This window comes from Clostridioides sp. ES-W-0016-02, assembly GCF_020641035.1.
Taxonomy (GTDB): Bacteria; Bacillota; Clostridia; order Peptostreptococcales; family Peptostreptococcaceae; genus Clostridioides.
Genome location: NZ_CP061361.1, coordinates 305,858 through 363,528, shown reverse-complemented (window position 1 = coordinate 363,528; position 57,671 = coordinate 305,858). Strand labels below are relative to the sequence as shown.

Below are 57,671 nucleotides of genomic sequence, written 5' to 3'. Positions count from 1 at the left end.
TAATTATATCCTTAAATACATAAACCTAACAAGCGATTTGAAGTTGACTTTTGATGAAAAAATCAACCATAGAGAAACAAATAAGCAGGTATCTTAGATACCTGCTTAAATATATTTTTAAATTCAATTTATATAATTTTTTATTTATCATGTTTTTTAAACGTCTTGTATAAAATATCTTTTAATATAAGTACATTATTCTCATTGCTCATCCTGTATTCCTTTTCAAATCTTGAATATAATTCTTCAATAGCTATTTGATACTTTTCTATCCCTTCTATGTCAACATATGTTTCTAAAATAGGATACTTAGAGCTCCATGCTTTTGTCCAGTCAACATCCTTACTAATATTATCAGTTACATCTTTAGAACATAAATTACTTTCATCGATTAAGTAATCATAAGTAATATTAAACAGCTTTGATATATTTTTTATATTTTCTAAGTCTGGCTTAGCTTGCCCTAATTCCCACTTGCTAATAGTTTGTCTAGATACATTTAGTCTTTCAGCCAACAATTCTTGAGAATAATTATATTTCTTTCTTAGTTTTGTAATCTTGTCTTCTAAATTCATATATTAAACTCCTTTCAAGGTAAAAATAATTATATTTCAATTATAAAGTATTAAACTCAATGATTCTACAAAGCAAAGTTTGAAATATGTAAACTTTAGTTTACATACATGATGAATCATTCTATATGAACAATACTAGTATTAATATTTAATTATAGATTTTTTAATAAAAATTAATTATTTATTCTTAAATAATAAAAAAGGCTTGTATTGTAGTTAACTCCAAGTAGTATACTCTATTTAAGAATTGAGTAAAACATAATGAGTTTTATGTAGAGATATTGTACAGTTTATAAATCATATCATACTAAAAAGGAAATAAGGGAATTGTTTTCTAAACTTACAGGTGTTAATGTTGATGAAAGCCTATATTTAATACCACCATTTTATACAGATTTTGGAGAAAATATAAGAGTTGGAAAGGATGTATTTATTAACCATGCTTGTACATTCATGGATAGAAGTGGAATTACGATTGCAGATGATGTACTGATTGGACCTTAAGGTAAATCTTATAACAATAAACCCTCCTTTAGAGCCCTCAGAAAGACATTCCACTGTATCTACACCCATAGTTATAAAGAGGAATGCTTGATTAAGTGCAGGAGCAATGATTATGCCAGATATTACAGTAAGTGAAAATACTGTTGTTTCTGCAGGAGCAGTAGTCACAAATGATGTACCTCCAAATACTGTGGTTGCAGGTATCCCTGCTAAGATAATAAAAACTGTATGTTAGATTCTAAGTTTAAATTTGGTTATTAGTTCAATAGAATATTATTATAGTATTTCAATAAAAAAGACATTTTTAATTTAATTAAGTTTGTCTTTTTTTATTGATTTTTATTATACTCATTTCAAGTTTTATTGTCAAAGTTCTTGACAAGTAAACTTGTCATAAGTATAATAAAAGTACCAAGTAAACTTGGCATCCAAATAGGAGGTATCTTACATGAATAAAGAAGAAATTTTAAGTAAGAGTCGTCAATCCACTAAAGATGAAGGCTTAGAGTATATTGAAAATAAAGGCAGAAAAATAGGATATTCAATTTTCATATGTGTCTTCGCTTTCATTGTAATATTTAACGCCTTTATTGGACAAAAGAGTGATGCAGTATCTGCTTTATTTTGGACATTTGGTCTTGCTGAAAATATAGCAAAATACCAATTCACACATGAAAAAAAGAATTTAATTTTGGCTATTGGTTTCTTAATTACAACTATATTCTCATTAACTAATTTTGTTTTATCATCATTAAGGTAAGCAATATGAATGAAGAATTAATATTAAAAAATCACTTAAAAATAGCAAGAACAGAGAAAAAATTATCTCAAAGTCAGCTAGCTGAAATGGTCGGCGTGTCAAGAAACACTATTAGTTCAATAGAAACAGGTCAGTTTAATCCAACAGCAAAATTAGCACTTATTTTATGTATAGCTCTAGATAAAAAATTTGAAGATTTATTTTACTTTGAATAAAATGTATTGTAGTCATAAAATATAAAAGAAACCATAGTTATTGTATATTTTATTCACTTCTAAAACTCAAAATAAAAAGAGTTAAATAAATAAATAAAACAAAAAGAGTAAATGGTTAGATATTTATTATCTTATCACTTTACTCTTTTATTTATTTTAAAGTCTTATACATCTCTTTAATACCCTACATTCCATATTCATTAAAATAACTCCTATTTTCAAAAACCTCATTTTTAAATCCATATGTTGTCTAAATATAAAATAAATATACAGGTACCTTAATAAATATGTTGCAAAATTATTAAGGTACCTGTATAATATATTTCATAAGGTGCCTTATCATTATAAATCATATTATTTAGGAGGATAACATGGAAAATGAAAAATCAAACATTAAATATTTAAAAGAAGAACCAATAAAAAAAACTATTCTTTATTTATCTATTCCTATGATGATAGGAATGTCAGCTGGAACTATCTATAATGTAATTAATGCCTACTTTATAGGTTTAGTTCATGACACAGCTATGCTTAGTGCAATAACATTGGGACTCCCTATATTTACAATTCTAATGGCTTTTGGAAATATGTTTGGCGTTGGTGGTAGTACATTCATAACTAGGCTAATTGCACAAAATAATAGTGATGAAGCCAAGAAAATTGCTGGATATACTTTTTATGCAAGTATTATAACAGGTCTATTGATAGGTCTAATTGGCTACTTACTAATGAATCCTATTATTAGATTATTAGGTTCCGATATGACTACATTTGAATATACAAAACAATATGCAATTACACTATTTGTTGGCGGATTTTCTATTATATTGAACTTCTCTCTTGAACAAATTGTAAGGTCTGAAGGTGCATCAAAAGAATCTATGTATGGTATGTTTGTAAGTGTAATAGTTAGTATCATATTAGATGTTTTATTTATACTAGTTCTTAATATGCATGTGTATGGTGCTGCATTATCAATGATACTTTCTAACATTGCATCTAGTGCTTATTATGTTTGGTATTTAAATGTTAAAAGCGAGAACCTTAGAGGGTTTTTACATTACATAAAAATCAGCATAAACAGTCAAGTTGAAATATATAAAGTTGGTGTATCCCAATTAATCCAATGCTCTTTCTTAATTGTGACTACATTATTATCCAATAACTACTCTATGCAATATGGAAATAACATAGTTGCTAGTTTTGGTATAGCACTTAGAATTGCTCAAATTCCAGAATTCTTTGTTATGGGTATTGTTTTAGGTGTAATGCCACTTATAGCATATAATTTTTCTAATAAGAATATACCTCGTTTAAAGGAAAGTATAAAGTATTCTGCTTTATTCATATTTGTAATCGCAGTTGTATTTTCAGGAGTTGTTTATATATTTAGAACCCAAGTAATACAAACATTCTCAGTTGATACGTCAGTTATTGAAATAGGAACGTATGTATTGGTAGCTATGTTAGTATCTGCCTTATTCAATGGAGTTACATCTTTATTTATGACAATATATCAAGCATCAGGAAAAGGCATTGAAACAGGTATAATGTCTATAAGCCAAGGTGGATTGTATATACCTATAGTAATATTGCTTAATTATTTTTATGGACTTGATGGGCTAATATGGTCTATGACAGTAACAGAAATTATAACATTTTTAATAGGTGCAGTTTTATATATACCTTATAGTATAAAACTTAAAAAGGCATCAACTAAAAATAAAGTAAGTCTTATATAAGATTTACTTTATTTTTAATTTTAATGTTAGTCAATACAAATTATTTTATTATATGTAATTATTAATATATTAATCAATTTTATTAAAAATAACAGACTTCTCTTTTAAAGAGATTTTTCCTACTTGATATCCATATTCATTTAATTCTTTTTTATATTTTAAAAACGAATGGTCTATCTCTATTCCTGCAATATCTTTTATTTCTTCAAAAGTTAATTTAAATGATTGATTACCATTTTTCTTGACATATTCCCATAAAGAACTATATTTGCTCATTTTATATCACTCCTTTTAAAATTATATCTTATCTATTAGTTTATATTCTATCACTATTAATTTATAAAGTTATGCTACTTATTATTTATATGAAAAAATATACAAATAATAAGTAGCAATTTTTTATAATTATCATATTTTCTTCATATTTAAGAAAAGTCACTCATAGTTAAAATATTTTTTTTAAGAAAGTTTACTTCATCAGAAAACAAATTTTAATTGTTCTTATTTTTATTATGTAATTATTCAAGACAATATGTCATTGTTGAAATACAACTCTAATAACTAAATATTTTTATACATTCACTATTTAAAAATCTTTTTTATTGAATTTAAGTTAAATTTATCGACATTTCAGTAATAGCGTTTTCTTCATTTTCAATATGAATGTAGATTCTATTATAATTAAAGCTCTACATCAATCTTTTTACCACTCATTGAACAACAACTAACTTTTGCCTTATCAATAGAAAATATTTCAAACTTACCGTCTCCTACAGAGTACATCTGACCTAAACTTGGCATTATTTCAAGTGCCTTAGCTTGTGTTTCTTTTGATGTAACGAATACTGCTTCACCCAAAATACGTAGAGTATTAAGTTTTTGGTCTATACAGCAAAGCTCAACCTTTGGATTAAAAATAAGTTGCTTAAACATATCTTTTTGATTAGATGTGCAAAATGTAAGTTTGCCATCATATTCCATAGCAAATCCTAGAGGACGCACATGTGCTTGATTGTTCTCATCAGCTGTTGCTAAATAATAAACTCCTGCTTTGTTCAAAAATTCTAATACTTTCATAATTTTTACACCCCTTTTAAATACTTGTATTAAGGATTATCCTTTGATATAATTTTAATATAAAATAAGAAAAAAACAAGTATGCAGTTTTTTCTGATAAAGTATAAAAAAGATACTATTGGAATTGAGGAGTGAATTAAAATGAGTTTGTATAATAAAAATAATATAACTGAAAATGCTGAAGAATTAACTTGCCCTATACGTTACGCATTAGATATTGTTGGTGGAAAGTGGAAATTGCCTATTATATGTATGTTAGCAGTTGATAATCCAATTAGGTATAGTAGTATAAAAAGAAAATTAGATGGAATTACAAATACTATGCTAGCTCAATCATTAAAAGATTTAGAGTCTGATGGTATTGTTCATCGTAAACAATACAATGAAATTCCTCCAAAAGTTGAATATACATTAACAGATAAAGGTAAAAGTATTGTACCTATTTTGCGACAGTTTGCTAATTGGGGCGCTATTAATATGCAGGAGAAAAACACATGCGGACTTAATTGTAAGGAATGTCGAAAAATAACTTAATCATATAATATACAATCATTACAAACTTTTTTTTAGTTCTTTAATAATATATAAAAATATTTTTGTTAGTTTTCAATATTTGCTATATATATTTATTTCTATATAAAATTTGTTATTATATATAATTTTAAAATTTAAGATAAGGGGAATTAATATGTCAAATAATATTAAAATAATAAAAAAAGAAATAAACTATTTCTTATTAATAAATTTTTTACTGATTGCTTTTACATCAATATTTTTATTTTTGTCAATATCAAAACCAAATAACAGTGAACTTATATCAAGCTTCGCTGGATTATTTATGTATATTCCTGCATTTTCAGCAATTGTTGTCCTAAAAAAAGTTTCTAATTACAAGTTTGATTCAACAGTGGATAAATTTTTAAAGTTTTTTGCTATAACTACAATTGTGAGAATAGTAATATCTATAGCTGAAACATTTTTAATGCATAGTAGTATTATTTCTTCAACAATAGATACATTAACATCTTTTTATCTTTTAGCAGTTGTTCTTTACAATGAATTTCAATTTGAAGTTTTAAATTTATCTTTAAGTAAAAATTTCAAAAAAGTTTTAGGCATTCTATTAATATTCTTGATATTAATTATAGTTAGAAATATTATTGATAAAGAAAGTTTATCAATTAATGTTGTAAATAAATTTGTCACAGTATTTATAAATATAATTATAAATTTATGTTTTGGTTTTAATTTATTTTTTGGAGAAGAATTTGGATGGAGATACTTTCTTCAACCTAGACTACAAAAGATTTATGGCAAAAAATTTGGTGTATTAATTTTAGGTTTTATATGGGGAATTTGGCATTTGCCTCTTTGTGTCACTTTGTACAGTCCCGAAACCCCATTTTATTGTGTTATTTCTCAGATAGCATATTGTACCTTTATAGGAATATTTTTAGGATATACCTATATGAAGACCAAAAACCTTTGGGCGCCAATATTAATCCACTTAGTAAATAACACTGTTTCTATTATACTTGGAGGAAGTATTGAGTCTATATTTACATTAGAATCACTATTATGGAGTATTCTAGTTGATGCTATATTGTTTTTACCATTCTTATTTACTAGAGAGTACAAAACTAATAACTATGATGAAAGTTCTAACTAGTCTATAAATACATAAATCTCTAGACATAGAGGCTTTTTATATTTGTCCATAATATTGATAAAATACCTGTTTTAATATATAGAAGAATAGTCCTTATGGTATTAAGTAAAATAAAATTACTTTTTATGTAAATTTTAATAATTTACTCATTTTAAAAACCACTTTTCATTAGATGTAAAAAAGTGGTTTTTAAAATAATATTTCTACATTTAATTTTTAGTTCATTCTTATCTAAAACAGATTATTATATATTTATATCAATCTAAAAATATCCATTTTATGTTTTATGGTATAATAAAAATAATACATATCTTACTTTATTTTAAGTAAAATAATTTCTTAGTTTAATTTATATAGAACAGTTAAATTGGCAAAAATCAATCTAATAAAGGACTTCATAAATTTAAATATGGATATAGAAGTAGTTCTTCAAAATCTAGTCGTTATTTTACATTGCTCAAATGATGAAATCTCAATCAACTGGGCAACAAAAGAATTATCTGGATACAATAAAGACGATAGCCTTCCTAAATACAGAACATTATCACTTATTACAAAAACCTGGTACACATATAAAGGCTACAGTAAATATTGATTTAACTGATGTTAATGATATAATATCAAAAGTAAAAGTAAATATTTTAGATATACTATTACTTATTGAAAAAAAATTTGGAAATTTATATGACCTCGATATTGATATATCAGAAACAAATGGAAAAGAGCCAGAAAATATAATTCAATATATTCAAGTTAAGCTATATGATAATAGTATAAGTATAGGAGATAACAATAAAATCAAGAAATCTAATATAACAACCAATGAAGGAAATTCAATATCAATGCTTAAAAAACTAATTCATTTAAAAAAACATACTAAGAATTAATAAAAAGATATAAATTTGTATCAAATCCACATTTTGTGGTGTAATGAAAAGCAAGAAGGACTATACTTTATCGCTGTAGAGTATAGTCCAGAAATTATTGATTATTTTTTTTGAACTTAACTTTTAGTTCAAAACTAAAGCTACTCTTTCGTGAACTGTACCCACTGTTTTATACAGTTAAACCATATAAAAATAGGTTTTGCATTTGGATATAGTTCTATTGCTTTATCAAAAGTTTCGAACACCAAGTTATTGTTATTTGATTTTCCAATAACATATGAAATTATACTTCTATCGCCTAAATCTAGAATTGCACTTAAATAGACCTTCATCCCATTGGTTAATTTAAATTCAGTTACATCTGTTAACCATTTTTAAGAGGTTTTATCTGCACTAAATTTTCTACTTAATACATTTCCAGCAATTACTTCTAGTATACATTTAACATAACTGAATTTCTTTTTTCTACAAACAGACCTTAGACCTACGGCTCTCATTAGTCTGTACACTCTCTTGTGATTGACATAAGTTTATACTCTCGGTTTAACTGCAGAGTCATCCTTAAAGAGCCAAAAACCCCATTCTTTTCTTCATATATCTTAGTTATCAAAGCTGCTAATTTAATGTTTTCAAGTTCTAAATTACTTTTATATCGATTGAGCCATTTATAGTATGTTTACAAAAATTTTTAGTTTAAATTATAATTTTATAAAAAACTAAATAATTTCAATATTACAATTAATAGATGATAAAATTAAAACTATATTGTTTAGAAAAATAATTAAGAATTTGAAATGGTGTATCTACCATATTATATTTTAAATATTTTTTAAAAGTTAATATATAAAAACAGGATGAGTATATAAGTCACCCTGTTTTATATATTAAACTCTAAATTTAATAAGCTCAAGTGTGTCATTTAATGCTGACATACTATCTATTTGAATCATTAACCACTTACTTCCATTAAAGAATTTTATCTCATTATACAATTGCTTTATATAATCACAACAAGTATTAATAAATAAGTCAACCTCAACTCTATTACTTTCATTTACAATGACTAAAGCTTTGAAGGAACCTTCTTGAGGATATAAGGTACATAATGACTTTCCTCTTTTTTTGTATTTTACATTCCAACCTCTTTGCATTGAACATTTGCTATATTCAAGCTTAGGCTCTACATCATAAGTTGAAGTCAAAGCATTATTTAGATTGTCCCATAATGGACTATTTATAAACGCTTTGATTTGTTCAGGTGTTGGTTTATTATCTTGAAAAAACATATCTTGCCAATCCATATTCATCACCCTTTCTATTGTTCAATAGACACTGGAATAGTCCAATGTTCCATATATGCCACTTCAGGTGTAGTAGGATAATACATTTCAATCGCAAAATCAGTGGCTATTAAATTATGATTCTTCATCCATCTTTCCATAAACTTATCCGCTTTAAAAACAGCTGAATCAACTAACTCATTAAAATTTTCTGCTTCAAATCCACACACTAAATATTCTTTAGCAGGTAACTCAAAAATACTATATCCTTCCACCAATGTACCTGGCTCCACTTCTATACCTGCCATATACATACAATTACCTTCTTTTGCACTTCCCATATAAAGAGCAGCAAATTCATTTCCACCTGGGATTTTATTTGGTATATTGTGTTTTTGACTTCCAAGTTTCATCCATAATTCCTTTGCTATCGCTATGCCAGTTGTCTCACCACCCATCAACTGGCAAATAGGTATTTCTTTTTCTATTCCAATAAAAGTCCTTGGGTTACTCAATCTCCTGCGAGTTACTTCAATTACTATATCATCGGCAATCAGTGGCACACCTTCATCAACCATAACATAATTTAAAATTAATTCTGGCTTAACAAATTGATTAAGTTTTACTGGATTTGCTCTATATTCCTCTGGAGTTAATCCATATGCTTTTTTAAAAGCACGTGTAAATGTCTCATGGCTATCAAATCCAAAATTTAAAGCTACATCAAGTATACGATTTTTATTTTCTGCTAAGTATTCTGAAGCTTTTGCAAGGCGACGAAGCTTTATATATTCCATTACGGTCTTATTAACTAACCTTTTAAATAATCGTTGATAATAAAATGGTGATAAATTAGCTGCATTTGCTAAATCATCAATAGATATTTCTTCTGATAACCTTTCTTCTATCAAGTCTAGTGTAGTTTGAATGGATTCCCATGCATGCATATTATAATTCCTCCTTATAGTTATCTTAAGCTTCTATATTTATATTATCAAAATCATAAAAATTCTTCTTGATATACAGTGCCTTTTTTAATCTTTACAATACTTACCAACAAGATTATTTAAACTTATTTAACTTGTCTTTAGACAAGTATTCTCCCACTTCTAAGTAATATCATAAGTGGTTATTAGTTCTCTACTCTATGTTAAATATTGTAATATTAATAATAGGCTATATGACAATTACAATATTTTATTGTAAACATAAAGTATTGCAGTAAAAATAAAATATAGCAAATCTTATTTGAAGATTTGCTATATTATATATTTTATTAAATTGTTTTTAAACACTGTATTTATTTCTTTACTAAAAAATTCCTTCATATCATCCAACTGCTCTTTAGTATATACATATTTTCCATATCCAAATTGACCATATTTAAACTTTCTATCATCATTTTCCATTGGCAATAATGTGTCTGGATAAATTTCTAATATTCTATTTTTAGCTTTAGTTGTATATCTATGAGATATAACTTCAAATATAATTTTTCTATCAAAATCTTTTGGAAGAGCTTCTTTTATACTTCTAATCAGACTTCTATACTCCTCTTCCCAACCTTCATATAAAAACACAGGAGCTATTATAAATCCAATCTGATATCCAACTTTTGCAAGCTTTACAGCTGATTCTATTCTTTTCTTTGCAGAAGCTGTATAATGCTCATGTCCATCTATAATTCTAGGTGTATTTATGCTAAATCTTATCTCTGTATGGTTATTATGCTCAGCATCCAACAAGCTATCTACATCACTGTATTTAGTAACAAATCTAAATCTTCCTTTTTCTTCTCTTCCAAAAAACTCTATTGTCTTTTTCAATGAATTGGTATATGGCTCTACTGGAACAGGGTCTGATGTAGCTGCTCCTTCAAATATGGTTACTTGTGGTTTTCTATCTTCAATATACTTCTTTGTTTGTTCAAGTATCTCATCTATATTTACAAACACCCTTATAAAGGGTTTATCACCTAGTTGTGTGTTTAAATAACAATATTCACATCTTCCCATACATCCACTGACAAGTGGTAATTGATAGTTGGCAGAAGGTTTACATGTTTGAAATTTTAAGCTTTTCCTAGTGCCAACTACCATGGTTTGTTTTCCATTTCTATATTGTTCATATAGATTTTCTCCTGGGATATGTTCCTTAATCCTATTTGATGATATCTTAATTATTTCTACATCTTTTTTATCCTTAAATTTATCATATATGTTTTTCCCAATATCAGTATCTAAGCTACCTTTTTCAAATATTATTCTTTTAGGATTAAACATTTATTTCACCTCTACTTAAAGTTTTTAAAATGAAGATTTTTATAAAATATTACTTAGTTAATCTTCCCCTTTTTAAGTTTCTTTATTTATCAGAAAGTAAAATAAACATTTGAGATAAATTTATTTTTTTGCATTAACTAATTACAAGTTTATTTACTTATAACAACTAACACAACCAATTTTTATCTAAAATTTAATTTATAAATTTAATTTACAAAGATTTATAGTATATTTCTCTTATTTGTTCCTTATTAAAAGTCTTTGGATGTCTCTTAATATTTGCAGCAGATATTTTCATACAGTTATCAGTTAACCAATCAATATCTGATTTTACAATACCTAAGTCACTTAGCTTTATATCTAAATCTATCTTTTTAAGGAAATTTTTAACTGCACCTGAACAATCTTCTGCACAAGTTCCACCCAATATTTTTGATATATTTCCAAACCTTTCAATATCACTATCCCATGAACTTTCTACAATAGTTGGTGTTAAAGCTGCAAGCCCTTTTCCATGCATTACATCTCTAAGACCACTTACAGGATGCTCCATTCCATGTTGAAGAGTTGTTCCAGCTGTACCAATTGTCATCCCACCAATAGTGCTTGCAAGTGTTATTTTCTCCCAAGCTTCTAAATCATCAGAATTATTGTATACATTTACTAAGCTTTCTGATATAAGTTCAATCCCATAGATAGCCTGTACATCTGCAAGAGGATTTCTTCCATTAGAAAGATATGCTTCTATGTTGTGAGCAAGTGCATCAAATCCAACGGATGCAATTATATGTTTTGGCATTGTTACCATAAGCTCTGGGTCAATTATTGAGGCTTTTGCATACATGCTATTCTTTTTTATAGATTTTTTATCTTTAGTATCTGAATTTGTAAGCACTGCAAAACAATTCCCTTCACTACCTGTGCCTGATGTTGTTGGAACTAAAACTATGGGTAGAGCCTCTTCACCTTGTTTAATTCCAAATATGTAATCATTTAAATCACCTGGATTTTTATAAGAAAAAGCTATACTTTTAGCTGCATCCATTATACTTCCACCACCAAGACCTAAAACACAATCACAACCAGTTTCTTTTATAGCTTCTACGCCTGCATATATAGTAGTTATAAGAGGATTTTGCTCTACTCTATCAAAAACTTCATATTCTACTTTAGCACCTTTTAGCAAATCTATTGTCTTATCAAGTAACCCTGTTTTCTTTGTACTGTTTTTCCCAGTTACAATTAATACTTTTTTACCATATTTAGATACTTCTATTCCTACATCATTAATTCTTCCTCTTCCAAATAAAATATTTACTGGCAAACTATAATTAAAATTCATGCTAAAACCTCCTATTTTTCTACTTTAGTAATAACTTTATTTTTTAATAAAAGTATAATTATGTATTGAAACATAATTTATAAAATAATCTTTTACTTAATTATATGTATTATTTTATTTCATATCAAGTTAACTCTATTTAATCAAATATATTTCTTGCTGAAGTACCGTTAAATGATTAAAACTTAACTAAAAATTATAAAAATAAAAAAGAGTTATCTAAAGATAATTTCAATCATCTTAAGACAACTCTTTTCATTTTTGTATCATACAAATTTTTTAAACTTTATTTTCCTATATTTTAAGTCTATAACTCTATTAACATATTCATAAGTTTATTACTTCTTTGTACAAATGAATCTAATTCTCCTGGCTTTAATTCTTTATTAGAAAGTAAAGCTAAATCAGCTATTTGATTACATATAAGTGCTACTTTATCTTTCTTTTCTTCATCATCTTTAAGAGAAACTAATTTTTTGATAATCGGGCTGTTTTCATTTATTACAAGAGTCTTTTCTTCCTCAAAGCTCATTCCTAAATCCATTCCAGCAAATCTTGACTGCATTTCTGCCATTCTAATAGATTGTTCAGATACTAAAATCATAGCTGGAGTTTCTTCGTTTTTTAATCCCTCTACAGAATAATTTTTCACTCTTTCTCCGACAGCTTCTTTAAATAACCCTTCTATCTTAGCTATCTCTTCTTTATTTTCTTCACTATCTTTATTTTCATTTTTGTCTTTTAATACATCAGAAAGGTCTGCATCTATTCTGTTGAATTTAACACCATTTTCTTTGTATTCCATAAATGAAATAAAATGAGTATCTATTGATGAATTTAATACCACAGCATTTAGGTCATATTCCTTAAATAATTTTATATATTGTGATTGTTGCTCTTTATCACTTACATAGAATACTTTATTTTCATGTTTTTCTTTACATTTTTCTAAATAATCTTGAAGTGTTATATACTCATCATCAATAGTTTTAAATAATATACATTCTTTCACTTTTTCATAGAAGCTCTCATCTTTTAAACAACCATATTTAATGAATATTTGTATATCATCCCAGAACTTGTTGTATTCTTCCCTTTGATTTTTACAAAGAGATTTTAACTTATCTGCTACTTTTTTAATTATATGTTTAGAAATTTTACTTACATCTCTATCATTTTGTAAGAAGCTTCTTGATACATTTAGTGGTAAATCTGGGCAATCTATTACACCTTTTAATAAAAGTAAAAACTCTGGTATAACTTCTTTTATGTTGTCCGCTACAAAGACCTGATTGTTATATAATTTTACTTTTCCTTCTGTCAATTCAAATTCATTTTTTAATTTAGGGAAATAAAGTATACCCTTTAAATTGAAAGGATAATCAACATTTAGATGTATCCAAAACAAAGGTTCATCAAATACATTGAATACTTTTCTATAAAACTCTTTATACTCATCATCAGTACAATCCTTTGGAGATTTAAGCCATAAAGGATTAGTATCATTTAATGGTTCAATTACCTTTGCATCTATAACTTCTTCTTCTTTTCCATCTTCTTTTTGCTTTTTAGCTTTTTCTTCAGCTTCCTTAGCTTCTCTTTGTAATCTTTCAACATCTTCTAAATATATCTCTACTGGTAGGAAAGAACAGTATTTGTTTATTATTCCTCTTACAGTAAATTCATCTAAAAATTCCTTACTATCATCATCAATAAATAGTGTTATCATAGTTCCTCTGTCATGTCTACTATCTGATTCAGATATTTCATATTCTGTACCACCTTCAGATATCCATCTTACAGGAGTTGCTCCTTCCATATATGAAAGTGTATCTATTTGTACTTTTTTAGACACCATAAATGCAGAATAAAATCCTAACCCAAAATGACCTATTATGTCATTTGACTCTTCCATTTTATCCTTATATTTATTAAAGAAATCTTCTGCACCTGAAAAGGCAACTTGGTTTATGTATTTTTTTATTTCTTCCTCAGTCATACCTATTCCATTATCAATAAATTTAAGTGTACCCTCACCTTTATTTACAGATACAGTAATTTTATAATCTGATGGATTATTTTCTGATATTTCTCCTAATGATATAAGTCTTTTGTGTTTACTTACTGCATCACATGCATTACTGATAAGCTCCCTTATAAATATGTCCTTATCAGAATATAACCATTTTTTAATTATAGGAAAAATATTTTCTGTATGAATTGAAATACTTCCTTTTTCAAACTCCATTTTTATCCCTCCTCATTTTATAATTACTATTTTAAATTTTTTAAAATAGTATGTCAATATATTATAAATAAATTATTTTAAAATAAAATAATTTATTTTTCTTAGTTATTTTTTTATTCCTCTTTTAAAATTTCCTTTACCTTTGAGTTATTATACATACTATTAGGAACCTTATTAACTAGTTTTTTTAATGTCAATTTAGAGTTTTTTAAATCACCTTTATTATAATACATCATACCTAAATTATAATACGATTCATCAAAATAGGCATCTTCTTCTGAGTAATTTTCTACATACATTTTATAATATTCTTCAGCAGTATTATAGTCTTTTAATTTTTCACTAAGAATAGCTACTTGATAAGTTGCCTCTGATGTATTGCCTTTATTTTCACCAGTATCTACTACCTTTTTATATAATTGTATAGAGGACTTGGTTTTCTTTTCCTTCTTTAAATTATTCGCTTTAGACATCAATTCATCTTCTGTAAATAAATCAGTATTTTTATCACTTTCATTGTCTACAGTATTTTTTTCAGAATTTACATCTTCTTTGTCATCACTTCTATCATTATTATTTGCATTAGAAGTCTTATCCTTATTTTCTTTATCATTTAAGCTAGAATTTAGTTTTTCTTCATTTTTAACACTAGTGTTTTCAGACATCTGATTTTTTAAATTATTCATCTTATAAGAGCTATATATATTTTGTCCTATTAATAATATACCTAATATTATTGCTAAATGTAGATATTTATTTTTTTTAATACTTTTTTTCTCATTAGAAGTTAAATTTTTCTGCTTTTCAGTTATATTATCTTTCTTAACAACATCTTTAGTTCCATCAAATTTAGAGCGTTTAATATTTTTATGTGAAAATTCACTTTCATAAATATCTACATCTGCATTACTTTTAATTTTTTTATTATATGTATCTAATATATTATTCTCTTGCTTTAATAAATGATTTTCTTTATCAATTCTTTTTAAAACTTCTAAACATTCATCAAATTTTATGTAATCTTCTTCTTTATCATAAATCAAAGCAAGTAACTCATAAGGCTCTATTAAGTCACTATATTGCTCAGTTATAAATTTAAAACCTTGTATAGCTTCTTTGTACATTCCTTTATTTATGAATCTTATAAGCTGATTATATTTTTCAAAGAAAATTAAAAACTCCTCAGATGTAAGCATATTTATATACTTTTCACACAGAGCAGTTTTTTCGCAAAGGGAACTCTTATAGAAACTTTCTACAGCCTCATCAAAATTACATTTTAGTAGGTTTACAAGACCTATAAGATTTAAAATATCTACATCATTTGGGCTTAAATCTCTTGCTTCTTTTAAAAAGTTTAATCCACTTGATATACAATTATTATTTATATTATCGATAGATTCATTATATAGAACACATGAGTCTTTTTTATTGAGTTTTAATATATCTTTCTTTACATCATTTAAGTTTAAAATAAATACCACCTCATGCCATAAGTATTAATTGATTTTGTTTCTAAACAAGAGATTTTACCATGTCCTCTTCACTTACTATACTTGTTACTTTTACACCAAAGTTTAAGTCTACCACTACCACTTTTCCATAAGCCAGTACTTTATTGTCTATTAGTATTTCTACATCTTGGTCTGCTAAAGTATCAAGTTCAATAAGAGAACCTTTATTTAGATTTAAAATATCTCTCAAACTCATCTTAGTTCTTCCTATAACTACAGATAACTCTAACTTAAGGTCAAGTATTCTATCTATATTATTTCTATTAGTTTCAGAAATTTCTAAAGCTAATTCATCATCTCCACTAATTTCTTTTTCAATTTTATCATTCAGTAACATTTTTGCTTCTTCATCTGAAATAAGATTACTATTATCCATAACTACACCTCTTTTTTGACAGCATCATTTATTTTCACACCCTTTTTACTTGATATAAATCCTGGTGTTGCTGTGTATGATTTTGAATTTTCTACATATACATCTATATAATCATTTATCTTTTTATTTGTTACTATTACATCTCCAACTTCTAGTTTAAGTAAATCCTCAACATTAATTGATACTTTACCTATCTCTGCAATAACTGATAATTCTATATTAGATACACTATCATAGATTTTCTTAGTGAATTCCTCTGAATTATCCCCTGCATCCATATCTAAAAATTCTACTACAGAAATATTTTCCAAAACGGCCTCTAAAGCATTGTATGGGAAACAAAGTGAAACATTACCAATATGCTTATTATCATTTAGCACTTTTAAATCTACAACACATACAGGTGCAGTTGGTGAACACAATTGTGGTAAATTAATATGTGTATGTGTATCTAACACTTGTATGTTTTCAAAGCCTTCAAATAAATGCATATTTCTTACTAAATCCTCCATAAGATGTAAAAGTAATTTCTTATCAAGTTCTGTAAGTTCTCTGTTAGTATCTATTGTAACTCCATTTCCTCCAGATGTTATATCAATCCACATATCAGCTACACTTCTATCTATTCTAAAAGAAAAGTTTTTCATAATAGGTTCCATCGAATTTTGTACTACTAAACATGAAGATGTCACTTTATCTAAAAAAGTTTGATAATTTACTTGGTCTATATTCTCAACCACCATACTAGAATTACACTTAAGTTCATAAACTATATAGTTTTTATATTTTTTACAGAATTCAGCTAATAAAAAATTTAAGCAAGTTAAATTTTCTCTTGAATAACTCTGAGGTTTGCCGAAATCATAATCTTTCATATCATACATGAATATTCCTCACCTTACATAATTATTTAGCTCTTAAATTATTAGCTATTTGCCACATTTCATCAGCTGTCTTTATTCCTTTTGAATTCATTTGAAATGCTCTTTGAGTAGCTATTAAATCAACAAATTCTTCTTGTAAAGAAACATTTGACCTTTCTCTGTAGCCTTGAACTATATCAACTTTTCCAACTTGTTTGACTTCTCCTGCATCAGTTGCAACAAATAGGCTATCTCCTTCAGATATAAAATTTTGAGTTCCTGTAGGCTCATACAAATTTATCGTTCCTATTTTTTTATTATCTACAAATAAATCTCCATTTCTTGAAACGGTTAAGTTTGTATCAGTTATATTTGTATTATTGTAGTTATAACCTGCATCAAATTGGACATCTAGTATATTTCCACTATCATCTACAATCTTACCTAAAGCATCTACATTAAATCCACCATTTCTTGTATATGCATATGTGCCATCATTTCTTATGACTCTAAAGAATCCTTCTCCATCTATTGCCAAATCACTTTTACTATTTGTTGGAGCTAATGCTCCTTGTTCATAATTTCTCATAGGAGCTGAGGCTTTAGAGCCAGTTCCAGTTGATATATCTTTACCATTTGTCGGGTAAGATGGTCTATTTAGTACTTCATCTACTAAATCAGAATATTCCATATTTAGCTTTTTATATCCTGTGGAATCAGTATTTGCTATATTATTAGATATTATATCTAGTTTACTTTGATTTGCTGATAAAGCTGTTTTACTAGTATAAAACATTGTGTACATAAAAATTCACCTCCTATTATCTATCTTACTGAACCAATCTCGCTTGCTATTTTTGCTAATTTAGAATCCATAGCTTGAATTATCTTTTGATTTGCTTCATATTCTCTTGAAATTGTCATCATATTATTGATTTCAGATACCATATCTACATTAGATGACTCTATAGCATTTTGTATTGTATATGCATTATTTGCTTTTATAGCTCCTTCTCCAGAATACAGGTTATCGCCTTCTTTTTTTAGCTTATTATAGTCATTAAAATCTACCATATTAAATTTGTACATAGCATTTCCGTCCAGTGATATTGTATTATCATTTGCTACTTCAAATTTCTTATTTCCTACATTTATATGACCCACAGCACCAGTTACAGTATTTGTTCCAAGAACATAGTATCCTTCACTAGTTATAAGGTCTCCTTGATTATCTGTCCTAAAATTACCATTTCTAGTATAAAACTGATTCCCAGCTGCATCACTAACCAAAAAGAACCCCTTACCTTGAATAGCTACATCCATTTTATTATCAGTCTGCTTTATAGGACCTTGGTTAAAATTTGTAATAGTTTCATCCATGGAAATACCTGGACTTATTTCACCTATCTCTTGCTTTTGTTTAGTTCCATTTGCGTAGTTATTGTAAGCTTCTAATTTCAATGAATCAAAACTCTTGGTTAAAAGCTGTTTACTTTTATATCCATTAGTGTCCATATTGGCTAGGTTATTGACAACAACATTTTGCTTTTGCTGATTTGTTATCATAGCCGAAACTGCTGTATATAATCCTCTTATCACATTATGACCTCCTTTTTCGTAAATTGTTTAACAAGATTATTTATTCTAAAACTTTCATCTCACTTGAATATTTCATCCCTAATGCTCTGGCCTTTTTTTCTATCTCTGCTTTGCTCATATCATTATTACTAAAAAGCATTATACATAAAGTCGATATTAATATACCAATTCCTATTCCTAAAAGTACTTTTTTATCAAATAATAATATTCTTATATTTTGTAACAACTCTTTATTAATGACAGCTCACCCTTTCCAATATGTAGCATCTTGCATATTTCCACATCATCATAACCAGAATTTATAAGATGTTTCACTTTAAGAGATAGCTCATTTTCTTGTTTTATTTCCTGTCTTGATTCTATAAAGATACTGTCTTTTTTTTCTTCATTAGTTTTTATTAAGTTATAATTTTCATAAACTTTTATATGATTATTACTTCTTATTTCAGCAAGTACTTTATCTAAAAAGAATCTTCTTTTTTCTGCAACTATCAATCTATCATTTGCCTCATATTCCTGTTCAAATATTTTGTCAAAGTACCTGTTATCTTTGTTTTTCGATTCCTTATGTAAATTTGCTATTATAGTTACTATTATCAAAATAGACACTACTATTAATATAATTTGTATCATCACATCAATCACCATCTATATAGAATATTTAAGTTCTTTTATTTTGCTTCTCAAGTTTCTTATTGATTTTCTGTGGAGTTGTGAAACTCTTGATTCTGAAACACCTAGCACTTTTCCTATTTCCTTTAGATTTAAATCTTCATAATAGTACAGTGAAAGTATTAATTTTTCCTTTTCCTTTAAATTACAAATTGCTTGAGATAAAATTTCTAGTTTTTCTTCTTCCTCTATTACATTTGCTGGAATATCTTCATCTCTGTCACTTATTGTATCTTGTACAGTTTCATTTGTATCTTCAAAGATTACATGGTTTAATGATACAATATTTAGCATGTCTATATTATTTTCGATATCATAAAGTTCCTTTTCTGAAATATTTAATTCATTCGCAATTTCATATGAAGTTGGCTCTCTTAATAACTCAGCCTGCAATTTTTCTACTACTCTATTATATTTATTTACTTTAGTTAAATTATGCTTAGAGATTGGACTTTGATTTCTAATTTCATCTAATATAGCTGATTTTATTTTTATATAAGAGTAACTAGAAAATTTTGCTCCTTTTTCAACATCAAACTTATTTATTGCATCAATCAATCCAATAACTCCACTATTTACTAAATCTTGATATTCAAAGCCTTTCCCAGGTATAAAAAATTTTCTTGCTATACTCTTTACAAGAGGCATATTCTCTTTTATTAATTCTTCTCTATTCATTAACTACGCCTCCTTAGCTTTTAAATATACTAAACATTTTTCTTAGTAGACCCTTATTCTCATCAATATCTTCTCTTGACTGACTTACCATTCTCTTTGCTATAGATATAATACACTTTGAAGCGCTACTTGTAGGATATTCCAGAATAAATGGTATCTGCTTTTTTACACATATTCCTACTTTTTTATCATCTATTATATATCCATATAACTCTAAATTAAGATTTAAAAATTTGTCTACAACCATCTTTATTCTGTTGTATGTAGATTTTGCTTCTTCTAAATTTATTACCCTGTTGATTATTATGTTTGCACTTCTCTTTATCCCAAAATTACTTATGGCCTTTAGTAAGCTATATGCATCAGTTAATGATGTTGGTTCTGGAGTTGTTATTAAGAAAAATTCAGTACTACAATATATAAATGACAATAGACTTTTACTCATACCAGCGCCTGTGTCAATTATTATAAAATCGACATCATGAATCTGTTCTATGCTATGTATAAACTTATTTCTTTGAGCTTCTGTAAAATCTTCTATATGATTAAGTGCAGAACCTCCAGAAATTATATTCACACCATATTTAGTACGTGAAATTATATCTTCTATATTTTTTTCTCCATTAATTACATCAATTATCGTACCTTTTACATTTACACCCATTATTATATCTATATTTGACATTCCTATATCTGCATCTAATATAAGAACTTTTTTATTAAGCCTAGTCAAACAGATAGACAAATTTGTAGCGAGATTACTCTTTCCAACACCACCTTTCCCAGAAGCTATTGTAATTATCTTAGGTGCATTCCCATTCTCCACTATAAATTCATCAAGTCCTCTTTTTTCTATTGCCATCTTTCTCAAGATTTGAGCTTGGTCAATCATATACTTTCAACTCCTAATAGTAATCTTATAATCTTATCTTCATTAGGTTTTATAATGTCATCAGGAACACTTTGCCCTATTGTAATATACGATATTGGTTTTTGTGCATAATTCACTATGTTAAAGATGGAACCATATGTGATTGTTTCATCCAGCTTTGTAATTATTAAGCTTTTAAAGTTCACATTTCTATATGAATCTATAATTGCTTTTGTATCATTTTCTCTTGTTGTGCAATTCAAAACTAAGTGTATATTATCAGTTTCAGCTTTATCTATGAGATTTTTGATTTCTAGTATTTGCATAGAATTTTTATATCCTCTACCTGTAGTATCTATTAATACAACATCACAATCTTTCATCTCATCAAGCGCCAACTCCATCTCATCGGGGCTTATTACTCCTTTAAAAGGAATATTCATTATGTCAGTATATATCTTTAACTGCTCCACAGCGCCAATTCTATAGGTATCTATAGTTATTACACCTACTTTTTTATTTTCCTCAAATACTAATTTTGCGGCTAACTTTGCTATTGTAGTTGTCTTACCTACTCCTGGTGGTCCAACTAGAGCGATTTTCCCATTTATCGTTGGATTTTCTATTTTAATCTTTTTCTTTAGACTTTCCACTAAATTTTTACTTGTATCAATTCCATTGAACTTCATCTCTTGTAAGTCAGTTCTTATGGACTCTACAATTTCTTCATTTAACTCTAGATTTAGTAGGTTCTTACATATTTTATCTATATCATTGTCATTCTTATTATCAAACCCCATATTACTTATAATTGACTTTAATTGTTCTACCTCTCGTTTCAAGTCATTTTGTTCTACATTATCTCTCTTTTCCCATCCGACAGTTAATTCGATATCTCTCTTTGAAAAAATACCTCGTATTCCAGATTTTCTTACTTCTTTTTTATCTATTAATGTAATATTGTCACCCAATTCCATTTTGGCTAGATTCATAGCATCCTGAATTGTATTAGCTGTATACTTTTTCGTCATCATATATGCTCACCACACCTTCTGCTTTGATTTTAACATCATTAGGTATTTCATTTAATGATAGTACAGTCAAATTAGGATATACAATCTCAACTAGTTTTCTAAATGGTGCTCTTATCTTTGGTGATACTACTATTACTGGTATATTATGATTGAAATATACATTACCTATTACATCTTGTATACTCTCAAATATTTTGTTTGTGTTTTCTGGGTCAACAGCTGGATAAGTTCCATTTACAGACCTTTGTAAATTATTAGATACCAATTCCTCGGTTTCTGGAGATAATGTAGCCACTACAATTGACTTATCTTCATCCACCAAATTCGTACAAATACTTCTAGCTAAAGCTATTCTCACATATTCAGTAAGAAGCTCTATGTCTTTTGTGTTCCTGGACTGGTCTGCAAGTGTTTCAAGGATTGTAACCCTATCCTTTATATTTACTTTTTCTCTCAACAGATTTTTAAGTACTTTTTGAACTTCACCAAGTGTCATTAAGTCTGGTATCAACTCATCAACTACAGCACTATAATTTTCTCTTGCTGCATCTATAATAGTCTTAACTTCTTGTCTTCCCAGTAACTCATGTGCATTGGATTTTATTATATCTAGTAAATGGGTTATAAGTATTGTGGATGAATCTACAACTGTATAACCTTTTAACTCTGCATCTTCTACCTTATCACTTTCTATCCAAAGTGCCTCTATTCCAAAAGTAGGCTCAATTGTCTTTATTCCAAATATATTAAAACCTTGATTCATAGGGTCCATACATAAAACCATATTAGGCATTATCTCATATCCACCAACTACATTACCTTTTATCTTTATGTTATATTGGTTTGGATTTAGTTGTAAATTATCTCTTATTCTTATAGGTTGTACAACTATACCCATGTCTATGGCACATTGTCTTCTTATTGATGCTATTCTCTGAAGTAAATCTCCTCCTGCTGATTCATCAGCTAAAGATATTAAGCCATATCCAATTTCTACTTCTATAGCTTCTACATTTATTAAGTTTGTTACATCTTCTACTTCGTTTTTGTCTGGATTTACCATATCAGGTTTTTCAAAATCTAAATCTTCTAAGGTATCCTTCTTTTCTCTTCCTAAGAAGTAACCTGCTGCTATTGCACCTATTCCCAGTGAAAAAAACGCTGGCTTGGGTAATCCAGGCATCATACCAAGTATAATTAAAACACAACCAGTCATCATTACTGCTTTTGGTATTGCTGTTAATTGCTTACCTACTAAGTCACCAAAGTTTTCATCAGTCGAAGCTCTTGTTACGATTATACCAGCTGATGTGGATATTAGTAGAGCTGGTATCTGGCTTACAAGTCCATCACCTATAGTAAGTCTTACATAAGTCTGAGCTGCACCCATAAGAGTCATGTTTAGCATTACAGCTCCTATTACAATTCCTCCTATTATATTTATTGCTGTTACTATAAGACCTGCTATAGCATCTCCTTTTACAAACTTATTTGCACCATCCATAGAACCATAAAAATCAGCTTCTTGTTGGAGTTCTTTTCTTCTTTTTCTAGCAGTTTTGTCATCTATAACTCCTGCATTTAAATCTGCATCTATACTCATCTGCTTCCCTGGCATGGCATCTAACGTAAATCTAGCTGTTACTTCAGATACTCTTCCAGAACCATTAGTTATAACGACAAATTGAACAATTAATATAATTAGGAATATAATTATCCCTACTACGTAATTTCCACCTACAACAAAACTTCCAAATGCCTCTATAACTTCACCTGCATATCCTTGAGTTAAAATCAATCTAGTTGATGAAAGATTTAATCCCAATCTAAATAGTGTTGTAACAAGTAACACTGTTGGAAATATGGATAAATCAAGTACATTTGTTGTAAATAATGTCATTAATAAAATTAGCACAGATAAACTTATGTTAATTGCCAGTAAAATATCTAATATAAATGTAGGTAATGGCACTATCATCATAAGAACAATTCCTACAACACCAAAAGCCACTATTACGTCCATATGTTCTTTTAGATTAAACTTATTCATTACTTATCCTACCTTTTTGGGACTTTGTATCTATTTTTGATTTTATATACTGCTACTAAGATCTCTGCAAAAGCTTGATACATGTCCTCTGGAATTTCTTGGTCTATTTCTACTTGCTTATATAACAACCTAGCAATGGGTTTATTTTCTATTATTGGGATGTCATTTCCCTTTGCGATTTCCCTTATTTTAAAAGCTAAATAATCTGCACCTTTTGCCACTACTACTGGAGCTTGGTCCTTCCCTTTTTCATATCTCACTGCTATAGATAAGTGAGTTGGATTGGTTACTATTACAGTAGCGCTTGGTACTGCTTGCATAGTCCTTTGAGATGAGATTTGTCTTTGTTTTTGTTTTATCTTAGCTTTTATTTCTGGGTCTCCTTCTGAGTTTTTATATTCATCTTTAACTTCTTGTTTTGTCATTCTCAGTTGTTTTTTATGACTATACCTTTGATAAAAATAATCTGCAACTGCTATAACTATCATAGCTATACAAATTTTACTTAATATGGAATATACTAAGTCTTTAACTGTATACATTAAAGTTGGTAAGTATATATTCCCTAGTTTTAAGATATCTAAATAATTATCTTGAAAAAATTTATATCCTATGTAAGCTAAGACAGATATAATTGCTGTATCCTTTATTAAAGTTGATAAACTTCTCATAGAAAACATGTTTTTGAATCCACTAATTGGATTTAATTTTGATAAATTTGGTTTCAAAGTTTCCCCAGTAAATAATATTCCCACTTGAAATAGGTTAGCTACTACACCTAAGACCAAAAATGGAATAGCTATTGGCAAAAATATCTTGAAAAAATCCATTAATCCTACTATAATTAAGTTTTCTAGGTTTGAATAATTTATGTTCATATAAAAATTCACGCTTAAAAAATGATTGAGTGAAGATTTAAGTGTGTCCACTACATATGAAAATAATGTAGGGACTAACAAAGTGAATGCAAATAAGGTCATTGCAACAGGTAATTCTCTACTTTTTGCTATATTACCTTTTTTTCTTTGTTCTCCCCTTTTCTTTGGAGTAGCGTCTTCTGTTTTGTCTGTTGAACCCATAAAAAACATAGGGGCTAGTGCAAAAGTTCCCTCATACATCTTTGGTATTTGACTCAATAAATGACTTATTTGGTTGACAATTAAAGGTATTGATATGATAAATAATGCTATACCAACCAATATTTTTAATGGCATACCAACTATCATTACGTTTAGTTGAGGTACACTTCTTGATATAAGACCTAATATAAAATCTGCCATAAGCAGACAAAGTACAATAGGTATTGCTATTTTAAACCCAGTTATAAAGCACTGCACAAATATGTTTATTATATAATCTATATTATTATCTACAAATGATTTTCCTATTGGAATTAACTCAAAACTATACCTTATACCTCGAATTAAAATATGGTGACCATCCATGCTAAAAAATATCATAATTGCTGTCCAGTTCATAAGATTATCAATTAGAGTTGTTTGAGTCATTGAATTTGGGTCAAACATATTAATCATTGATAATCCCATCTGTTGGTCCATCATAGAACCTGCCATTCTGATACTGTAAAAACATAGATTCGTTATATATCCAAGAATAATCCCTGTTATAGTCTCATTTATACCATATAAAGTAAACATTACAATATTGTCTATATTTGTTACATATTCAATTTGCATAGTACTTGAAATCAATATTGATATAATGATTGCAAAGAGTGACTTAAATAAAGCAGGTGTACCAGCTGGAAATAGCATTCTCAATGTTCCAAAGAAGGCTACTATTCTAATAAATACAAAAATCATATGTATCCTACTTACTTAGTTATAAGAGACATCATATTGAATATCTCAGAAGTAAAACTAATAAGAGTATGTAACATCCAGCTTCCACCAATAGCTACTACCAAAAGAATTGCTATTAGTTTTGGTACAAATGTCAAAGTTTGCTCTTGGATTTGAGTTGTAGCTTGAAATACACTTATTAAAAGTCCAACTACAAGAGAAACAATAAGTACTGGAGCTGCAATCATAGCTCCTGTAAACATACCATTTTTAAGAACACTCATTATCATAAATTCACTCATATTATTTTTCTCCTATCCAAATCCCAATATCAATGTTTTTACTATCAAGTTCCATCCATCCACCATTACAAATAATAACAACTTAAATGGTAATGATATCATAACTGGAGGTAACATAAACATTCCCATAGACATTAAAACACTTGCTACAACAAGGTCTATTATCAAAAATGGTATGTATATTAAAAAACCTATTTGAAAAGCAGTTTTTAGTTCACTTATCGCAAAAGCTGGAACTACAACAGATAAGGGTATATTTTCACGAGTTAATTTTTTTTCTTTTAACCCTGCTTGTTCTACAAATAAATCTAAGTCAGTTTGTCTAGTTTGCTTTAGTAAAAACTCTTTAATAGGCACTTCTGCTTCTTTCATGGCTTTTTCCATAGTAATATCTTCTTTCATATATGGTTGTAATGCCTTTTCGTTTATTTCATTTAATACTGGTCTCATTATAAATATTGTCAATACTATCGCAAGCCCTACCAAAACTTGACTTGGAATTGCTTGTTGTGCTCCTAATGCTGATTTCAAAAATGATAAACTTATGACTATTCTAACAAAGCTTGTCATCATGAACATTACAAATGGCAAAAACATTAATGCCGTTAGAAATAAAAACAATTGCATTGAACTTGTATATGGTACGTCAGACAAAGGTAATTTTGATAATAGTTCCATTTACTTATCTTCCTTTTTTGTAAATTTTCCAATATATCTACTGAAATCATATTTTGCTTTGATTTTTTCCATTTTAAAATCTTGGATTTTAAAATTTCTCTCTTTAATGTCATCTTCTATTTTTGATATTTCTTCTTTGGTCAAATCTTTTATCTTATTCATACTAGCTGAAGAAGATGCAATAATACATCCTTCTTCACCTACTTTTAAAATTATTATGCTATTGTTTTTATTTATACTTACAATGTCTAGTATTTTTACATATTTGTCATTGTATTTTTTTAATAAAGTTCCCTGGCTAATTTTTAAAGATAAGACTATCAATATTAAAATTATTGGAATACATATTAATATCTTTAATAAATAAAGTATCATGTCTTACCATCCTTTTATTGTACTACTATATTTGTGAAATATATGTTTTGTATTACATTCCCACCTAAATTTGTATTTAAAGTATTTTTTATTTCATCTTTTATATTATTTAGATTTTCAGCAGAAAAATCATCTGCTCTTTTTGCCATAAGGCAATTTATAATATTATCTCTAATTAAAGGTGTATTTTTTTCTATATCTTTATATGAAGCATCATAAGATACAGTTATTGACACCTTTAAATATCTTACACCTTCATCAGCTAGCTTCAATACCATTTCTTCTAAATCAAGATTTTCTGTCTTTATTTCATCTTTAGCTTTTCCTGTTGGAATAAACAAACCTATAATCTTATCAATTTGTCCACTTCCACCTTTACCTAATATAAAAAACCCTGCTCCTGCTGAGAAAACAATCAGTATCAAAATAATTAGAATAATTTTTTTATTTTTGAACAAAACTCTTCCTCCTAGTCGATAGTTATAAGTATATTAACTCTTCTATTTTCAGCTCTTCCCTTTGCTGTATCATTTGAAACTAAAGGTTGATACTCTCCACATCCTGTTGCTGAAAACAATTTAGGGTCCATGCCCTTTTCTTCTACAAAGTATCTTACAACACTTACTGCTCTACTAGAAGATAAATCCCAATTGGACTCATGTGTACTTGATTTTACAGGTACATTATCAGTATGACCTTCTATAACTATCTTATTTTTCATCATTTTTATCATGTCATATACTTTATTTAGAGTAGCTTTACTATCAACTTTTAACTCCGAACTCCCAGAGTCAAATAATATTGAGTCATCTAACTCTAATAAAATCCCTCTACTATCATCCTTAACTGTTACACTATTTTGCAAGTTAGAATTATTAACCTTATCTTTTAAATCTTGTTCTAAATCTGACTTATCATTTTTATCCACTAAACCACTATCTATTGGAGACTTCGCACTTGTACTTGAACCTGTGTTAAACATACTTACTCCAGAAAACTGACCTTTTAATGCATCTGATATATTTTTAAATTTTTCCATATCTACAACTGATGTTGCATATAGAAGTACAAAAAATGTAAGAATTAGAGTTATTGTGTCTGCATAAGTGGCCAACCATGCATCTGGATTTATCTCATCTTTTTTTTTATTTTTTCTACGCGCCATTACTCATTGCTCTTTCTGTATTTTTATTGGATTTCATAAACTGTAATTTTTCAGTTTTTGAAAGGTATGTCGCTAAACGTTCCTCAACTACTATACTGCTTTCACCAGATTGTATGCTTATTATACCTTCCAGCATCATCTCTTTTATGTAAACTTCTTTTTCCGTTTTTTCATCTATGTTATATGCAATTGGATTTAAAGCAATATTTGCAAGTAGAGAACCATAAAATGTTGTAATTAACGCCTTTCCCATACCAGAAGCAATCAAATCTGGTGATGTAAGGTCAGATAGCATTTGTATAAGACCGATTAGAGTCCCCAACATTCCAAATGCAGGTGCGAATGTTCCCCAAGTTTTAAATATCTTTGAATATCTGTTATTTGTATCTTCAACAGAATCTATCTCTAATTCTAATATAGACCTTATTTCATTGACTTCCAGACCATCAATACATAACTCTAATCCTTTTTTCATAAATGGGTCTTGTATTTTCATTACATCACTTTCTATTGACAAAAGACCTTCTCTTCTTGCTTTTTTTGAAAGTGCTTTAAATTGATTCAATAAGTCTAATCTTGATATACTCGTTGTTTTAAATGAGTATTGTAATGCATTTTTTATAAGTTTCATGTCATCAATAGTAAATGTAATCATCAACGCTCCAAATGACCCAAATACTGTTATTAATATTGATGAAAAATCAAAGAAACTTTTTAATCCTGAACTACTTCCTTTTACTGCTCCAAATAAAACTAATACTGTAGATAATATTAGTCCAATGAATGTCAGTGAATCTGTTTTTTTCATTACTTTTCGCTCCTAATATAACCTACATTTATTTTCCTTTTATACTTTATCACTTTATCTACTATCTCATCTACAGACTCTTTTACAAGATTTTTTTCTCCTGTTGTAAGTAATATTCTACTTTCTGGAACGGAGTCAATTCTTACTATAAGGTCTGAGTTTAATATGTAGCTTCTTCCGTTTAAGTCTGTTACTCTTATCATACTATGTACCTACTATCTCTTAAGACTTATTATTTCTTGAAGTATCTCATCTGATGTAGATATTATTTTACTGTTTGCTTGGAAAGACCTACTTGCTATTATCATTTCTGTAAATTCTTCTGCTATGTCTACATTGGAAGCTTCTATTGCTCCTTGTATTATTGTTCCTGTAGCTCCTGCTATTTGTGGGTCTCCTGAGTTTGCTGATGGCTTGTACAAGTTTCCTCCTTCTGCATCTAGTCCTGCTGGATTTTGAAATGCATATGTTTGTACTTTTTGAATCCTTCCATCAGCATCAGTTAAGCCAGATGCATCTCCTACTTTTTTACCATCAGGTATAGGATATACAAACTGAGTTCTTTGACCATCACTTAATAAAAATTCTACTGTTCCATCCTTAGAGATATTGTATTCTAATACATTTTGAACAGTTCCATCCTTAGGACTTACGCTTTGAAGAGGTATTACAAGAGGTTCTTTTCCTTCTGCAGTAGCATTTTTAGTAAATTCACCAGTAGTAGCATTATATGTACCCTTATAAACCTCTCCTTGTAACATATACCCATCTCCATTTACAAGTCTTCCACCTTTGACACCGTTCAGAGGTCCAGCTGTTGCTTTAAATCCTGTATCTAAGTTAAAAGAACCATCTCTTGTATACATAACTGTACCTTGCCTTACTACTGGAAGATACCCATCTCCATCTATCATTAAATCTGATGGTCTATTAGTTGGCTGTACATTTCCTTGTGTCATATCTTTATTTATACTTGATATCTTACTACCTACACCTACTTGTCCTAAGTTTGTTCCCCCTAATGCAGCTGTTGGAGCACTTGCATATAGTACAGTTTGATAAAATGAATCTGTTATTCTAGCTGAACTTTTCTTAAAAGCAGTAGTCCCAGCATTTGCTACATTGTTACCTATTACATCTAGTTTAGTTTGATTTGCTTTCATTCCACTTACACCTGAATACATCGCTTTTATCATGAATTTACCTCTTTTCTAATTTAATATTATTCTTGTTCAGGAGATTCTTGCTCTGGTGGGTTATTTTCTTCTCCTGAAGTTGTATCTACTTCTCCTATTTTAAGTAATTTTTCATATTTAACATCTACAGTTTTATCACTACCATCTACTTTCAGTTCTAAGTGTACCTCTCCATCTTTTATATATGTAGACTTTACTACACCTACAATGTTTTCATCTTCCTTCTCTTCTCCGGATACTTCTACTTCTTTACCAATTAATGACGTTGCCATACTCAAAGCAGAGTTTATTAGAGTAGAGTTACTTAAAGCTAAGAGTATATCTAGCTTGTCGTTCATAGCTGACATCTTTTCTAAAGTTGCAAACTGAGCTAATTGTGATACATACTCTGTTGGGTCTTGTGGATTCATTGGGTCTTGATTACCCATTTGTGCTACAAGTATTTTCATAAACAAGTCTTTATCAGCATCATCACCCTGTCCTATAATTGGAGTTCCATTATCTGTTACTGTCTGATTTCCTTTACTTCTAACTTGTTTATTAGCAATATCATTAATATTTCTTTCAAGTTGGCTCAAGTTATTTGACCTATAGTTTCCTTGAGCCCCTGCTAAAGCTGTTGCCACTCCATACATACAGTATTTCCCCCTTATTAAGCTAATAAATCTACTCTATCATCATCAATATTTTCTTTAATTTCATCTTCTATGACCATATTGCTACGCTTATTATTTGTATCCTGCTTATTCATATTTTCTTGGTTATTTTGTCTATTTTGTTGTTCAAATGCTTTATCAAAAGTATCTGATGTACTTCTATTATCACTATGCATTTGCACGGATACATCTTTTATATTTACATTTGTAAGTTCAAGATGTTGCTTTAAATCTGTTATATTTTTATTTATAGAGTCAAAAACATCTTTATTAAAAACAGTCACAACAGCTTTCATACTTTCGTTATCTTTCAATAATTGTATGTTCATATCTCCCAATTCTTTTGGCCTTAATCTAATTGTTAATTCTTGGATGTCATTTGTTTTCATATGTTTAATAGCTTTGATAGAATCGTCCATAACATTTGATTCTATATATTTTAAGTCAACATTATCATTTTTAACTTTGTTTATATCCATGCTTTTATTTATTACTTGACCAAAGTTTCCACTTTTATTTTCATTAATACCTGCTAGTTTTTCCAAAATATCAGAGTTATCATCTCTTTTCTTATTTGAATTAAGGTTATCCATTCTATTACTATCAAAATTATATAAATCTATGCTTTTATTATCATCCTCTGTAGTTTTACTAATTACTTCAAAGTTTTCATTAACATTATTATCTAAAAACTCTCTTAACTTCATCATGTCTAAATTTTGCATATCATTAGAGTTATTCATGTCAGCCTTATTTAACTCTGCATTTTGCTTTACAATATTATTCAATATATTTTTATTAAGTTTAAGCTCTTGTTTCAACTCATCCGATATATTTAGTTTTTCCATACCATTCAATATAGAATTTATATCTTTATCTTTTTCAGTATTATTTTTTAAAAGATTCAATAATTGTTGTAAAATCTCATTATTCTTACTACAATCTTTTTCATATGTACTTTCATCCTCTAAGTGATTACTTTTATCTACATCTGAATGACACTCATTATCACTATCTTCTGATTTATTTGAACTGATATTTTGATCACTTGTTTCTTTTTTGTCTTTAACTTGTCCATTATCTGTTGCCTTATATAGATTATCCTCAAATTTATTATTTTTCACATCTTTATTCTTAGATGAACTCTTTTTATTCCCAATATCTTTAATAACATTATAAGAATCTGCTTGTATCTTCATACAATAATATCCTCACTTCCTACTCTTCTTATAGAACTTGTCTTTTTCTCAAATAACTCATGCTTGCAAACTCATCATTAGTTTTTTGTTCTTTTAAATTTTCTTCTTTATAATATTGACCATATTTTTTTTCTTTTAGTTTTTCTAATGATTTTCTTTCTATCTGCTTATCTATGAGTTGTTTTCTAGCCTTTTCAAGTTCATTTGTTGACTTGTCCAATTCCTCTGATAAATCTTTTATAGAGTTATTTAAAGCTAACAAATAGTTAATAGTTATTTTTTGATTTTGAATACTATCATTATTTTTACTTATTGAATACTTGTTATAATTACTTTCCAGGTTTTCTAAATTATTTTCTATATCTATTTTTTTTTGTTGAATCTTAGCAAATTCCATTTTTATCTTCTCTTCATCTTTCATTTTTAAGTCTAAAACCTTCTGTAATCTAAACTTAAAGTTCTTATCCAACTCTATCACAACCTATTCAAATATTTTTTTAATTATTTATTCAAATATTCTTTTCAAACTACTTATAGTTTCGTTAAAAGAACTCTTTTCATTTATCCCTTGTTTTAAAAAATTGATAATATGCTCATGATAATAGATTGCTTCATCTATTTTTTTATTGGTCCCTGAAGCATATGCACCTATATTTATCAAATCTTCTGCCTCCCTATATTCAGAGAGCATATCTCTTGCAAAAGATGCTACTTTTATATCTTCTTTTGAAGCAATTTCATTCATAAGTCTACTTAAACTATTTAAAACATCTATAGAAGGATAATGATTCTTGTTAGCTAAATCTCTAGATAGAACTATATGACCATCAAGTATTCCTCTTGTAGTATCTGCTATTGGCTCATTAAAATCATCTCCATCAACTAATACTGTATAAAAAGCGGTTATAGAGCCTTTATCTGATGTCCCTGTTCTCTCCATGAGTTTTGGTAAAATTGCAAATACAGATGGTGTGTATCCTTTTTGTGCTGGTGGCTCTCCTATAGCTATTCCAACTTCTCTTTGCGCCATAGCAAATCTAGTCACAGAATCCATCATAAGTATTACCTTTTTCCCTTGGTCTCTAAAGTATTCGGCTATTGCAGTGGCTGTAAGGGCACCTTTAAGTCTAACTAATGGTGCTTTATCTGATGTTGCGCATACAACAACAGATTTTTTCATTCCCTCTTCACCTAAGTCTTTATCAATAAAGTCTAATACTTCTCTTCCTCTTTCTCCAACAAGGGCAATTACATTTACATCTGCTTTTGCATTTCTAGCAATCATACCTAGCGTTGTACTCTTACCTACTCCACTTCCTGCAAATATTCCTATTCTCTGTCCTTCACCACAAGTAGTAAATGCGTCTATTGCTCTTACACCTGTTTCCATTATATTTCGTATCTTTTTTCTCTTCATTGGGTCAGGAGGTTCATTATTCAAGTTGTATCTATCTCCTAAAACAATTTCTGAGTTATCTATAGGATTTCCAAGACCATCAAGTACTTTACCTAGTAAATTATCACTACACATAACACTTAGAGGTATCCCCTTAGAAATAACTTTACAACCAGGTGATATTAATGTTAACTCTCCTAATGCCATTAATATTACTTCTTTATCTTTAAATCCTACTACCTCACAATTCACTGGCTTATTGACTTGATTATATATAACACATAACTCGCCAACAAAAGCTTTTATTCCTTCAACTTCTACAGTAAGTCCTATTATCTTTTTAACTCTACCTTCTGATATAGTGAGTTCTAAATTTTCTATTTTCTTATTTATTTTGTCAAAATCTATAGAGATATCAGTTTTATACATATTTTATTCACCAAGCAATTCTTCTTTTAGTTTTTCCATAGCACAATCAATACCAACTATTATTCTTCCATTTTCCTTTTGTATAATAGCATTTCCTTTATCTATACTATCATCTGCGATAACAAATACACTTGATTTTAATGATGTTTCTTCTTTAAATAATTCAAACTCTTTCTCTATATTGTCTTTATAGAAAGAATTACATCTTACTATGAATGAACTACTTCCTTCATAATCTTGAATAATTTGTTTTAACAAATCGCTCATAGAGTCTTCATCTTCAAAGTGATTTTTTAGCACAGAACTAGCCATATTAATAGCAAGTCTTATAATCTCTTTATTTTTTTCTTTTATGTACTCAGTCATTTTCTCATTAGCTTGTAATAAGATTAAATTTGCCTGATTTCTTATAGAATCTGCTTCATCTTTAGCTTTTTGGGTATACTCATTATACGACTCTTTATATCCATCCTCATATCCATTTTTCTGGCCTTGACTATATCCTTTTTCATATGCTTGCTTTTCTATATTTTGTGCGTTTATTTTTGCTTCTTCCAATATCTCATTCTTTTTTATCTCAGCAGATTCTATAGCTTCTTTTATTACTTCATCTCTAAATCTACAATCATTATCCTCGTTTATATTTGATTCTCCCAATCTAGCTTTATCTATTATAGATAAGTCCAGAACTCCTTTATATGATGCTTTTTTACTTTTAATAATTTTATTATTCAACAAAGTCATCACCAAAATTCCTTACAATAGTTATGGCACCTTCTCTTTCAAGTTTCCTTACAATACTTACTATTTTTTGTTGAGCACCTTCAACCTGAGTAACCTTTATGACACCAACCATTTCCATTTCTTCTTTAAGTGCTTCTGCTGCTCTAGAAGATTGGTTTCTATATATAGCATCTGATATTTCATCATCCACACCTTTTAAAGCATATACTAAATCCTTCATAGTTACTTCTTTCAGTACTTTCTGTATGCTTATATCATCTAACTTGACAATATCTTCAAATACAAATATATTAGATTTAATTTGAGCTGCTAAGGCTGGGTCTTTTTCTTCAATAGTATTCAAAATATTCTTTTCTGTTTTTCTATCAGAATTAAGTAATATTTGAACTAAGGTAGCTATTCCTCCATAGTCTTTAAAATCTTCACCACTTATTGAATGCAATTTATCCTCTAATGAGCTTTCAATTACACTTATAACATCTGGAGATATTGAACCCATTGAACTTATTCTCATAGCTACTTCATTTTGTAAATCAAAATCTAAATAAGCTAAAACTTCTGCACCATTTTCAGGTTCCATATGTGCAAGTAAAATGGCTATAGTCTGTGCACTTTCATTTCTAAGTATTTCTAATATCTTCTTTACATCTAGTTTTATAATATGTTTAAAAGGTTTTGTACTTGTATCTATTGATATACCTTCAAGTAATTTACTTGCTTTGGCATTTCCCAGAGCATTACTTAACAATTCTTTGGCATATTCAAGCCCGCCTTCTATAACATAATCTTTCGCTTTATTTATTTCTACAAACTCTTTTAATATTTCTCTTCTTTCTTTTGAAGCTATTGAAGAAATATTTGCAATTTCCAAACCTATTTTTTGAACTTGTTTATCTGGTAGACTTTTTATTATATCACTAGCCACAGTTGGACCTAATGTCATTAACAGTACAGCGGCTTTTTTTAAACCTTCACCTTCTACCTTCTCTTTCTTATCATTTTCACTTATATCACTTAAATCAAACGCATTAACATTTGTAATTTCCGCGGACACTTTCTATCCCCCTTACTCATTTAACCAAGTTTTTATTATCTCTGTGACTTGGTCTGGTTTTTCTTCTGCATACATTTTAACAGCTTCCTCTAATGTCAATTCTGGGTCATCCCCTAATAGAGGATTGTCTTTCTTATCAATAGAATTAGAATTAGTACTATAAACTTCATCTTCATAATCCATATCTTCTTGTTCACTTCTCTTTTTATATATTAAGTATCCAATAACACCTACTGCAACAACTGCTACTACTCCAACAACCGCTTTTATTATATTGTTTTTGAATCCTTCTTTTTCAATATCTTCCATTTCTTGTTTAGCTTCTGCCTTACCTTTAGGGTCAAATACCATTGAAACAACGCTAAGAGTATCTCCCCTAGCTCCATCCATGCCTATAGCATTATTAACAATATCTTCCACATCAGCTTGAACACCTTTAGCTATTTTTCCATCTATAGCAACAGAAGCTGTCAATCTTTTAAGTTCTCCAGGCGCAACTATAGTGTGAGTTTCAATCTTACCTGTTTCATATTCAAAACTCTCATCTAAACTATCTTCTGTATTAGTACCATTTTTATTTCCTTGGTTATTCATATTAGCATCTACACCTTGGACATTATTTGTTGCAGATTTAGATGAATTTTTTGACCTTGTTTCCTTTATAGCAACTTTATCAGGGTCAATTTTTATTTCAGTTTTTTCAGCTGTATCAAAACTCAAATCAGCATTTACTGTAGCTTTTACTTTTCCTGTACCAAATATTGGTTCTAACATATCTAAAATAGATTTTTCTAATTGTTTATTCAACGCCTGCTCAGATGCCTTATTTTTATCAATACTAATAGCACCATTTATCGGTTGATTGTTTTCATCAACTTCTTCATCATCTAAGATGCCTTCAGATAATAAGTTCATTTTGTTATCAATAACTTGAACATTTTTCTCTGGTATATTTGTAACACTTCCTGATACAAGTGCCATAACAGATTTTATTTGATTTTTCTCTAAAGTAGTTCCTGGCTTTAGCATCAAATAAACTGCTGCACTTCCTGGAACAGCTTCCTTCTCAAATACAGAAGACTCACCAAATGTTATATGTACTCTAGTATCTTCCACCTGAGGAAAACTCTTGATTGTTTTTTCTATTTCTCCTTGTATCATTCGTTGCTTCTTAATTTGAAACTCTTCATCAGTAAGACCTATTGATGAACTATCATCCATAAGTGCAAATCCTTTAGAACCACTTGTCAAACTTGGAGCTAACTCTAATCTCAACTTATCAACTTCTGTTCTAGGAACATAAATTGTACTTCCTTTTACCTTGGTATCTATCTTTCTAGACTCTAATTCTGCTGATATATCTGCAGCATCTTGAACATCTAGTTCTGAAAATAAGACTGCATACTTATTTTTGCTTGCAGATATTGCTGTAAATACTAGCGCTAAACATATAGCAACAATCCCTATACCTAATGCTATCTTAGTTCCCTTTTTTAGAGAACTTATTTTTGTCCTAGATTTAGCAACTTGCTCCTTAATCTTATTTTTAAAACTGGCTATCATTGATTATTACTCCTGTTCAAAAGGCTAAATTTGTACTTTATTCATTTCTTGATATGCATCATGAATCTTATTTCTAACTTCTATTAAATATTGCATAGATAGTTGTGCTTCTTGACCTTTTAACATAACTTCATGCATAGAAACATCTTCGCCTTTTATAAATTTTTCTTTCATATTATCTGCTGTAACTTGCTGAAAATTGACTTTATCTATAGTATCCATTATTACATCTTCGAAATTCTTTTTTTCTTCTTTATTATTAAAATTTAATGGTTTTGTTTCTCCAATTAAATTATCTAACTTTGCACCTTGCATTAAATTGTTAATTTGTGTAATTGGCATAATTTATCCCTACTTTCCTATTTCCAGTGCTTTTGCTATCATAGACTTCTGAGCATTTAATGTATCTATATTAGACTCATATGCTCGTGAAGCTGTTATTAAATCTGTCATTTCAACCAATATATTTACATTTGGATATTCTACGTATCCATTTGGCTTTGCATCTGGATGAGATGGGTCATATACTTCTTTAAGAGGTGATTTATCATCTTCAACAGATGTGACTTTTACTCCTAGCATACCTAATTTGTTATCATAGTTTTCTTCAAAGGAAACAATTTTTCTTCTGTATGCTTCTCCATTTGGACCTCTTGTAGCGTTTATGTTAGCTACATTAGATGATATGATATCCATTTTCAAGCTTTCTGCTGTTAAACCACTAGCAGAGATCTCCATTCCACTGAACACACTCATCTTCTAATTACCTCCCACTTATTATTGATTTAGTCATTGCTATTTTACCATTTGCAAAACCTATCAAAGCATTGTATTGTAACGTTGTCATTGCTTGATTTACCTTTTCTTCTTCTATATCTACATTATTACCATCCACTCTTAATCCCTTGGAATTGTCTGTTTTTTCTTCTATTTTAGGCATGGCATCATTTAATGTTTCTTCAAAAGTTACATAGTGTTTCTTATAGCCCTCAGTATTTATATTTGCTATATTATTTGCTATTGTCTGACTTCTTAAATTAGTTGCATCTAATCCCATTTTTATAATGTCATATGTATTCATACTCACTCCTCCTTAAAATATTTTCATCTACTCTATTTATTAATTAAAAACAGAGTTGCTATATTACAAAAAATGACTTCTTTATTTATTCAAATTAATTACATTTCTATTACATTAATATAATAATGTATCATTTTAGTAAGAAAACAAATTTTTTCTCAGTAAACTCCAGTGAAAATAAAAAAAAAATTTAATATATATTTAATTTTTTCTACGCAAAGTTGCCTTTTTTTGTAAAATAGTCACTTTTTTATACGCTTTATCTTTATTTTAAATTATAAATCGGTAAAATTTGTTATTATATATACTTTCTACTGTAATAAAGTAATATTTTCATAATAAAATGACCGCCAAAAAGGCAGTCAATTCGACTAATCCTACGCATACAGTATACTTAGGACTCTTTTTGGCAACTGGCTAGCATAGTTTGTTATACAAACCTTAGCCCCTATAGCTTTGCGTCGCTAGATTTCTCTAGTTTTGCCTATTTAGTTTTAACTTAAGTATACAATAAATAACAATTTTTTTAAACATTTTTTACTTATATTTTTAATATTTCAATTAATATTCGATATTTATAGCTAAATATCCAGCATAAATTAAGAATTTGTTATTACAAAAAATAAAACAGCTTAAAATATTCATTCTAAGCTGTTTTTATTTTTTATATAAATATCTATAATGTAACTAGATGAGATTCTTCTTTATCCCATTCAGGAGAAAACTTATTTCCTATTTGTATGAAAGAAGACTTTTTATTCCAATTAGCAAATGAAGATTGATAGCACACCTTACATGAATCATTCATATTTACAGTATTAATATTTTTTCTAAACTTTTTATATTCCAAAGAATTCCACATTTCTTCAAAAGTTTTATATTTGTCAATATGAAACAACTTTATAGGTGTAGACATACATGAACGTACAAATCCATCTGACCCTAAAAAAAAGTCTCTCCATGCTGTAAAACAATCCTTATGTAGTTTTTCACATGCACTATCTTCACCTTGTATATGAGGTAACTTAAGAATAATATTTAACTCATCTGCTAAAACCTCTGCTTCCTCAAATACTTTTTTAACCTCATCTTGGCAATCATATAAACTTTCATCATGCATATTTTCATCAAATACAGTTAGATACACTACCTTAAGCTCTTGTAAACCTATTTTTTCAGCTAATCTAACCATTTTTGGTATCTCATACAAATTAGACTTCATTGCTGTGAAAACAAAATTCATATATGGCCAATTTATACCTCTTTTACTCTTTTCATCTGCTATATGTTTAATGTTTTTTATGATATGATTAAAATCAGCTCCTGATCTTATATTATCATTAATCTCTTTAGATGCCCCATCTAAACTTATAGCTATAATGTCAGTTTCTGTATTGAAGATATCATCAAATAATTTATCCAATTTCATACCGTTTGTACAAAAATATTTTCTAAGACCATTTTTTTTTGCCCAATATAAGAAATCAACAAAATTTGGATGTACTGTTGGTTCTCCCCAGCCCATTAAGGTTACTTCTTCTACTTCATTTAATATATTCTCAAATTTTTCAGTCCATTTAAAATCAAAAATTGTTGCTTTGAATTCTGCTGAATTTCTTCCACACATAATGCAATTTAAATTGCAAGCATTCGTAAGTTCAAATACTAATCTTCTGGGTTTCGCTTCTAGAATGATAGTCTGATTATATGACTCACTTTCATTCAAATTGCTATTCTTTTGTTGTAACTCTGTCAAAGAGTTAGTTTGTTTTAAATCAATTGTTTTAGCTCTCAATATACTCATATTGATATCCCTCTTATTTCTATGTATTTTACCATATTTTCCAAAAAGCTTTATTTTCTTTCCAAAGAGAATTAAGATTGTTCATATCTCTTTCATTGTCCATACATGCCCATAAACCTTCATGCTTATATACTGCTATTTCTCCTTTTTTAGCTAGATTTTCAAATAGACCATATTCCAAATCACACTCATTATCTTCTGTGAGATATCTTAATAGTTTTTTATTAAATACCATATACCCACCATTTATTAACCCCTTTGATGTTTGTGATTTTTCTTCAAATGATTTAAGTACCTCACCATCTGCAATAAGTTCTCCAAATCTAGCAGGAGGTCTTACACCAGATATTGTAAGTAACTTACCAACTTTATTATGAAAGTGTATTAATTTATTTATATTTATATTTGCTAATCCGTCTCCATATGTTAATAAATTTATATCTTCTTCAAGATATTTCTCTATTTTCTTTAATCGCGCTCCTTTTTGAGACTCTATACCTGTATCAACTAATGTTACTTTCCATTCACTTTCATCATGATTATTATGAAATTCTATTGAATTACTTCCTATATTAATCGTAAAATCATTATTTTTACTATCATAATGCAGAAAATAATCTTTTATAACATTTGCTTTGTATCCAAGGCATATGATAAATTCTTTTACTCCATAATAAGAATATATTTTCATTATATGCCATAATATTGGCTTCCCTCCTATTTCAACCATAGGCTTGGGAACTATACTAGTAATATCTCCAAGTCTACTTCCATATCCTCCTGCTAAAATCACTACTTTCATATTAAAATGCCTCACTTAATTATAGTATATAAAAATTTAAGAATAGAATTTTTTATCAAAGATAGATATCATAGATAAGTAGAATTTCTCTATGATAATGTTAAAACTTGTATTTTTGTTCTCCATTTATTAGACTTACTTTAATCTTATGTTTGTCCAACAAATCCTTTATTTCATCCTCATAGTTCCAATTCATTACTATAATCTTATCGATTCCTCTCATACATATATCTTTAAAAGAAACTATCTCATGTCCAGTTCCTGGTATAAATTTATTTTGTTTATTTTCATTTATATCAATCACACAATCAATAAATTTATGTTGTGGATCTATATTATTCAAAAATGTAACTCCCTTAGCTCCTGCACCCCATATTGCTATCTTACTCTTTTCTGATTCTAAGTAATGTTTCCATCTTTCTGCCTGTATTCTTATATTTTCAGCATAATCAATAACTATATTTAAAATACTTTTTTTTATATTCTCGCCATTTACCTTGCATATAGCATATAAATATTGTCCTTTAAAGGTATGGTTTATCTCTAATATATCAAATCCACATTCCTGTAATAACAAATTTAGTGACTTTTTATTAAAATATGAGCAATGCTCATAAAAAAAGTCATACATTATATTATTCTTTAGTATCCACTCTACACATGGTGTTTCAATATAAAGTATAGAGTTTGGAGAGTTTACTAGCGCCTTCTTTATTGATTTCATTATATCTTTAGGGTTTTGCATATGCTCTATGACATGTCTTATAAAAACGCAATCTGCAGATATATCTGTACATGTATCATCATAGTATTTTTTTTCAAATAGTAAGCTTCCATCTAACATGACAGTTTCTCCTACATAACTTGGGTCAAATCCATATCCTTTTCCTTTGGACCTTTGTATGAAAGTTTTGAGAAACTCTCCTTTCCCACATCCAACTTCTACAACGACTTTTTTACTTAAATTATATTCTTTAATTAAATATGATATTATTTCATTAATATGACTTTGAAATCTAAATGAATGATTCTGTGTATTATCATAAAAATCATCATATTGTATTTTACTTGTGTCAAAACTAGTATTAAAAATAAACTCACAATGACTACATAAACCTACTATTAAATCACCCTTTACATCATTTATAGCAACTTCTCTGTTACTAAATATAAAATTTTGATGTATAGGAACATTTTTTCTACTAAGAAAAATATTAATATTTTCTGATCCACATATAGGACATCTCATAACAATTTACCCCACTAAAATTTTGTATACTACCTAGATTATTATACTTATTTATACTTATTTTTCATATTCATATAAAATTACATTACTCATTAATTGGATAATGCAATATATTCATCAAATGTTTGAAGTTCATTATCTTTGCTGGATATAATTGGACTAATTTTATTCCAATTTATATCCATAGAGTCCCATTTTATTCCACCTTCATTATTTGGAGAATACGGAGATGATAATTTATAAATAACTATTGTATTCTCTTCTAGAGCTTGATATCCATGAGCAAACCCATTAGGTATATATGCTATATTTCTTTTTCTAGAATCTATATTAAAACAAACATGTTCACCATAGGTAGGAGAATCTTTTCTGATATCAACTGCTACATCTAAGATACTTCCTGAAACACAATAGATAAGTTTGCTCTGTACAAAAGGTTCTTTTTGAAAGTGTAACCCTCTTATAGTACCTTTCTTGGATGTTACAAATAAATCTTCATTAAAGAATTCATCTATCCCTAGTTTTTTAAAAGTTGGATAATGATATGGTTTTATTGTTATCCCCCTACTATCTTCAAATATATTTGGTACTATTTCAACACAATCCTTTAGTTTAGTTTTTATGATGTTATACATAATTAAACCTCCTAATAATCAGTTCTTTCTACTTCTAACATACTCTTTATTCCTTCATATAATCCTATTATATCTTCATTTTCTAAAATATTTTCATCATTAATATGAACTTTCATCATCTCTCGTTTTCTATATGGTCTTTTTCCCCAATTTATATCCAATTTTTCACCCACAACACACTGAAATATGTCCACAACTTCTCTTAATGAATATATCTCTTTTGGTAGTGCAAAAAAAGTTCTACATTCTTTGGGACTCATCTTTTGTATTTTTTCCATTGCAATTAGATATGCTTTTATAACATCTTCTATGTAAAGTAAACCCAATTCTTGCTCTCCATTAGACATATCTAGTGTTTTGTTATTGAAGTATATATCCTTTAGTAAATTCATAATTTTAGGTCTTGGATCATAAGGTCCATATGTGTCAATCAATTTTATTGTTATAATACTCATGTTCGTTGCCTCAGCATAATACTTGCATATATCTTGAAAGGCTTCTTTAGTTGCTGCATATAAATTTACAGGATTATAATTTTCCCCATTATAATTTTGCCAGTGTGTTCCTGTGTTTATAAAATACTTCACATTTGCTTTTGAAGCTACATCCAATACTTGAGTGGAAAATAGAATATTACTATTTATAATTTCATCTAATTGTGAAGGTAAGTGCTCACCTAAGAATAATGATGCTAGATGTATAACTATATCCGGTTTTATATTATTTATAATTTCAGATAAATTGGATATTCCTCCCTTGAATCTATATATATTTATATAATCGTTAAATTCATCTATCAAATTTAGATCAGAATCTACTCTTACTATAACATGAACATCATACCCTAATTCATATAGTTTTTTTGCTAGACAGGACCCAATATATCCACTAGCACCTGTCAAAAAAATTTTCTTCAATTCGTTGCTCATAACTGACTATATCCTTTTTCAAATTTATTAATATCAATAATAAGTTAAATAAAGTATAAATTTTTATTTAATATTATTTTATTTAGATATCTTTTTTATCTTTAATATATATTCACTAATATATAGTTTATCTCTTTGGTCTGTTGAGATATTACTGTCATCTAGTAATTCTTTAACTTTTTCTTCTATATCATTATTAAAATTATATGAGTTAAAGTTTATACTTTCTATATACAGACCACAATTATTTAATTTATTATTAAATATTTCTATATTAATATTTTTCATATCCTCATTCCATGAGTTAGAAATGACATTTTTAATTCTTAAAAATTCATTTATATCACAATTATTCTTTAACTTCAGAATAATCGTTCCTTTATCATTTAATACTTCATACAGGTTATTAAGCAAGTCATACATATCTTTGTATGAGTTTAATACTTTTCCTACTACAATATAATCAAAATTTTTACGTCTATAGTGTTTATGAAAATATTCTATACGATCAACAACTACATTTTCACATATAGTTTTTAAATCTAGCCAATACTTCGCCTCTTCTGAAAAAGCTGCTAGACTTACATTAGAAGCTCCTTTTTCCAATAATTTATTCTTTATTTGTAATATAGTTACTCCACAACTCGTATCTATCCCTAAAACACTATATTTTTTATTGACTATTGTATCTGATTTAACCATTGAAACCATTGCATAATCAAAGCTAATAGCATCTACTATATCAATGTGATATTTCTCCTTAAAAAACTTTGGACCTTTTATTCTAGATATATTATCAAAATCACTACCTTTATCTGCTTTTTCCCCAATATTGCATACAAATGTATCTGTGCAAGCAATTACTTTATAACCACCTCTTCTTGCCCTAAATGAAATATCAACATCTGATGTGTGATGAACATATCCATAATCATATATACCAATAATATCCAAGCATTCTCTTTTAAATAATGTTGCTACTGTATATAAATCAAATATTTCATACCATTTCCTAGGATTAGAAATATTATATAACTCTGCTTTACTTTGCATATCATCCAAGTCTTTATACTCTACTTCCATTTTATACTCTAAAGGTGCATGATTACAAGCAGGATGAACTATTCCTATTTTAGAATCCGATTCTGCACATTTTATCATATTTGAAAGCCAATTTGTTGTGACAACTACATCATTACACACAAAAACAATATATCTGCCATTCATCTCTCTAAATGCTGTTGAAAAAGAATATCCAACTCCAAAATTCTTAATGACCTTAATTATTTTTTTTCTAGGATAATTTATTGACTTAAAATATTCATATGTTCCATCGCTAGAACCATTATCAAACAATATTAGTTCATAATCTATATCATTAGTATATTTCAAAATGCTTTCAACACATCTTTTAGTATATTTTTCTAGATTATTATATCCCAATACCCATATACTTACTAGTGGGTTATCTCCTTCCTTTAATTTGTTTATATTTTCTCTAACTTCATACATACTATCAAAATCTTCTAATTTTTTTGGTAGTTTTTTATGAAAATTATCATCCAATATTACTTTTCCATATTTATCTTCAATAAATATGTTATCTTTTTTATAGCTTTTTTCAAATTCTATATTTCTGGAATTATATACTTCAGTTATTAAATCTTTTATATGTGACTCTTCATCTCTATCAATAATGTCCAAAAGATGATTGTACTCATCAATTGATTTGTCCCAATCATGATTTTTATAATATGCATATGCTAAATTATAATATATGTCTATATTATCTTCTTTTACCATTGATTTTGCATATTCTAATAAATTTATAGCTATATTGTATTCATTCATTTGCATAGCCAGTATAGACTTCATATTAATAAACTCTATATTATTACAAAATCTATCATTATAATAATATAGTAAATCTAATGCTTCTTCCAGCGAATTATTTTCTATTAATTCCTCTATACTACTTAGTACATCTACATCACTCTTAGAATATTTTATTAACATATTTCTAATGTCAAGCATAAAATTTTCGATATCTATTTTTGATTTATTTATAATATTTATAGTTAATTCATTTTCTCCATACTCATATGTAAAGTTATTTATTTTTTCTTCCAAAGTACTATTATAATCATAACTTTGAAGACTCCTCTCAAATATAGAAACAATTATAGTTTTTTTTATTTCTAACTCTGAAATTAGTAGTTTTGATAACACCTTTAAATTTTCGTCTTTTACTATGAACAAAATATCTGCAAACCCAATACTATTTATTATGTTTTTATACTCTCTAATTAAATCAAGCTTGCTATTTAATAAATAATGCTCAGCTTCTAAAAACTCTTCCTTACAACTCAAACTTGTATTATCACAAACTTGTAAAATACGAATATTATTACCACTTGTTTTTAAATCTCTATTAATTTGTTTTACAATATCATTAAAAATATCATTTTTAGATAATTCTCCTATTACTATATCTATAACCATATAGTTTAATTCTCCTAACATTATAATTTAATCAAGTATTTTTATTATATCTCCCAAATTAGATGTATATTTTTAGAGATTCTATTTAAAGTAATGTCTCTAAGGAATGATAAAGTAATAATCTATACCAATTGTAAAGTATATTTTTATCTTCCTTTATTATATACTCATATTTATTAGTCATTATTATAAATGCTTGTATAGCTTTTTGAGGTTGTTTTGAAATGCTGTCATTTTGAACATATGTTTTAACTAAAATTTTATCTACAAATGACACTTTATAATTTATAGCCATTCTTATCATTAAATCCCAATCTTGAAATCTAGGCAAATGTTCATCAAATTTTTGTCTTTCAAAACACTCTCTTCTTCCAAATATTGTAGATGTGCCAATAAAATTACCACACATAAGTTCATATAACATCATGTCTTTATTTATATCTCTTCCAGGAAATACGCCTGATAACTCATTATTATCAATATAGGAAGAACATCCTATTATATCCACACCTAAGTTCTCTAGATACTTAATTTGTGTTTCAAGTTTATCCAGCATCCATTCGTCATCACTATCCTGGAATGCAATATATTTACCCATACTATTTGAAATACCTGTGTTCCTAGCTATATTGGCGCCTAAATTTTTATTATGTTTTATGTATCTTATCCTTTTATCATCTATATATTCTATTATTTTTTGTGTATTGTCCGAAGAATTATCATCAACTATAATTACTTCTATATTTTTATATGTCTGATTCAAAACACTATTTACAGAACGATAAATTGTTTGTTCTCTATTGTAAGTTGGTATTATTACTGAAATTAATGAATGATGATATTGTTCACTTTCAATAAAAACATCATCAGAATTATTATTTTTTTCTAATAATAGATTTATTTTATTTATCAATTCATCTTTTTCTCTATTACTTGAAAGATGTATGATTTTTTCATATATTTTTATAGCATTATCAATTCTATTAACTTGTTCATATACATATACTAAGTTATAGTATATATCTAAACTTTCTTCATCAGAAATCTGTAATGCATATTCCAAATTGCTTATTGCTATATCGTACTCTTTCATCTTAATAGCTAAAATTGATTTCAAATTTATAAATTCTATATCATTTTTAAATCTATCATCATAATACTGAATAACTTCAAGTGCATGTTCTATATTATCCTCATGTAATAAACTTTTTATTTTTTTCATTATTACACCTTTTTTATCAGAGAATTTTAGAACAATACTTTCAAACTTATCAACAACATTTTTTACTTTGAACTTATTAACTGAATTTACACATACATCCTTTGATGGTATCTTTATTCTTCCTTGTTGTAAGTCATTCAATATACTATATAGTTCACTATAATTATCTTTATCAAATAACCATCCATTAATTCCATCTTTAATTATATCTTTTGGACCATCACATTTACTAGAAATTACAGGTATGCCTCTTCCCAATGCCTCTACTAAGACTAAACCAAACCCTTCTTCATTTGATGTTAAAACCAATGCTGTCACTGAGTCTATATAATCCCAAGGCTTATCTAACCATCCGCACCATTCTATACAATCATCTATATTTAAATCTTTGCATAACTGTTTCAATTTCTTTTCATCTGGTCCATTTCCTATAATTTTCAGCGTCCATGACTTGTCTAACAATGAAAGAGCCCTAAATAATATATCAATTCTTTTTTGATTATTTTCAAGCCTACCTATATACACTAATTCTAATTTTTCTTTATTTGAGCTAATTACATTAAAAGTATCTATATTAACTGGATTTCCTACATAATACACTTGACCTGTAACATAATTTTTTATTTTCTCTTCTATGTATTCAGAAATGGCAAGATGAGCATTACTATAATTAAGATTTTCTCCTCCACCATAATATTCTGGTGCCCCATGAATCCAAGATATAATAGATGGTTTACTATCTCCCAAATGCATTACTGCTATATTACTTATTAAACTTAATACTGGAGCATGAGTTGCAATTATAACATCAGGAATTCCTATACTATCAATTATACGTCTATACCCTAATGCTAAACTAAATTCATCATCTTCTTCTATATTGTTATTAATACCATAAATATACATTTCTGGTATAGTCTTTTTCCATTCTATATATTTGGGTTCATAAGCTTGAAACACTCTTACTCTATATCCCTTATTTATTAACTCATTGCTGATAGATGTTATAACTTCTTCCAATCCACCTCTTCCATTTGCATAAGCTAAAACTATATCTATAATCATATTCTAGTACTCCTTATCAGGTTAATTATAAGTCAAAGGTTTCTTCCATTTTATCCAAAATAATATTTGTAGAATAGCAATAAACTGATTTTATAGCATTCTTTTGCATTTCACATAATTCATAATAAGATAAATTTAATAATTGTGTAATTTCTTTATAAAGTGACTCTGAGTTACACTCCCTTGCTAAATATCCATTGCATCCACATTCTATAATTTCTCCTATGCCTCCACAATCAGTGGCTACAACTGGTATCCCTCTACTTAATGCTTCTAAAATAACCATTGGAAATGCCTCGTATTCTGAACTAAGTAATAATGCTTTTTTATAATTTATATACTTCCATGGATTTCTTACATATCCTTTCATCTTCACTTTATCATTAAGGTTTAATTCGTTTATTATACATTCTATATATTTTTTATCTGGCCCATCTCCATAAACATCTAAAGTCCATTCAGCCCCTAATTTAGAAAGAGAAGTAAATAGTATGTCAAATCTCTTTGTATAATTTTCTAGCCTTCCGATATACACAAAATTATTTTCAAGTGATATATCAAGCATATCTACATTTATATCTATGGGATTTGGAATAGAATAAATATCTTTCTTGTTAATTAGTCTTTCTAATTCATATGTTAAATTAGTGGAAATAGACCAATGTATGTCTGCATACTTTAAATATTTAGAAGAATCTCCGAACAATTCCAAGGAACTATGCATCCAAGAAATTACTTTTATATCTTCATACCCAACAGTCAATCTAGAATATAAAACAGTTATTGGCATGTGAGTTCCTATTATTATATCTGGTTTACCTAAATCTATTAAGATTCTGTTTATTCCTTTTACTTTTGACAATATTAAATCAAAGCCATTCATACTCTTACAGTCTTCATAATTATTATAATAATAGACATTATGTAAATTAAGTTCCCATGTATAATCATCGCTTCTATTGGGTAGCAAAACTATTACGATATACCCTCTTTTTTCTAATTCATTCACAACTTTAGTTACTACTGTTTCAACTCCTCCTTGGCCACTTAAATGCTCAAGAACGAAAAATATTTTTTTTATCTTAGATAAACTATACATATTCCCTCCAAATACACTAAAATATATGCTTCTATTTTTATATATATTAATTTATAATTAACCTTATTAAAGTTAGAAAGTGCAATTAAATTTTTTAATACTTATAATGTAAATATTATTTTTCATAACTACTCACTTCTTTTAAATACTTTATATTATACATAATATCACCATTACTTATATCTAATGAAAGTGCTTTTTTCAAATAAAAATCTGCCTCTGCATACTCTCCAGACATTATATGTATTATTCCCTTTATATTTAATATTTCAGAGTCCTCTCTAAATGACTTCAAATACTTGTCAATTAAATCTCTCGCATCACTTATATTTCCTTTTTCTATAACTTGCTTTATACTATCTATAAAATTTACTCTTAGTACATTAAGTTCTATATTTTGATTCAATTCATATTCAAAATCTTTTATTATAAGTTTTATAATTCTATGGTAATATGGATATTCATTTAATAGTTCTTTTAACTTTCTTAAATAAATTATTTTATCGCTATCCTTATAGTCCATAATACTATTAAATTTTATAACAAATTTATCCATTTCATTAGACATATATGTTAATAAATCTGTATAGTCCAAATTTGCATATATATTTTTTATATATATACTAGAATACATAATATAGATATAAAACAACTCTTTATATTTATCATCATTTAAAATGTTATTTTCTAAAATTATTTTAGTAAATACTCTGTATACTTTTACCTCATGTATCTCAAAAGTATTCTTTTGTCTTAAAATATACTTATATAATTTCAAACTAAATTCTCTATCATACATAACACAGTATCTTACATATCTCTCAATCCATGAGTAATCCATATTCAAAAATATATCCAATAAATCTATATTATTTAAGTATGCAATATTTATAATAGGTGCATATATATCATTTTTTTCTTTTTTTAAAATATCTTTACATTCATCTGAAGATATTTGATTTAATAATCTTATATTATTAAATCTTCCATATACCCCTTTTATAGAACTTAGTATTTTATAAATATCACTTTTTTCATCTTCTCTTATATTATTCAAAAAAAGTTCTAAACTATTATAAAAACTATTTTTTTCAATTGCTGATTTTTTTAGCTTATCATGATACTCATTTATTAAACTAAATTTATTTAGTTTATACAATGACATAAACAAGCTAAAATAGACATCTTTCCTTTTTTCGTAATCTATAATATTTTCAAACTCTTTTATAACTAAATCATATTTCTCCAGCTTATAGTAGATTTTTATTAGGGTTACAGTTGCACTATCTTTCAAACTTACAGTATCTGTATCTGAGAATAGACTATTAGCTTGAGTGCTCATTTCATAATTGTCAATTAAGTAAATATATCTTTTATATGAATCTAAAGCATACTCATACTTCCCTAAACTAACTTGGGTTTGAGCTAAGTAGTAATATATATCTATATTATTTAAATCTTTCTCTATATATTTTAAACATAATTTTTCACACTTTTTATTCTTTCCCAAAAACAAATATACTTTTGCCAAATTGGTTATTAAATAACCTGGCATTAATCCTATTTTTTTATACAAAATAATACTTTTTTCCAAATAAAATAATGCATCCTGATACTTTTCCAATATAATAAAATTCTTACCAAGCTGATAATTAGTATATGGATTTTCATTATTTTCACTTAATTGTTGAAATAGAAGTTTTTCATTTCTTTTAACTTTATATAATCTAACTTCTTCATCTTCAAACATATACCCATAGTGATCAAATTGAGCTACATTATGAAATACAGGTTCTTTATATAATGGTTGTTCATGAACTTTACCAATAAATTTAAAACCATTATTTTTAAATAGCCTTAATACAGATCCATATCCATAAGAATCTTTTTCTATAGAGTATATATTTTTTAATTGTATTGATGCTGAATTAAAAGTTTTATGTAAATCACTATCAAAAAACTCAATTAGTTTTGTACAATCTGTTAGTATTTCATCAGCATCTAATACAAAGACCCAATCCCCTTTAGAATATGATATAGACTTATTCCTCATACTAGAAAAATCATCATCCCATTTGTGAAAATAAACATTTTTAGTATAATTTTTTGCTATATTGATAGTATTATCAGCTGACCCAGTATCTATTATTATAAGTTCACTATCTATTGAATCCATTAGTACTTTTAGAGATTCTAACATCTTTACTAATATCTTTTCTTCATTTTTGACAATCATTACTATACTCAACAACATAATTATTTTCCTTTCAGTATACCTTTATTATAAAATTATAAAAAGCAAAGCAGTGCTTTGCTCTTTATAATTAAAATATTTATAAACTTTATCCTAATAATTGTAATACTCCTTGTGGTTGCTGATTAGCTTGAGCAAGCATTGATTGTGATGCTTGTACCAATATATTCATTTTAGATAGTGTAACCATTTCTGAAGCAACATCTGTATCTCTTATTCTTGACTCTGCTGCTGTGACATTTTCTATAGTATTATTTAAGTTATTTTGAGTTGATTCTAATCTATTTTGTTGTGCTCCTAACTTTGCTCTTGATGTATTTACTTCTTTTAATGCTACATCTAAACTAGATGCCATTTGTTTAGCTGCATCTGTCCCTGATGAACCAGCAGTCTTCATGTTGCCAATTGTTGTACTTGTTATATTTGCCTTACTCATTACATTAGAAGTGTTGACTAACTCTACAGTTATTTCATTGTTATTGTTACTTGTTCCAGCTACATTTGTTCCATAATTAGCTCCAACTTGTAATCTTACGTTTGAAGAACTTCCATCTAATAATTTCTTTCCATTAAACTCAGTTGAACTTGAAATTCTTTCAATCTCATCTTTTAATTGAGATAACTCATCTGCTATCTTTTGTCTTTCTTCATTAGTGTTAGTTTCATTTGCAGATTGTATTGATAAAGTTCTCATTCTTTGTAATATATTTCCAGTTTCTTCTAGAGCACCTTCTGCTGTTTGTACAACAGATATACCATCTTGAACGTTTCTACCAGCTTGGTCTAAACCTTTAATTTGTGCTCTCATTTTTTCAGATATTGCAAGACCAGCAGCATCATCAGCAGCTCTCTTTATTCTAACCCCAGAAGATAACTTCTCCATAGATTTACTTTGAGCACTTACGTTTCTTCCCATTTGATTATTTGCTATTAAAGCACTTACATTTGTATTAACTCTCATTAATTTACCCTCCTTAGTATGGTTGACATCCTTGTCATTTCTACTTTTAATTTTTATATTAATCCTTCATCTATATAATCGGACAAGTTAATCTATAACTTTATACTTTTTTACTAAAAATATTTACTTTTTCTCTATTTAACTTAGAGTACATTGTATTTACTTGTTTTGTTAACTTATATTCGTGTAGCTCTTTTTTAACTTCTAATAAGTTTTTTTGTAAAGTATTTTGTATTTTACTATCAATATCAATTAACTTCATATCACTATAAATACTTATGAAACTTTCTTTATCTTTTTCATCTACGCTATTTATAATTTCTTGTCTATCATCTAGCTTATCGCTTATGTATTTATACTCTTCTTTATCAATAAGGTTTATAATCTGTAGAGATATCTCTTTATATAAATCTAATTTATCTTCTAATATTCCCATTATTAGTTACCTTGTGAAAAATAATTCATTTGAGAACTATATTGATTTAACAAAGATTCTAAAGCTGAATATTTTGCATAAAGTCTTTTCTCTTTATCATTCATTTTTTCAACCAATCTATTTATATTTTTTTCTTGCTCTGCAATTTGTTTAGAATATATATTTTCACTTGCAGAAGCTGTTTTTTCTATACCAGCCTTCTCTGCAAATTTAGAACCTGAACTCCCTGAATATTCATATATTATATCTTTTAGTTTTTCAAGCATACCTTTATCATCACTATTTGAAGAATATCCAGCTAAAATTTTATAAACTTTATCACTATCTTCTATAATAGCCTTTGAAAAAACATCTTCCTTAAATGCTATTTGTCCTTTTTTATTATAATTCTCAGATTCATTAATACCTAGCTTTTTTAAAGTCTCAATACTTTCTGCATCTCCAAAAAACATAGATTGAATATCTTCAACAAATGATCTTAATTCATCATCATTTCTAAGTATACCTTCTTTGGCTTTTTTATCCCATTTTTCTATTTCCTCAGTTGTCATATCTTCTTTTTGAGCTTCTGTAAGAGGTGGATAATCTTTTTGCTTTTTAGTAGTTACTAATCCGTAAACTTTATCCATCAATTTATTATAATCCTCTACAAATGCTTTCATATTTTTAGTAGCTTCTTCGGTATCAGTGACAGAAACTAATTTAGCTGTTCCCTTTGAATTAACATTATAGGAAATATTATCTATTACAAACGAGTTTGATTCTTTATTTATATGTACTGTTCTTCCATTTTCATCAGTTATATCAGCTTCTAAATTTTTCCCATGCGTTGATGCAACTTTATTACCAGCAGTATCAGTTGTAAATGTAATGCCATTATCATTAGCAATTTGCGCAGCTAAATTATCATTACCACTTACTTTTAAATTAAGTTCTGATGATGTTCCAGTTTGCTTTCTAGAAATCATTAATTCACCTGTTAGCTCACTATATGAAGCTCTTATATCCTTATCTTCACAAAGAGCATTTATTTTACTAACAATAGTACTTGTAGTATCCTGTTCAGAAATTGGTATGTTTACATCACCAATAGTCAATGAACTTGCACCACTAGCATTTGGTGGAAATTGTTTAACAATAGGAGTACTTGCATTTAACTTAATTGTTACTTTTGCTGGTTCTGCCATTTGTGATACAGCAAACTGATAGTTTATTTTATTTGCACCAGCTGATCCACTTGCAACTATAACACTCTCATCAGAACTTTTTATATTTAAAGATGAATATGCATTTTTACTTATTATATTGCTTTTAGAATCAAGTCCAAAATATTTATCATACATATCTTTTGATTCTTTAATAATATCTCTGTATATTTCTTGTTTCCATTTTACTATTTGTTGAGCTTGCTTAGCTTTGTCGACCTTTTCTTTGTCTTTGGTCATACTAGCCTCTATTATCCCTTCCATATCAAAATTTCCTGAAAGACCTGTAACTCTTATAGGACTTATATTTGACATAATCATTCCTCCTGTCTGTTATTTATTGATTTATTATTAGCTTCATACCACACGGTTCTAATTTGTTGTATTATTGGCAGTACTTCATCTATTATTTTTATATCATTTGTTATATTTGCTTTTGATAATTCATATCTTATAAAATCATAGACATTATACATATCTTTTGCCCATTTACCTGCATTTTGATCTAGTGTAAGCATTAATTCTGTAAATATATCTTGTACTCTTATAAGTTCTTTGTGCGATTTTTGCATATCTCCATCTATGATTGCTATTTTTGATATCTTCGTGGATTCTACAGCTCCATCCAAAAGTACCAACAACAATTCCTCTTGAGAAAGTTTATTTAATTCATCTAAATTTAATTTCATTGCTTATCCCCTATTTCTTTCTTCTTTACTTTTTTTATCAGCTTCATGCCATGTATCTTTAATTTGCTCTATTATAGGTAACACATTATCTATTATTTGTACATCTTTTCTTATATTTGCTCTTGATAATTCATATCTCACAAAATCATAAACTCTATACATATCTTTTGCCCATTGACCTGCATTTTGATCCAATGTGACCATCAATTCTGTAAATATATCTTGTACTCTTATAAGCTCTTTATGTGCTCTTTGCATATTCTTATCTATAATAGATAATCTAGCTATCTTTGTATATTTTACTGCTCCATCTACAAGCATTAATAACAATTGTTCTTTTGATGCCATAAATACTGAATTTTGCTTATAAGAATTATAAGGATTTTCTCCATACATCTATTGTTTCCTCCATACACTTTTATTTTAAATTACTCAAAATATCTATATTTTTATTTGTTGCTTTTATATTTTCTTCTTTTATCTTTTCATAAATTTCTTTTCTTAATATTCCTATATTATTTGGAGCTGACATAGCTAATTTAACATTATTTCCATCAACACCTACTACCTTGACTTCAATATTTTCTCCTATAAGTATTGACTCTCCCTTTTTTCTAGAAATAACTAACATCCATCATCACCTCTCAATAATGGATGTCTTATACTGTATTTTTCTTCTTGTAAGATTATTTGCATTCCATAATTATTTTTTATATTTATTACTATAGGAGCTTTCATGTTTACAGTTGATTCTTCTAAAGTTTGGCCAAGAGTTATTATATTAAATATCATAATATCATTAGGAGACTCTATTTCAAGATTTTCTATTATATCTTTATTCAGAACAATTTCATATTCCTTAATTATCTCAAATGGTGATACAATAATAAATCCTATACAATCCTCTTCAGTAGAATTAAATTCTTTTAAAGTATCATTATTTTCTATATCTAAAAGTTCATATTCTCTTAGATTTTCAAATCCTAGTATACCTTTTTTCAATGTAACCTTCATAATATGTGCGTTATTTTACTATATGTAATCTAATATAGATACATTAAATAACTTTCCTCCTGTTTGTAGAGAAGCTTGATAAGTTAATTCTGCAGCCTTTAATTGAACAAGTTTTTCTCCATAATCTATCTCTTCATTTTGTGATAGAACATCCTTTAACTGTATCAAACTATCATCGTTTTTTTCCTTCATAGCATCTACTGTATTTGCTTTTGTCCCATATATAGACCTAACATTTACTGTATTTTCTATTAGTTTATCCATATCTCCTAAGCAAGTTGTCGTCAATTCTTTTATAGCCGCATCAGTTGGATTTGCTAGTTTCTTTGATATATTATTTAGCTCCTCAAATGAATCAGTCTTTGTTGGGTCAAATCCAAGACTACTCAACTTAACATTATAATCTACACTTATTCCTTGAGCTACATCCATACTCAAAGAATCCTTTAATTTGTTAAGATTTAAACTAGAATTAAACTTTAAGCTTACTGAGCCATCAGCATTCTCTATACAATCAACAGGTGGTATACCTGTATTTGAACCTGAAAATATATACTTACCTTCATGCGTTGCATTTAAAGCATTTGCGATTTCTTTCATTTTTTCATTAGTTGAGTTGCTGAGAGTCTTTAGCTCATCCTCTGAATATGCTCCATCACCACTTGCCACTAAATTTTTCTTTATATCTGACAACAACTTTCCAAGCTGATCTAATGAAGTATCAGTAGTCTCTAACCAATTTGCTGTATCATTACAGTTTTCAATATAAGTCTCCATAGTTTTTATTTCACTTTTTGAATTCAATATCTTTATTGCTTTATATGGATTATCAGATAATTTATTTATTTCTTTCGTTGTATTAACTTGTCTATTAACCTTGTCTAATCTTTGTAGATTATCTTGCAATGAATTTAGATAACTACTAGACATCATGCCTGTACTAACTCTCATTATAAATTCCTCCTTCTGTTAAATTATTCCATTTATTACAACATCCAATAGTTGCACAGCTGTGGACATAACTTTTGCACTGGCTTGATATGAACGTTGTACTTTTATAAGCTCTGTCATTTCTTCATCTAAAGATACACCTGAAACACTCATTCGTGAACTATCAAT

Annotated in this window: 65 protein-coding genes and 1 riboswitch (1 of these 66 cut by a window edge); of the genes, 8 read left to right on the top strand and 57 right to left on the bottom strand. The window is 27.8% G+C overall.

Annotated features, from left to right (window positions below; translation table 11 throughout):
* Nucleotides 1-140 precede the first annotated feature (140 nt).
* On the bottom strand, nucleotides 141-575 hold the full coding sequence (locus tag IC758_RS02060) for a helix-turn-helix domain-containing protein (protein WP_227434705.1): 435 nt from the start codon (nucleotides 573-575) through the stop codon (nucleotides 141-143).
* 327 nt (nucleotides 576-902) lie between these two features.
* Here IC758_RS02060 and IC758_RS02055 point away from each other — a divergent pair, with 327 nt between their 5' ends.
* From IC758_RS02055 to IC758_RS02040, 5 genes are all read left to right on the top strand, one after another.
* Nucleotides 903-1,079, top strand: a complete 177-nt coding sequence (locus IC758_RS02055; RefSeq protein ID WP_227434704.1) for a hypothetical protein — start codon at nucleotides 903-905, stop codon at nucleotides 1,077-1,079.
* Nucleotides 1,080-1,191: 112 nt separating this feature from the next.
* Entirely contained in the window at nucleotides 1,192-1,314 is a 123-nt protein-coding gene (locus IC758_RS20995; protein ID WP_255613004.1) for a hypothetical protein, read from the top strand.
* Between the two features lie 213 nt (nucleotides 1,315-1,527).
* Complete coding sequence (locus tag IC758_RS02050) at nucleotides 1,528-1,839, top strand: DUF6442 family protein (protein ID WP_227434703.1); 312 nt, start codon at nucleotides 1,528-1,530, stop codon at nucleotides 1,837-1,839.
* A gap of 5 nt (nucleotides 1,840-1,844) precedes the next feature.
* Complete coding sequence (locus IC758_RS02045) at nucleotides 1,845-2,054, top strand: helix-turn-helix transcriptional regulator (protein WP_021382875.1); 210 nt, start codon at nucleotides 1,845-1,847, stop codon at nucleotides 2,052-2,054.
* Nucleotides 2,055-2,425: 371 nt separating this feature from the next.
* Nucleotides 2,426-3,796, top strand: coding sequence for an MATE family efflux transporter (locus IC758_RS02040; RefSeq protein WP_227434702.1), 1,371 nt, complete (start codon nucleotides 2,426-2,428; stop codon nucleotides 3,794-3,796).
* Between the two features lie 69 nt (nucleotides 3,797-3,865).
* Here IC758_RS02040 and IC758_RS02035 read toward each other — a convergent pair whose 3' ends face one another.
* Together IC758_RS02035 and IC758_RS02030 are read right to left on the bottom strand one after the other, a co-directional pair.
* Nucleotides 3,866-4,072: a hypothetical protein gene (locus IC758_RS02035; RefSeq protein WP_227434701.1), complete on the bottom strand. Its 207-nt coding sequence runs from the start codon at nucleotides 4,070-4,072 to the stop codon at nucleotides 3,866-3,868.
* A gap of 405 nt (nucleotides 4,073-4,477) precedes the next feature.
* Nucleotides 4,478-4,873 (bottom strand): pyridoxamine 5'-phosphate oxidase family protein, encoded by a 396-nt coding sequence (locus IC758_RS02030; RefSeq protein ID WP_227434700.1) that lies wholly within the window; start codon nucleotides 4,871-4,873, stop codon nucleotides 4,478-4,480.
* A gap of 141 nt (nucleotides 4,874-5,014) precedes the next feature.
* Between IC758_RS02030 and IC758_RS02025 the strand changes: the two genes are divergently transcribed.
* From IC758_RS02025 to IC758_RS21145, 3 genes are all read left to right on the top strand, one after another.
* Nucleotides 5,015-5,407, top strand: a complete 393-nt coding sequence (locus IC758_RS02025; protein WP_227434699.1) for a winged helix-turn-helix transcriptional regulator — start codon at nucleotides 5,015-5,017, stop codon at nucleotides 5,405-5,407.
* Between the two features lie 154 nt (nucleotides 5,408-5,561).
* Nucleotides 5,562-6,542 carry a CPBP family intramembrane glutamic endopeptidase gene (locus IC758_RS02020; protein ID WP_227434698.1) on the top strand — a complete coding sequence of 327 codons (981 nt, stop codon included), beginning with the start codon at nucleotides 5,562-5,564 and terminating at the stop codon, nucleotides 6,540-6,542.
* A 409-nt stretch (nucleotides 6,543-6,951) separates the two neighbouring features.
* Nucleotides 6,952-7,137 (top strand): hypothetical protein, encoded by a 186-nt coding sequence (locus IC758_RS21145; protein WP_413926676.1) that lies wholly within the window; start codon nucleotides 6,952-6,954, stop codon nucleotides 7,135-7,137.
* Between the two features lie 666 nt (nucleotides 7,138-7,803).
* Here IC758_RS21145 and IC758_RS21140 read toward each other — a convergent pair.
* The 54 genes from IC758_RS21140 to flgK all read right to left on the bottom strand — a co-directional run.
* The gene (locus IC758_RS21140) at nucleotides 7,804-7,926 is read right to left on the bottom strand and encodes a hypothetical protein (RefSeq protein ID WP_413927695.1); all 123 of its coding nucleotides are present in this window, start codon (nucleotides 7,924-7,926) and stop codon (nucleotides 7,804-7,806) included.
* Between the two features lie 387 nt (nucleotides 7,927-8,313).
* Complete coding sequence (locus IC758_RS02005) at nucleotides 8,314-8,730, bottom strand: DUF3788 domain-containing protein (RefSeq protein ID WP_227434697.1); 417 nt, start codon at nucleotides 8,728-8,730, stop codon at nucleotides 8,314-8,316.
* A gap of 14 nt (nucleotides 8,731-8,744) precedes the next feature.
* Nucleotides 8,745-9,656, bottom strand: coding sequence for an AraC family transcriptional regulator (locus IC758_RS02000; RefSeq protein ID WP_227434696.1), 912 nt, complete (start codon nucleotides 9,654-9,656; stop codon nucleotides 8,745-8,747).
* Between the two features lie 312 nt (nucleotides 9,657-9,968).
* Nucleotides 9,969-10,991 (bottom strand): spore photoproduct lyase, encoded by a 1,023-nt coding sequence (gene splB / locus IC758_RS01995; RefSeq protein ID WP_227434695.1) that lies wholly within the window; start codon nucleotides 10,989-10,991, stop codon nucleotides 9,969-9,971.
* A 211-nt stretch (nucleotides 10,992-11,202) separates the two neighbouring features.
* Nucleotides 11,203-12,333 (bottom strand): iron-containing alcohol dehydrogenase, encoded by a 1,131-nt coding sequence (locus tag IC758_RS01990; RefSeq protein ID WP_227434694.1) that lies wholly within the window; start codon nucleotides 12,331-12,333, stop codon nucleotides 11,203-11,205.
* Nucleotides 12,334-12,640: 307 nt separating this feature from the next.
* Nucleotides 12,641-14,581, bottom strand: a complete 1,941-nt coding sequence (gene htpG / locus IC758_RS01985; RefSeq protein WP_227434693.1) for a molecular chaperone HtpG — start codon at nucleotides 14,579-14,581, stop codon at nucleotides 12,641-12,643.
* A 113-nt stretch (nucleotides 14,582-14,694) separates the two neighbouring features.
* Nucleotides 14,695-16,065 carry a tetratricopeptide repeat protein gene (locus IC758_RS01980; protein WP_227824815.1) on the bottom strand — a complete coding sequence of 457 codons (1,371 nt, stop codon included), beginning with the start codon at nucleotides 16,063-16,065 and terminating at the stop codon, nucleotides 14,695-14,697.
* 31 nt (nucleotides 16,066-16,096) lie between these two features.
* Nucleotides 16,097-16,471, bottom strand: a complete 375-nt coding sequence (locus tag IC758_RS01975) for a FliM/FliN family flagellar motor switch protein (protein WP_413926673.1) — start codon at nucleotides 16,469-16,471, stop codon at nucleotides 16,097-16,099.
* 2 nt (nucleotides 16,472-16,473) lie between these two features.
* The gene (locus tag IC758_RS01970) at nucleotides 16,474-17,355 is read right to left on the bottom strand and encodes a FliM/FliN family flagellar motor switch protein (RefSeq protein WP_227434691.1); all 882 of its coding nucleotides are present in this window, start codon (nucleotides 17,353-17,355) and stop codon (nucleotides 16,474-16,476) included.
* Nucleotides 17,356-17,377: 22 nt separating this feature from the next.
* Nucleotides 17,378-18,139: a flagellar hook-basal body complex protein gene (locus IC758_RS01965; protein WP_227434690.1), complete on the bottom strand. Its 762-nt coding sequence runs from the start codon at nucleotides 18,137-18,139 to the stop codon at nucleotides 17,378-17,380.
* A 20-nt stretch (nucleotides 18,140-18,159) separates the two neighbouring features.
* Nucleotides 18,160-18,933, bottom strand: a complete 774-nt coding sequence (locus IC758_RS01960) for a flagellar hook-basal body complex protein (RefSeq protein WP_227834866.1) — start codon at nucleotides 18,931-18,933, stop codon at nucleotides 18,160-18,162.
* A 40-nt stretch (nucleotides 18,934-18,973) separates the two neighbouring features.
* Complete coding sequence (locus tag IC758_RS01955; protein ID WP_227434688.1) at nucleotides 18,974-19,159, bottom strand: flagellar protein; 186 nt, start codon at nucleotides 19,157-19,159, stop codon at nucleotides 18,974-18,976.
* Entirely contained in the window at nucleotides 19,144-19,566 is a 423-nt protein-coding gene (locus IC758_RS01950; protein ID WP_227483432.1) for a flagellar protein, read from the bottom strand. The genes IC758_RS01955 and IC758_RS01950 overlap by 16 nt, the downstream gene beginning before the upstream one ends.
* Nucleotides 19,567-19,581: 15 nt before the next feature.
* The gene (locus tag IC758_RS01945) at nucleotides 19,582-20,283 is read right to left on the bottom strand and encodes a sigma-70 family RNA polymerase sigma factor (protein ID WP_227434686.1); all 702 of its coding nucleotides are present in this window, start codon (nucleotides 20,281-20,283) and stop codon (nucleotides 19,582-19,584) included.
* Nucleotides 20,284-20,296: 13 nt separating this feature from the next.
* Nucleotides 20,297-21,175 carry a MinD/ParA family protein gene (locus IC758_RS01940; RefSeq protein WP_227483433.1) on the bottom strand — a complete coding sequence of 293 codons (879 nt, stop codon included), beginning with the start codon at nucleotides 21,173-21,175 and terminating at the stop codon, nucleotides 20,297-20,299.
* Nucleotides 21,172-22,185: a flagellar biosynthesis protein FlhF gene (gene flhF / locus IC758_RS01935; protein WP_227434684.1), complete on the bottom strand. Its 1,014-nt coding sequence runs from the start codon at nucleotides 22,183-22,185 to the stop codon at nucleotides 21,172-21,174. The genes IC758_RS01940 and flhF overlap by 4 nt, the downstream gene beginning before the upstream one ends.
* Nucleotides 22,163-24,238, bottom strand: coding sequence for a flagellar biosynthesis protein FlhA (gene flhA, locus IC758_RS01930; protein WP_227434683.1), 2,076 nt, complete (start codon nucleotides 24,236-24,238; stop codon nucleotides 22,163-22,165). The genes flhF and flhA overlap by 23 nt, the downstream gene beginning before the upstream one ends.
* Before the next feature lie 8 nt (nucleotides 24,239-24,246).
* Nucleotides 24,247-26,061: a fused FliR family export protein/FlhB family type III secretion system protein gene (locus tag IC758_RS01925; protein WP_227434682.1), complete on the bottom strand. Its 1,815-nt coding sequence runs from the start codon at nucleotides 26,059-26,061 to the stop codon at nucleotides 24,247-24,249.
* Between the two features lie 11 nt (nucleotides 26,062-26,072).
* Nucleotides 26,073-26,342: a flagellar biosynthesis protein FliQ gene (gene fliQ, locus IC758_RS01920; RefSeq protein ID WP_009888090.1), complete on the bottom strand. Its 270-nt coding sequence runs from the start codon at nucleotides 26,340-26,342 to the stop codon at nucleotides 26,073-26,075.
* A 12-nt stretch (nucleotides 26,343-26,354) separates the two neighbouring features.
* Nucleotides 26,355-27,020: a flagellar type III secretion system pore protein FliP gene (gene fliP / locus IC758_RS01915; RefSeq protein WP_227483435.1), complete on the bottom strand. Its 666-nt coding sequence runs from the start codon at nucleotides 27,018-27,020 to the stop codon at nucleotides 26,355-26,357.
* Complete coding sequence (locus IC758_RS01910) at nucleotides 27,021-27,395, bottom strand: flagellar biosynthetic protein FliO (RefSeq protein WP_227434680.1); 375 nt, start codon at nucleotides 27,393-27,395, stop codon at nucleotides 27,021-27,023.
* A 14-nt stretch (nucleotides 27,396-27,409) separates the two neighbouring features.
* A complete protein-coding gene (gene fliL, locus IC758_RS01905; protein WP_227834867.1) occupies nucleotides 27,410-27,853 on the bottom strand; it encodes a flagellar basal body-associated protein FliL in 444 nt (147 codons plus the stop codon).
* Nucleotides 27,854-27,864: 11 nt separating this feature from the next.
* Nucleotides 27,865-28,560, bottom strand: a complete 696-nt coding sequence (locus IC758_RS01900; protein ID WP_227483437.1) for an OmpA family protein — start codon at nucleotides 28,558-28,560, stop codon at nucleotides 27,865-27,867.
* The gene (locus IC758_RS01895; protein ID WP_227434677.1) at nucleotides 28,550-29,368 is read right to left on the bottom strand and encodes a motility protein A; all 819 of its coding nucleotides are present in this window, start codon (nucleotides 29,366-29,368) and stop codon (nucleotides 28,550-28,552) included. The genes IC758_RS01900 and IC758_RS01895 overlap by 11 nt, the downstream gene beginning before the upstream one ends.
* Nucleotides 29,368-29,571: a flagellar FlbD family protein gene (locus tag IC758_RS01890; RefSeq protein WP_054268815.1), complete on the bottom strand. Its 204-nt coding sequence runs from the start codon at nucleotides 29,569-29,571 to the stop codon at nucleotides 29,368-29,370. The genes IC758_RS01895 and IC758_RS01890 overlap by 1 nt, the downstream gene beginning before the upstream one ends.
* A gap of 12 nt (nucleotides 29,572-29,583) precedes the next feature.
* A complete protein-coding gene (locus tag IC758_RS01885; protein ID WP_227834868.1) occupies nucleotides 29,584-30,564 on the bottom strand; it encodes a flagellar hook-basal body complex protein in 981 nt (326 codons plus the stop codon).
* Nucleotides 30,565-30,590: 26 nt separating this feature from the next.
* A complete protein-coding gene (locus IC758_RS01880) occupies nucleotides 30,591-31,199 on the bottom strand; it encodes a flagellar hook assembly protein FlgD (protein WP_227827769.1) in 609 nt (202 codons plus the stop codon).
* 17 nt (nucleotides 31,200-31,216) lie between these two features.
* Nucleotides 31,217-32,419 carry a flagellar hook-length control protein FliK gene (locus tag IC758_RS01875; RefSeq protein WP_227834869.1) on the bottom strand — a complete coding sequence of 401 codons (1,203 nt, stop codon included), beginning with the start codon at nucleotides 32,417-32,419 and terminating at the stop codon, nucleotides 31,217-31,219.
* Nucleotides 32,420-32,447: 28 nt separating this feature from the next.
* Nucleotides 32,448-32,897, bottom strand: a complete 450-nt coding sequence (gene fliJ / locus IC758_RS01870; RefSeq protein WP_227824824.1) for a flagellar export protein FliJ — start codon at nucleotides 32,895-32,897, stop codon at nucleotides 32,448-32,450.
* Between the two features lie 27 nt (nucleotides 32,898-32,924).
* Nucleotides 32,925-34,244 (bottom strand): flagellar protein export ATPase FliI, encoded by a 1,320-nt coding sequence (gene fliI, locus IC758_RS01865; protein ID WP_227834870.1) that lies wholly within the window; start codon nucleotides 34,242-34,244, stop codon nucleotides 32,925-32,927.
* Between the two features lie 3 nt (nucleotides 34,245-34,247).
* Nucleotides 34,248-34,988, bottom strand: a complete 741-nt coding sequence (locus IC758_RS01860) for a FliH/SctL family protein (RefSeq protein ID WP_227824826.1) — start codon at nucleotides 34,986-34,988, stop codon at nucleotides 34,248-34,250.
* Complete coding sequence (fliG, locus tag IC758_RS01855) at nucleotides 34,972-36,042, bottom strand: flagellar motor switch protein FliG (protein ID WP_227824827.1); 1,071 nt, start codon at nucleotides 36,040-36,042, stop codon at nucleotides 34,972-34,974. The genes IC758_RS01860 and fliG overlap by 17 nt, the downstream gene beginning before the upstream one ends.
* A 12-nt stretch (nucleotides 36,043-36,054) precedes the next feature.
* Nucleotides 36,055-37,605: a flagellar basal-body MS-ring/collar protein FliF gene (gene fliF / locus IC758_RS01850; protein WP_227834871.1), complete on the bottom strand. Its 1,551-nt coding sequence runs from the start codon at nucleotides 37,603-37,605 to the stop codon at nucleotides 36,055-36,057.
* Between the two features lie 24 nt (nucleotides 37,606-37,629).
* A complete protein-coding gene (gene fliE / locus IC758_RS01845; protein ID WP_227434668.1) occupies nucleotides 37,630-37,947 on the bottom strand; it encodes a flagellar hook-basal body complex protein FliE in 318 nt (105 codons plus the stop codon).
* A 9-nt stretch (nucleotides 37,948-37,956) separates the two neighbouring features.
* The gene (gene flgC, locus IC758_RS01840) at nucleotides 37,957-38,361 is read right to left on the bottom strand and encodes a flagellar basal body rod protein FlgC (RefSeq protein ID WP_038811378.1); all 405 of its coding nucleotides are present in this window, start codon (nucleotides 38,359-38,361) and stop codon (nucleotides 37,957-37,959) included.
* Nucleotides 38,362-38,368: 7 nt separating this feature from the next.
* Nucleotides 38,369-38,686, bottom strand: a complete 318-nt coding sequence (gene flgB, locus IC758_RS01835; protein ID WP_227827777.1) for a flagellar basal body rod protein FlgB — start codon at nucleotides 38,684-38,686, stop codon at nucleotides 38,369-38,371.
* A gap of 405 nt (nucleotides 38,687-39,091) precedes the next feature.
* Nucleotides 39,092-39,181, bottom strand: a riboswitch (cyclic di-GMP riboswitch).
* 181 nt (nucleotides 39,182-39,362) lie between these two features.
* A complete protein-coding gene (locus IC758_RS01830; RefSeq protein ID WP_227834872.1) occupies nucleotides 39,363-40,490 on the bottom strand; it encodes a radical SAM protein in 1,128 nt (375 codons plus the stop codon).
* Between the two features lie 28 nt (nucleotides 40,491-40,518).
* On the bottom strand, nucleotides 40,519-41,292 hold the full coding sequence (gene rfbF / locus IC758_RS01825) for a glucose-1-phosphate cytidylyltransferase (RefSeq protein WP_227834873.1): 774 nt from the start codon (nucleotides 41,290-41,292) through the stop codon (nucleotides 40,519-40,521).
* Nucleotides 41,293-41,392: 100 nt separating this feature from the next.
* On the bottom strand, nucleotides 41,393-42,541 hold the full coding sequence (locus tag IC758_RS01820) for a class I SAM-dependent methyltransferase (protein ID WP_227834874.1): 1,149 nt from the start codon (nucleotides 42,539-42,541) through the stop codon (nucleotides 41,393-41,395).
* 92 nt (nucleotides 42,542-42,633) lie between these two features.
* Nucleotides 42,634-43,176 carry a dTDP-4-dehydrorhamnose 3,5-epimerase gene (rfbC, locus tag IC758_RS01815; RefSeq protein ID WP_227834875.1) on the bottom strand — a complete coding sequence of 181 codons (543 nt, stop codon included), beginning with the start codon at nucleotides 43,174-43,176 and terminating at the stop codon, nucleotides 42,634-42,636.
* Between the two features lie 11 nt (nucleotides 43,177-43,187).
* Nucleotides 43,188-44,105 (bottom strand): NAD-dependent epimerase/dehydratase family protein, encoded by a 918-nt coding sequence (locus tag IC758_RS01810; protein ID WP_227834876.1) that lies wholly within the window; start codon nucleotides 44,103-44,105, stop codon nucleotides 43,188-43,190.
* Between the two features lie 78 nt (nucleotides 44,106-44,183).
* Nucleotides 44,184-46,607, bottom strand: a complete 2,424-nt coding sequence (locus IC758_RS01805; RefSeq protein WP_227834877.1) for a glycosyltransferase — start codon at nucleotides 46,605-46,607, stop codon at nucleotides 44,184-44,186.
* 85 nt (nucleotides 46,608-46,692) lie between these two features.
* Nucleotides 46,693-48,894, bottom strand: a complete 2,202-nt coding sequence (locus IC758_RS01800; protein ID WP_227834878.1) for a glycosyltransferase — start codon at nucleotides 48,892-48,894, stop codon at nucleotides 46,693-46,695.
* A 25-nt stretch (nucleotides 48,895-48,919) separates the two neighbouring features.
* Entirely contained in the window at nucleotides 48,920-49,993 is a 1,074-nt protein-coding gene (locus IC758_RS01795) for a glycosyltransferase (protein WP_227836183.1), read from the bottom strand.
* Between the two features lie 115 nt (nucleotides 49,994-50,108).
* Nucleotides 50,109-52,247, bottom strand: coding sequence for a glycosyltransferase (locus IC758_RS01790; RefSeq protein ID WP_227834880.1), 2,139 nt, complete (start codon nucleotides 52,245-52,247; stop codon nucleotides 50,109-50,111).
* An 88-nt stretch (nucleotides 52,248-52,335) separates the two neighbouring features.
* Complete coding sequence (locus tag IC758_RS01785) at nucleotides 52,336-53,208, bottom strand: flagellin (protein WP_227834881.1); 873 nt, start codon at nucleotides 53,206-53,208, stop codon at nucleotides 52,336-52,338.
* Nucleotides 53,209-53,308: 100 nt separating this feature from the next.
* Nucleotides 53,309-53,644: a flagellar protein FliT gene (locus IC758_RS01780; protein ID WP_227834882.1), complete on the bottom strand. Its 336-nt coding sequence runs from the start codon at nucleotides 53,642-53,644 to the stop codon at nucleotides 53,309-53,311.
* A 2-nt stretch (nucleotides 53,645-53,646) separates the two neighbouring features.
* Nucleotides 53,647-55,164, bottom strand: a complete 1,518-nt coding sequence (gene fliD, locus IC758_RS01775) for a flagellar filament capping protein FliD (protein WP_227834883.1) — start codon at nucleotides 55,162-55,164, stop codon at nucleotides 53,647-53,649.
* A 2-nt stretch (nucleotides 55,165-55,166) separates the two neighbouring features.
* Nucleotides 55,167-55,538, bottom strand: coding sequence for a flagellar export chaperone FliS (gene fliS / locus IC758_RS01770; protein WP_227834884.1), 372 nt, complete (start codon nucleotides 55,536-55,538; stop codon nucleotides 55,167-55,169).
* A 3-nt stretch (nucleotides 55,539-55,541) separates the two neighbouring features.
* Entirely contained in the window at nucleotides 55,542-55,934 is a 393-nt protein-coding gene (gene fliS, locus IC758_RS01765) for a flagellar export chaperone FliS (RefSeq protein WP_227834885.1), read from the bottom strand.
* Nucleotides 55,935-55,956: 22 nt separating this feature from the next.
* Nucleotides 55,957-56,169, bottom strand: a complete 213-nt coding sequence (gene csrA, locus IC758_RS01760; RefSeq protein ID WP_227834886.1) for a carbon storage regulator CsrA — start codon at nucleotides 56,167-56,169, stop codon at nucleotides 55,957-55,959.
* Entirely contained in the window at nucleotides 56,163-56,552 is a 390-nt protein-coding gene (locus IC758_RS01755; RefSeq protein WP_227834887.1) for a flagellar assembly protein FliW, read from the bottom strand. The genes csrA and IC758_RS01755 overlap by 7 nt, the downstream gene beginning before the upstream one ends.
* Before the next feature lie 18 nt (nucleotides 56,553-56,570).
* On the bottom strand, nucleotides 56,571-57,503 hold the full coding sequence (gene flgL, locus IC758_RS01750) for a flagellar hook-associated protein FlgL (RefSeq protein WP_227834888.1): 933 nt from the start codon (nucleotides 57,501-57,503) through the stop codon (nucleotides 56,571-56,573).
* 18 nt (nucleotides 57,504-57,521) lie between these two features.
* Nucleotides 57,522-57,671 carry the final stretch of a flagellar hook-associated protein FlgK gene (flgK, locus tag IC758_RS01745; protein ID WP_227834889.1) on the bottom strand. It continues 1,161 nt past the right edge of the window, so only the last 150 of its 1,311 coding nucleotides appear in the window; its start codon lies beyond the right edge, outside the window; its stop codon occupies nucleotides 57,522-57,524.

What these genes read in the sequence shown, in the direction of transcription:
- IC758_RS01970 (WP_227434691.1), bottom strand. Translation starts at nt 17,355, where the DNA reads ATGTATGATATGAAAGATTATGATTTCGGCAAACCTCAGAGTTATTCA.
- IC758_RS01800 (WP_227834878.1), bottom strand. Translation starts at nt 48,894, where the DNA reads ATGATTATAGATATAGTTTTAGCTTATGCAAATGGAAGAGGTGGATTG.
- fliF (WP_227834871.1), bottom strand. Translation starts at nt 37,605, where the DNA reads ATGATAGCCAGTTTTAAAAATAAGATTAAGGAGCAAGTTGCTAAATCT.
- IC758_RS02060 (WP_227434705.1), bottom strand. Translation starts at nt 575, where the DNA reads ATGAATTTAGAAGACAAGATTACAAAACTAAGAAAGAAATATAATTAT.
- IC758_RS01910 (WP_227434680.1), bottom strand. Translation starts at nt 27,395, where the DNA reads ATGATACTTTATTTATTAAAGATATTAATATGTATTCCAATAATTTTA.
- csrA (WP_227834886.1), bottom strand. Translation starts at nt 56,169, where the DNA reads ATGTTAGTTATTTCTAGAAAAAAGGGAGAGTCAATACTTATAGGAGAA.
- fliD (WP_227834883.1), bottom strand. Translation starts at nt 55,164, where the DNA reads ATGTCAAATATAAGTCCTATAAGAGTTACAGGTCTTTCAGGAAATTTT.
- rfbF (WP_227834873.1), bottom strand. Translation starts at nt 41,292, where the DNA reads ATGAAAGTAGTGATTTTAGCAGGAGGATATGGAAGTAGACTTGGAGAT.
- IC758_RS01890 (WP_054268815.1), bottom strand. Translation starts at nt 29,571, where the DNA reads ATGATAAGAGTAACAGACTTAAACGGAAGAAGCTACATATTAAACTCA.
- IC758_RS02050 (WP_227434703.1), top strand. Translation starts at nt 1,528, where the DNA reads ATGAATAAAGAAGAAATTTTAAGTAAGAGTCGTCAATCCACTAAAGAT.
- flgC (WP_038811378.1), bottom strand. Translation starts at nt 38,361, where the DNA reads ATGAGTGTGTTCAGTGGAATGGAGATCTCTGCTAGTGGTTTAACAGCA.
- IC758_RS01810 (WP_227834876.1), bottom strand. Translation starts at nt 44,105, where the DNA reads ATGAGCAACGAATTGAAGAAAATTTTTTTGACAGGTGCTAGTGGATAT.
- IC758_RS02045 (WP_021382875.1), top strand. Translation starts at nt 1,845, where the DNA reads ATGAATGAAGAATTAATATTAAAAAATCACTTAAAAATAGCAAGAACA.
- IC758_RS01965 (WP_227434690.1), bottom strand. Translation starts at nt 18,139, where the DNA reads ATGTACACAATGTTTTATACTAGTAAAACAGCTTTATCAGCAAATCAA.
- IC758_RS01895 (WP_227434677.1), bottom strand. Translation starts at nt 29,368, where the DNA reads ATGAAAAAAACAGATTCACTGACATTCATTGGACTAATATTATCTACA.
- IC758_RS01805 (WP_227834877.1), bottom strand. Translation starts at nt 46,607, where the DNA reads ATGGTTATAGATATAGTAATAGGAGAATTATCTAAAAATGATATTTTT.
- flgL (WP_227834888.1), bottom strand. Translation starts at nt 57,503, where the DNA reads ATGAGAGTTAGTACAGGCATGATGTCTAGTAGTTATCTAAATTCATTG.
- fliS (WP_227834884.1), bottom strand. Translation starts at nt 55,538, where the DNA reads ATGAAATTAAATTTAGATGAATTAAATAAACTTTCTCAAGAGGAATTG.
- IC758_RS01900 (WP_227483437.1), bottom strand. Translation starts at nt 28,560, where the DNA reads ATGGCGCGTAGAAAAAATAAAAAAAAAGATGAGATAAATCCAGATGCA.
- IC758_RS01780 (WP_227834882.1), bottom strand. Translation starts at nt 53,644, where the DNA reads ATGGGAATATTAGAAGATAAATTAGATTTATATAAAGAGATATCTCTA.
- fliQ (WP_009888090.1), bottom strand. Translation starts at nt 26,342, where the DNA reads ATGAGTGAATTTATGATAATGAGTGTTCTTAAAAATGGTATGTTTACA.
- htpG (WP_227434693.1), bottom strand. Translation starts at nt 14,581, where the DNA reads ATGGAGTTTGAAAAAGGAAGTATTTCAATTCATACAGAAAATATTTTT.
- IC758_RS02035 (WP_227434701.1), bottom strand. Translation starts at nt 4,072, where the DNA reads ATGAGCAAATATAGTTCTTTATGGGAATATGTCAAGAAAAATGGTAAT.
- fliS (WP_227834885.1), bottom strand. Translation starts at nt 55,934, where the DNA reads ATGTATGGAGAAAATCCTTATAATTCTTATAAGCAAAATTCAGTATTT.
- IC758_RS20995 (WP_255613004.1), top strand. Translation starts at nt 1,192, where the DNA reads ATGCCAGATATTACAGTAAGTGAAAATACTGTTGTTTCTGCAGGAGCA.
- IC758_RS01885 (WP_227834868.1), bottom strand. Translation starts at nt 30,564, where the DNA reads ATGATAAAAGCGATGTATTCAGGTGTAAGTGGAATGAAAGCAAATCAA.
- IC758_RS02025 (WP_227434699.1), top strand. Translation starts at nt 5,015, where the DNA reads ATGAGTTTGTATAATAAAAATAATATAACTGAAAATGCTGAAGAATTA.
- IC758_RS02020 (WP_227434698.1), top strand. Translation starts at nt 5,562, where the DNA reads ATGTCAAATAATATTAAAATAATAAAAAAAGAAATAAACTATTTCTTA.
- rfbC (WP_227834875.1), bottom strand. Translation starts at nt 43,176, where the DNA reads ATGTATAACATCATAAAAACTAAACTAAAGGATTGTGTTGAAATAGTA.
- IC758_RS01755 (WP_227834887.1), bottom strand. Translation starts at nt 56,552, where the DNA reads ATGAAGGTTACATTGAAAAAAGGTATACTAGGATTTGAAAATCTAAGA.
- IC758_RS01925 (WP_227434682.1), bottom strand. Translation starts at nt 26,061, where the DNA reads ATGATTTTTGTATTTATTAGAATAGTAGCCTTCTTTGGAACATTGAGA.
- fliE (WP_227434668.1), bottom strand. Translation starts at nt 37,947, where the DNA reads ATGCCAATTACACAAATTAACAATTTAATGCAAGGTGCAAAGTTAGAT.
- IC758_RS01785 (WP_227834881.1), bottom strand. Translation starts at nt 53,208, where the DNA reads ATGAGAGTTAATACAAATGTAAGTGCTTTAATAGCAAATAATCAAATG.
- IC758_RS02040 (WP_227434702.1), top strand. Translation starts at nt 2,426, where the DNA reads ATGGAAAATGAAAAATCAAACATTAAATATTTAAAAGAAGAACCAATA.
- IC758_RS01790 (WP_227834880.1), bottom strand. Translation starts at nt 52,247, where the DNA reads ATGTTGTTGAGTATAGTAATGATTGTCAAAAATGAAGAAAAGATATTA.
- IC758_RS01880 (WP_227827769.1), bottom strand. Translation starts at nt 31,199, where the DNA reads ATGTATGGAGTGGCAACAGCTTTAGCAGGGGCTCAAGGAAACTATAGG.
- flhF (WP_227434684.1), bottom strand. Translation starts at nt 22,185, where the DNA reads ATGACGAAAAAGTATACAGCTAATACAATTCAGGATGCTATGAATCTA.
- flgB (WP_227827777.1), bottom strand. Translation starts at nt 38,686, where the DNA reads ATGAATACATATGACATTATAAAAATGGGATTAGATGCAACTAATTTA.
- fliI (WP_227834870.1), bottom strand. Translation starts at nt 34,244, where the DNA reads ATGTATAAAACTGATATCTCTATAGATTTTGACAAAATAAATAAGAAA.
- IC758_RS01820 (WP_227834874.1), bottom strand. Translation starts at nt 42,541, where the DNA reads ATGAGATGTCCTATATGTGGATCAGAAAATATTAATATTTTTCTTAGT.
- IC758_RS01940 (WP_227483433.1), bottom strand. Translation starts at nt 21,175, where the DNA reads ATGATTGACCAAGCTCAAATCTTGAGAAAGATGGCAATAGAAAAAAGA.
- IC758_RS01975 (WP_413926673.1), bottom strand. Translation starts at nt 16,471, where the DNA reads ATGGATAATAGTAATCTTATTTCAGATGAAGAAGCAAAAATGTTACTG.
- flhA (WP_227434683.1), bottom strand. Translation starts at nt 24,238, where the DNA reads ATGAATAAGTTTAATCTAAAAGAACATATGGACGTAATAGTGGCTTTT.
- IC758_RS01795 (WP_227836183.1), bottom strand. Translation starts at nt 49,993, where the DNA reads ATGTATAGTTTATCTAAGATAAAAAAAATATTTTTCGTTCTTGAGCAT.
- splB (WP_227434695.1), bottom strand. Translation starts at nt 10,991, where the DNA reads ATGTTTAATCCTAAAAGAATAATATTTGAAAAAGGTAGCTTAGATACT.
- IC758_RS02005 (WP_227434697.1), bottom strand. Translation starts at nt 8,730, where the DNA reads ATGGATTGGCAAGATATGTTTTTTCAAGATAATAAACCAACACCTGAA.
- IC758_RS21140 (WP_413927695.1), bottom strand. Translation starts at nt 7,926, where the DNA reads ATGAGAGCCGTAGGTCTAAGGTCTGTTTGTAGAAAAAAGAAATTCAGT.
- IC758_RS02030 (WP_227434700.1), bottom strand. Translation starts at nt 4,873, where the DNA reads ATGAAAGTATTAGAATTTTTGAACAAAGCAGGAGTTTATTATTTAGCA.
- IC758_RS01990 (WP_227434694.1), bottom strand. Translation starts at nt 12,333, where the DNA reads ATGAATTTTAATTATAGTTTGCCAGTAAATATTTTATTTGGAAGAGGA.
- IC758_RS01860 (WP_227824826.1), bottom strand. Translation starts at nt 34,988, where the DNA reads ATGACTTTGTTGAATAATAAAATTATTAAAAGTAAAAAAGCATCATAT.
- IC758_RS02000 (WP_227434696.1), bottom strand. Translation starts at nt 9,656, where the DNA reads ATGCATGCATGGGAATCCATTCAAACTACACTAGACTTGATAGAAGAA.
- IC758_RS01950 (WP_227483432.1), bottom strand. Translation starts at nt 19,566, where the DNA reads ATGATACAAATTATATTAATAGTAGTGTCTATTTTGATAATAGTAACT.
- fliP (WP_227483435.1), bottom strand. Translation starts at nt 27,020, where the DNA reads ATGGAACTATTATCAAAATTACCTTTGTCTGACGTACCATATACAAGT.
- IC758_RS01830 (WP_227834872.1), bottom strand. Translation starts at nt 40,490, where the DNA reads ATGAGTATATTGAGAGCTAAAACAATTGATTTAAAACAAACTAACTCT.
- IC758_RS01945 (WP_227434686.1), bottom strand. Translation starts at nt 20,283, where the DNA reads ATGAATAGAGAAGAATTAATAAAAGAGAATATGCCTCTTGTAAAGAGT.
- IC758_RS21145 (WP_413926676.1), top strand. Translation starts at nt 6,952, where the DNA reads ATGGATATAGAAGTAGTTCTTCAAAATCTAGTCGTTATTTTACATTGC.
- IC758_RS01875 (WP_227834869.1), bottom strand. Translation starts at nt 32,419, where the DNA reads ATGAAGATACAAGCAGATTCTTATAATGTTATTAAAGATATTGGGAAT.